Origin of the sequence: Aeromicrobium sp., from assembly GCF_014378035.1 — a bacterium.
Classification (GTDB): domain Bacteria; phylum Actinomycetota; class Actinomycetes; order Propionibacteriales; family Nocardioidaceae; genus Aeromicrobium.
The window spans coordinates 1-50923 of the sequence record NZ_JACMOM010000348.1; the positions used below are offsets into that span (position 1 = coordinate 1).

At 67.7% G+C, this 50923-nt stretch carries 45 protein-coding genes and 1 pseudogene; 14 read left to right on the forward strand and 32 right to left on the reverse strand.

Annotated features, from left to right (window positions below; translation table 11 throughout):
* Window positions 1-764 (reverse strand): annotated as a pseudogene (locus tag H7290_RS18240) (hypothetical protein); the annotation flags it as partial.
* Window positions 765-1588: 824 nt separating this feature from the next.
* Here H7290_RS18240 and H7290_RS18245 point away from each other — a divergent pair.
* Both H7290_RS18245 and H7290_RS18250 read left to right on the forward strand, forming a co-directional pair.
* Window positions 1589-3700 (forward strand): bifunctional polysaccharide deacetylase/glycosyltransferase family 2 protein, encoded by a 2112-nt coding sequence (locus tag H7290_RS18245; RefSeq protein ID WP_290515440.1) that lies wholly within the window; start codon window positions 1589-1591, stop codon window positions 3698-3700.
* 111 nt (window positions 3701-3811) lie between these two features.
* Window positions 3812-6094 carry a bifunctional diguanylate cyclase/phosphodiesterase gene (locus H7290_RS18250; protein ID WP_290515441.1) on the forward strand — a complete coding sequence of 761 codons (2283 nt, stop codon included), beginning with the start codon at window positions 3812-3814 and terminating at the stop codon, window positions 6092-6094.
* A 669-nt stretch (window positions 6095-6763) separates the two neighbouring features.
* On the opposite strand, the gene H7290_RS18255 is transcribed toward H7290_RS18250, so the two are convergent.
* Together H7290_RS18255 and H7290_RS18260 are read right to left on the reverse strand one after the other, a co-directional pair.
* The gene (locus H7290_RS18255; RefSeq protein ID WP_290515442.1) at window positions 6764-7378 is read right to left on the reverse strand and encodes a hypothetical protein; all 615 of its coding nucleotides are present in this window, start codon (window positions 7376-7378) and stop codon (window positions 6764-6766) included.
* Window positions 7379-7583: 205 nt separating this feature from the next.
* Window positions 7584-7757 (reverse strand): hypothetical protein, encoded by a 174-nt coding sequence (locus H7290_RS18260; protein WP_290515443.1) that lies wholly within the window; start codon window positions 7755-7757, stop codon window positions 7584-7586.
* A gap of 476 nt (window positions 7758-8233) precedes the next feature.
* Between H7290_RS18260 and H7290_RS18265 the strand changes: the two genes are divergently transcribed.
* The gene (locus H7290_RS18265; protein ID WP_290515444.1) at window positions 8234-9229 is read left to right on the forward strand and encodes a DNA topoisomerase IB; all 996 of its coding nucleotides are present in this window, start codon (window positions 8234-8236) and stop codon (window positions 9227-9229) included.
* Window positions 9230-9264: 35 nt separating this feature from the next.
* Here the strand turns inward: H7290_RS18265 and H7290_RS18270 are convergent, their stop codons facing one another.
* Window positions 9265-11883 (reverse strand): S8 family serine peptidase, encoded by a 2619-nt coding sequence (locus H7290_RS18270; RefSeq protein ID WP_290515445.1) that lies wholly within the window; start codon window positions 11881-11883, stop codon window positions 9265-9267.
* A 120-nt stretch (window positions 11884-12003) separates the two neighbouring features.
* The gene (locus tag H7290_RS18275; protein ID WP_290515446.1) at window positions 12004-12483 is read right to left on the reverse strand and encodes a PGPGW domain-containing protein; all 480 of its coding nucleotides are present in this window, start codon (window positions 12481-12483) and stop codon (window positions 12004-12006) included.
* A 69-nt stretch (window positions 12484-12552) separates the two neighbouring features.
* Between H7290_RS18275 and H7290_RS18280 the strand changes: the two genes are divergently transcribed.
* Window positions 12553-13860 (forward strand): cyclopropane-fatty-acyl-phospholipid synthase family protein, encoded by a 1308-nt coding sequence (locus H7290_RS18280; RefSeq protein WP_290515447.1) that lies wholly within the window; start codon window positions 12553-12555, stop codon window positions 13858-13860.
* Window positions 13861-13917: 57 nt separating this feature from the next.
* Complete coding sequence (locus H7290_RS18285) at window positions 13918-14721, forward strand: DUF1295 domain-containing protein (protein WP_290515448.1); 804 nt, start codon at window positions 13918-13920, stop codon at window positions 14719-14721.
* Between the two features lie 35 nt (window positions 14722-14756).
* Here the strand turns inward: H7290_RS18285 and H7290_RS18290 are convergent, their stop codons facing one another.
* Complete coding sequence (locus H7290_RS18290; RefSeq protein WP_290515449.1) at window positions 14757-15446, reverse strand: metal-dependent transcriptional regulator; 690 nt, start codon at window positions 15444-15446, stop codon at window positions 14757-14759.
* Between the two features lie 54 nt (window positions 15447-15500).
* Here H7290_RS18290 and H7290_RS18295 point away from each other — a divergent pair, with 54 nt between their 5' ends.
* Both H7290_RS18295 and H7290_RS18300 read left to right on the forward strand, forming a co-directional pair.
* Window positions 15501-16847 (forward strand): deoxyribodipyrimidine photo-lyase, encoded by a 1347-nt coding sequence (locus tag H7290_RS18295; protein WP_290515450.1) that lies wholly within the window; start codon window positions 15501-15503, stop codon window positions 16845-16847.
* 23 nt (window positions 16848-16870) lie between these two features.
* Complete coding sequence (locus tag H7290_RS18300; protein ID WP_290515451.1) at window positions 16871-17578, forward strand: hypothetical protein; 708 nt, start codon at window positions 16871-16873, stop codon at window positions 17576-17578.
* Window positions 17579-17590: 12 nt separating this feature from the next.
* Here H7290_RS18300 and H7290_RS18305 read toward each other — a convergent pair whose 3' ends face one another.
* Window positions 17591-18859 (reverse strand): MFS transporter, encoded by a 1269-nt coding sequence (locus H7290_RS18305; protein WP_290515452.1) that lies wholly within the window; start codon window positions 18857-18859, stop codon window positions 17591-17593.
* Between the two features lie 76 nt (window positions 18860-18935).
* Between H7290_RS18305 and H7290_RS18310 the strand changes: the two genes are divergently transcribed.
* Entirely contained in the window at window positions 18936-19229 is a 294-nt protein-coding gene (locus tag H7290_RS18310; protein WP_290515453.1) for a hypothetical protein, read from the forward strand.
* A gap of 25 nt (window positions 19230-19254) precedes the next feature.
* On the opposite strand, the gene H7290_RS18315 is transcribed toward H7290_RS18310, so the two are convergent.
* A complete protein-coding gene (locus tag H7290_RS18315) occupies window positions 19255-19932 on the reverse strand; it encodes a DedA family protein (protein ID WP_290515454.1) in 678 nt (225 codons plus the stop codon).
* Window positions 19933-20016: 84 nt separating this feature from the next.
* Complete coding sequence (gene pdxH / locus H7290_RS18320; RefSeq protein ID WP_290515455.1) at window positions 20017-20661, reverse strand: pyridoxamine 5'-phosphate oxidase; 645 nt, start codon at window positions 20659-20661, stop codon at window positions 20017-20019.
* Between the two features lie 36 nt (window positions 20662-20697).
* Between pdxH and H7290_RS18325 the strand changes: the two genes are divergently transcribed.
* Together H7290_RS18325 and H7290_RS18330 are read left to right on the forward strand one after the other, a co-directional pair.
* Complete coding sequence (locus tag H7290_RS18325) at window positions 20698-21807, forward strand: citrate synthase 2 (RefSeq protein WP_290515456.1); 1110 nt, start codon at window positions 20698-20700, stop codon at window positions 21805-21807.
* 341 nt (window positions 21808-22148) lie between these two features.
* Window positions 22149-22793, forward strand: a complete 645-nt coding sequence (locus H7290_RS18330; protein ID WP_290515457.1) for an NADPH-dependent F420 reductase — start codon at window positions 22149-22151, stop codon at window positions 22791-22793.
* A gap of 23 nt (window positions 22794-22816) precedes the next feature.
* On the opposite strand, the gene H7290_RS18335 is transcribed toward H7290_RS18330, so the two are convergent.
* The 5 genes from H7290_RS18335 to H7290_RS18355 form a co-directional block, all read right to left on the reverse strand.
* Window positions 22817-23596 carry a transglutaminase family protein gene (locus H7290_RS18335; RefSeq protein WP_290515458.1) on the reverse strand — a complete coding sequence of 260 codons (780 nt, stop codon included), beginning with the start codon at window positions 23594-23596 and terminating at the stop codon, window positions 22817-22819.
* Window positions 23597-23701: 105 nt separating this feature from the next.
* Window positions 23702-24691: a methylmalonyl Co-A mutase-associated GTPase MeaB gene (gene meaB / locus H7290_RS18340; protein ID WP_290515459.1), complete on the reverse strand. Its 990-nt coding sequence runs from the start codon at window positions 24689-24691 to the stop codon at window positions 23702-23704.
* Window positions 24691-26805: a methylmalonyl-CoA mutase gene (scpA, locus tag H7290_RS18345; protein ID WP_290515484.1), complete on the reverse strand. Its 2115-nt coding sequence runs from the start codon at window positions 26803-26805 to the stop codon at window positions 24691-24693. The genes meaB and scpA overlap by 1 nt, the downstream gene beginning before the upstream one ends.
* Before the next feature lie 77 nt (window positions 26806-26882).
* Window positions 26883-28691 (reverse strand): methylmalonyl-CoA mutase family protein, encoded by a 1809-nt coding sequence (locus H7290_RS18350; protein ID WP_290515460.1) that lies wholly within the window; start codon window positions 28689-28691, stop codon window positions 26883-26885.
* A 63-nt stretch (window positions 28692-28754) separates the two neighbouring features.
* The gene (locus H7290_RS18355; RefSeq protein WP_290515461.1) at window positions 28755-29093 is read right to left on the reverse strand and encodes a hypothetical protein; all 339 of its coding nucleotides are present in this window, start codon (window positions 29091-29093) and stop codon (window positions 28755-28757) included.
* A gap of 43 nt (window positions 29094-29136) precedes the next feature.
* On the opposite strand from H7290_RS18355, the gene serC reads away from it, so the two are divergent.
* Window positions 29137-30243, forward strand: a complete 1107-nt coding sequence (gene serC / locus H7290_RS18360) for a phosphoserine transaminase (protein WP_290515462.1) — start codon at window positions 29137-29139, stop codon at window positions 30241-30243.
* Between the two features lie 66 nt (window positions 30244-30309).
* Here the strand turns inward: serC and H7290_RS18365 are convergent, their stop codons facing one another.
* The 3 genes from H7290_RS18365 to H7290_RS18375 all read right to left on the reverse strand — a co-directional run bounded on the left by H7290_RS18365 (window position 30310) and on the right by H7290_RS18375 (window position 33400).
* Window positions 30310-30828 (reverse strand): gamma carbonic anhydrase family protein, encoded by a 519-nt coding sequence (locus tag H7290_RS18365; RefSeq protein WP_290515463.1) that lies wholly within the window; start codon window positions 30826-30828, stop codon window positions 30310-30312.
* Between the two features lie 34 nt (window positions 30829-30862).
* Window positions 30863-32302, reverse strand: coding sequence for an NCS2 family permease (locus H7290_RS18370; RefSeq protein WP_290515464.1), 1440 nt, complete (start codon window positions 32300-32302; stop codon window positions 30863-30865).
* A gap of 81 nt (window positions 32303-32383) precedes the next feature.
* Window positions 32384-33400, reverse strand: a complete 1017-nt coding sequence (locus H7290_RS18375; protein ID WP_290515465.1) for a hypothetical protein — start codon at window positions 33398-33400, stop codon at window positions 32384-32386.
* 59 nt (window positions 33401-33459) lie between these two features.
* On the opposite strand from H7290_RS18375, the gene H7290_RS18380 reads away from it, so the two are divergent.
* Window positions 33460-33867, forward strand: coding sequence for a DUF2530 domain-containing protein (locus H7290_RS18380; RefSeq protein WP_290515466.1), 408 nt, complete (start codon window positions 33460-33462; stop codon window positions 33865-33867).
* A gap of 20 nt (window positions 33868-33887) precedes the next feature.
* Here H7290_RS18380 and H7290_RS18385 read toward each other — a convergent pair whose 3' ends face one another.
* Entirely contained in the window at window positions 33888-35510 is a 1623-nt protein-coding gene (locus tag H7290_RS18385; protein ID WP_290515467.1) for an MDR family MFS transporter, read from the reverse strand.
* An 88-nt stretch (window positions 35511-35598) separates the two neighbouring features.
* A complete protein-coding gene (locus H7290_RS18390; RefSeq protein ID WP_290515468.1) occupies window positions 35599-36345 on the reverse strand; it encodes a DUF3027 domain-containing protein in 747 nt (248 codons plus the stop codon).
* 198 nt (window positions 36346-36543) lie between these two features.
* On the opposite strand from H7290_RS18390, the gene H7290_RS18395 reads away from it, so the two are divergent.
* Window positions 36544-37863 (forward strand): MFS transporter, encoded by a 1320-nt coding sequence (locus H7290_RS18395; protein ID WP_290515469.1) that lies wholly within the window; start codon window positions 36544-36546, stop codon window positions 37861-37863.
* 18 nt (window positions 37864-37881) lie between these two features.
* On the opposite strand, the gene H7290_RS18400 is transcribed toward H7290_RS18395, so the two are convergent.
* From H7290_RS18400 to H7290_RS18435, 8 genes are all read right to left on the reverse strand, one after another.
* On the reverse strand, window positions 37882-38277 hold the full coding sequence (locus H7290_RS18400; RefSeq protein ID WP_290515470.1) for a cold-shock protein: 396 nt from the start codon (window positions 38275-38277) through the stop codon (window positions 37882-37884).
* 110 nt (window positions 38278-38387) lie between these two features.
* Window positions 38388-39443, reverse strand: a complete 1056-nt coding sequence (locus H7290_RS18405; RefSeq protein WP_290515471.1) for a YihY/virulence factor BrkB family protein — start codon at window positions 39441-39443, stop codon at window positions 38388-38390.
* Window positions 39440-39811, reverse strand: coding sequence for a type II toxin-antitoxin system PemK/MazF family toxin (locus H7290_RS18410; RefSeq protein WP_290515472.1), 372 nt, complete (start codon window positions 39809-39811; stop codon window positions 39440-39442). The genes H7290_RS18405 and H7290_RS18410 overlap by 4 nt, the downstream gene beginning before the upstream one ends.
* 169 nt (window positions 39812-39980) lie before the next feature.
* Window positions 39981-41576 carry an AMP-binding protein gene (locus tag H7290_RS18415; RefSeq protein ID WP_290515473.1) on the reverse strand — a complete coding sequence of 532 codons (1596 nt, stop codon included), beginning with the start codon at window positions 41574-41576 and terminating at the stop codon, window positions 39981-39983.
* A gap of 47 nt (window positions 41577-41623) precedes the next feature.
* Window positions 41624-41782 (reverse strand): hypothetical protein, encoded by a 159-nt coding sequence (locus tag H7290_RS18420; RefSeq protein ID WP_290515474.1) that lies wholly within the window; start codon window positions 41780-41782, stop codon window positions 41624-41626.
* 35 nt (window positions 41783-41817) lie between these two features.
* On the reverse strand, window positions 41818-43104 hold the full coding sequence (locus tag H7290_RS18425; protein ID WP_290515475.1) for a GAF domain-containing protein: 1287 nt from the start codon (window positions 43102-43104) through the stop codon (window positions 41818-41820).
* A gap of 55 nt (window positions 43105-43159) precedes the next feature.
* Window positions 43160-43978 (reverse strand): hypothetical protein, encoded by an 819-nt coding sequence (locus H7290_RS18430; protein ID WP_290515476.1) that lies wholly within the window; start codon window positions 43976-43978, stop codon window positions 43160-43162.
* Complete coding sequence (locus H7290_RS18435; RefSeq protein WP_290515477.1) at window positions 43975-44901, reverse strand: ATP-binding cassette domain-containing protein; 927 nt, start codon at window positions 44899-44901, stop codon at window positions 43975-43977. Before H7290_RS18435 ends, H7290_RS18430 begins: the two co-directional genes overlap by 4 nt.
* A 137-nt stretch (window positions 44902-45038) precedes the next feature.
* Between H7290_RS18435 and kynA the strand changes: the two genes are divergently transcribed.
* Complete coding sequence (gene kynA / locus H7290_RS18440; RefSeq protein WP_290515478.1) at window positions 45039-45884, forward strand: tryptophan 2,3-dioxygenase; 846 nt, start codon at window positions 45039-45041, stop codon at window positions 45882-45884.
* A 19-nt stretch (window positions 45885-45903) separates the two neighbouring features.
* Here the strand turns inward: kynA and H7290_RS18445 are convergent, their stop codons facing one another.
* The 5 genes from H7290_RS18445 to H7290_RS18465 form a co-directional block, all read right to left on the reverse strand.
* Window positions 45904-46575 (reverse strand): SRPBCC family protein, encoded by a 672-nt coding sequence (locus tag H7290_RS18445; protein ID WP_290515479.1) that lies wholly within the window; start codon window positions 46573-46575, stop codon window positions 45904-45906.
* Window positions 46575-47432, reverse strand: a complete 858-nt coding sequence (locus H7290_RS18450; RefSeq protein WP_290515480.1) for a xanthine dehydrogenase family protein subunit M — start codon at window positions 47430-47432, stop codon at window positions 46575-46577. Before H7290_RS18450 ends, H7290_RS18445 begins: the two co-directional genes overlap by 1 nt.
* On the reverse strand, window positions 47429-49891 hold the full coding sequence (locus H7290_RS18455; protein ID WP_290515481.1) for a xanthine dehydrogenase family protein molybdopterin-binding subunit: 2463 nt from the start codon (window positions 49889-49891) through the stop codon (window positions 47429-47431). Before H7290_RS18455 ends, H7290_RS18450 begins: the two co-directional genes overlap by 4 nt.
* Window positions 49888-50403, reverse strand: a complete 516-nt coding sequence (locus tag H7290_RS18460; protein WP_290515482.1) for a (2Fe-2S)-binding protein — start codon at window positions 50401-50403, stop codon at window positions 49888-49890. Before H7290_RS18460 ends, H7290_RS18455 begins: the two co-directional genes overlap by 4 nt.
* 132 nt (window positions 50404-50535) lie before the next feature.
* Window positions 50536-50923 (reverse strand): XdhC family protein (locus H7290_RS18465; RefSeq protein WP_290515483.1); only part of this gene is annotated, 388 nt, incomplete at its 5' end.

Below are 50923 nucleotides of genomic sequence, written 5' to 3' on the forward strand. Positions count from 1 at the left end.
CCGGTGCCGGTCGGCGTCTGCTGGTAGACGACGCCCTCGGTGACGGGAAGCACCAGCGCCCCGTCGGCGAGACACGTCGGCGGAGTCGCCGTGGCCTCGGCTGCCGTGACCGGCGTCAGATCAACGGGGACTTCGCCCTCGATCGTGCAGCCGCTGTTGAGGATCGCCTGGCCCGCGGCGGTCAAGTTCTGACCGGGGTAGTCAACCCCGTCGAATGTGTAGGGCGGGATGATGTCGCCCCAGCCAGCGTCACCGTCTTCTGTGAAGACCGGTCCGGTGTGGCCGGTGTGACCGTTGAGGGTGCCGCTCGCGCTGGGCGCGATCGAGACGTAGGGGTTTGTCCGGGAGGCGGTGGCGTGACAGATCTCGACCCTTTGCGAAGCCTTGGCTGCGACGGTTGCGCGAGACGTGCGCTTGGCGACCTTCGCGACCTTGGCGACCTTCGCGACCTTCGCGACCTTGGCAGGCGGTGCGTTGCCGGACGTGTCCTTGGCGGGCGGTTCGGCCGGGGCCTCCTCAGCGGCAGGCGCCTGATCAGCAGGTTCCTCGGCAGGGGACGGGAGGACCTTCTCCTCCTCGGCGGCAGACGGCGAAGAGTCTGTTGTCGGCGCGTCTCCGGCCGCAGGTTCATCGCCCGCGGCTGTTTCGGGGGCGGGTGTCTTAGTGGTGACGGTGTCGTTTACTGCGGCCGCGGTGGGGCCAGCAAACAACACGCTGCCTACCATCATCGCCAACATCGTCAGTACGACGAACAATCTTTTCATGAGTCAACTCCATCGATGTCTCCCGAGAATCGGACGGTCTGTCGCCATGTCGGTGTTCGAGAGTGAAGCTCAGGAGTCCGGCATAACGCGCCCATCAATTAACCCGCGAAGTGGAGGATTCGTCATTATTTATGGGTCACAAATGCCTGCGAAACAGAGTAAAATATCGAAAACCATCCCTTATGATCTGCGCCGCTAGTTCCAAGGAACTACCTGGGTCAGATCTCCGCACCGCGTTGACTGATCTGGAGTCATAGCGTCCCGTGGGCCGGGAAACTCGTGTCCGGAAGGGAAAGAGCGACCATGTCAAAAAGCGAGGCCACGTCGGTGTTCACCGACGACTCCGGCGCACGGCGGCGCAAGGCCACGTGGACCCTGCGATTCGTATCGGCGTTTCTCATCCTCGGAGTCACGGTGGTGTTCGTGAGCATGATCGGTCACGTCACCCTTCCCGGGCTGGGCTCTCCCCTCCGTCTACCTGGCGCTGGTCCGGCGACATCAGGAGCTGACCGACCCGAACCCAGCCGAGCGACGGTGCCCCCGCCGGTCGGCACGGCCGGTGGCACAGAGACGCCCGACATGAGCAGAACTGAGCAACCTGATGGGGGTTCCGCTGGCCGCTCGCGGTCAACGGACCAGCCGCTCCGTGCCACCCCGTCGACGGCACCCTCCACAACGGCACCCACCGCATCTGCACCACTCGCGGCGACCACCCCTCAGGGCAGGCCCACTGCCAGACCGACCACGGCCGCGAATCTCGATCACTTGCCCGGAAGCGCACCCACCGAGCCGCCGGGCAAGGCCAAGACGGCCTCCGGCCCCTCGTGACTTCACGCGACCTCAAGGACCCGCGCGTTCACTGGTTCTTCCTGATCGTCCTGCTGACCGGGATATTCCTCCTGCTGGTCGTCTCGGGCTACACCTCTGGCCAGCTCGGCGAGGGGGACAACTCGCCCGCGTCGGAGGCCGGGGGCATCACCGTCCCGAACGCAGTCCGCGAAGGTGGTCCGATCCTCGACCCCTCCAGGCCCGACGCACCAGGCATCGCTGTTCCCGACAAGACAGTCGTTCTGACGTTCGATGACGGTCCGACGTCCTGGACGCCACGCATCCTCGACGTCCTGGATCGTCAACGCGTGAAGGCAACCTTCTTCGTGATCGGCTCGCACGTCGCCCAGAAGCCAGACGTCCTGCGGCGAATGGTCGACGAGGGCCACGAGGTCGGCGTCCACACGTTCACCCACGTAAACTTGGCCAACGTGCCGACCTGGCGTCAGCGGCTCGAGCTCGACCAGACCCAGTTCGCCATTGCGGCCGTGACCGGGCGGGCGACGGACCTGCTCCGACCGCCCTACTCGTCCACGGTCGACGGCGTGACTCCCAGTGACTGGCGCGCCCTCGTCCGCTCGGACAACTACCGCGTCGTGCTCACCGACCTCGACACCAAGGACTGGCAGAAGCCCGGCGTGGACAAGATCACTGCAGCGGGAACTCCGCGAGGCAACACCGGTGCCGTCGTGATGCTTCACGACGGCGGTGGCAATCGCGCCCAGACCGCCGCGGGTCTGGACAAGCTGATCGTCGACCTCAAGTCACGGGGTTACCGCTTCGAGACCGTGACGCAAGCTGCCGGCGTCCGCTCTCCCTGGCACCCAGCAGACCAGAGCGAGGAGATCCGTGGGCATGTCGTCATCAGTCTCGTTCGCATCAGCGACACGGCTGTGACTCTGCTGCTGTGGATGTTCATCCTCCTGGCCGCGCTTGCCGTCGCCCGGACGCTCCTGCTCCTGACGCTGGCGCGACGACATGCCCGCACGACGATCGAGCCGCCCTTCCGGTCTGCTGCTCAGCTTCCGGGCGTCACGGTCGTCGTGCCCGCCTACAACGAGGAGCTGGGCATCGAAGCGGCCGTCAGGTCACTCGTCAACAGCGACTACCCGCTGCTGGAGATCATCGTCGTCGACGACGGGTCCACCGACGCCACCTCTGCTGCGGTCGAGGCGTTGGGCCTTCCGGGCGTCACACTGATCCGCCAAGCCAACGCCGGCAAGCCGGCTGCATTGAACACCGGCATCGCCGCAGCGAAGCACGATGTTCTCGTGCTCGTGGACGGCGACACGGTCTTCGAGCCCGACGCGATGCGCGCCCTCGTGGCGCCGCTTGCCGATCCGCGTGTCGGTGCCGTCTCGGGAAACACCAAGGTCGGTAACAGGGGTGGACTGCTGGGGAGATGGCAGCACATCGAGTACGTGATCGGCTTCAACCTCGACCGCAGGATGTTCGACGTCCTGCAGTGCATGCCCACGGTTCCGGGGGCCATCGGCGCATTCCGTCGGTCGGTGCTCGACGACGTCGGTGGCGTCAGCGATGACACGCTCGCCGAGGACACCGATCTGACGATGGCCATCTGCCGGGCCGGATGGCGCGTGGTGTACGCCCCCGAGGCACGCGCCTGGACTGAAGCCCCGTCATCTCTCGGCCAGCTGTGGAGGCAGCGTTACCGGTGGTGCTACGGAACGATGCAGGCAATGTGGAAGCACAAGCGTGCGGCAATCGAGCGGGGTGCGTCAGGCAAGCTCGGGCGACGCGGACTCCCGTACCTGCTGGCCTTCCAGGTCTTGCTGCCGCTCCTGGCACCTGTCATCGATGTCGCCGCGCTCTACTCGGTGGTCTTCCTCCCCTCGCCCACCATCGCCTACGTCTGGCTGGCGTTCCTCGCGCTGCAATACGTCAGCGCTGCGTATGCCTTCATCCTCGACCGCGAGAGCCTTCGCCCGCTCTGGACCCTTGTCCTCCAGCAGGTCGTCTACCGCCAGCTCATGTATCTGGTCGTCATCCAGTCAGTGGCGAGCGCGATCTACGGTATTCGTCTGCAGTGGCAGAAGTTGCGTCGCACGGGTGACATGCACTCTGCTCCGATCACCGTATCGCCGTGATCCGCCGGGCAATGCCCGCAAACCGATGCGGGGACACGCCGGCCAGTGGCATCCTTGCGCTAGACATCCCGCAGCGCCGTCCGGGTGTTCACGCAAGGGGGGAGGGACACGATGGTGTGGCGTGTGTACCTCGGGGCGGGCGCGGCGGTCATCTCCCTCTACCTGCTGGTTCCTGCTGGGCCGGTTCGGGACGTCATATATCTCGCCGTGGGGCTCTCGTGCGTGATTGCCATCTGCGCCGGGACACGTCTGCATCGGACAGCCTCGCCCGGACCTTGGTACCTCTTCGCTGCCGGTCAGATGGCTTGGGTCATGGGCGACGCGATCTACAGCTGGAACCTCGACGTCCGTCACGTCACTCCCTTTCCGTCAGCTGCTGACGTCGCCTACCTGATCGCCTACCCCCTGCTCGCCGCCGGGGTCGGGACACTCATCCGTGCACGCAGTCCGCGGATGGACCTCCCGGGAACCATCGACAGCGCCATCGTCCTCGTGGGCATCGGCCTGGTTTCATGGGCCTGGATCGCGCAACCGTTGGTTTCGGCGTCGGCGTCGGGCGTGTCAACGTTGGCGCGTTCGGTAGCCGTCGCGTATCCGGTCGGGGACGTCCTGCTGCTCGCCCTGCTGGTCAAGCTGGTCACTGCGCCGGGCACCACGTCAACGGTATTTCGGATGCTCGTGGGGGCGGTGGCGCTGCAGGTGGTGGCCGACACTGCCTTCGCCGCACCCTCACAGGGATGGGACTACCCCAGCGCACTGGATCTGCTGTGGCTCGGATCCTACGTCCTGTGGGGGGCTCTGGCGCTTCATCCTCAGATGGCTGGCCTTTCCCGGCGCCCCGACCTTCACAGCGGTCGTTTCACGGGTCGACGAATGACAGCTCTCGGTGCGGCTGCGGTGCTGTCCCCGGCGACGTTCCTCATCGGAATGGCGCTCGGACGGCCCGTTGATGCCTGGACCGCGGTGGGGGGAGCGCTAGTTCTCACCTCGTTGGTCTTGGCGCGCATGGCGTGCGCCGTCGACGAGATCCGGGTGACGGCCGGGCAGCGCGATTGGCTCCAGGACGAAATATTCTTCCGGGCGGCCCACGACCCCCTCACCGGGCTGTTCACCCGTGCCTACATGCTCCACCTTGTCGAAGAGACTCTGCGGCGGGGGCAGGTGGCCGGAACAGCGACGGGCCTCGTGCTGGTCGATCTCGACCGCTTCACTGCTCTCACCGACGTCTGGGGCCCCGCGATCGGCGACGACATCCTTCGCGAGACTGCCCGACGGATCGTCGGCGCGGTCGGACCGCATCACGCTGTGGGTCGTCTGGGTGATGACCAGTTCATCGTGCTCATCGAGGCGCCCGAGGCGCAGGAGCAGACGACCTTCGTGGCCGGAGAGCTGCTCACTGCTCTACGAAGTCCTTACGAACCCGATGGTTACCTGATCGACGTCGCCGCAAGAATTGGTCTCTCGGTCAACGCCGATATGGGTGTCAACGCCTCCGTGTTGCTGCGCGAGGCCCAGATCGCGAACCGTCGTGTCAAGGCCTCGCCCACCGCCTCATTCGAAGTGTTCGACAACCACCTGCGCCGCGAGGTCATGCAGCGCGTCGAGATGGAAGCCGCGCTCCGGCGGGCGATCTTTCACGGCGGCCTGGAGCTGGTCTATCAGCCAGTCGTCGCCGTCGGCACGGGGGCGGTCAACGGCTACGAAGCGCTCCTGCGGTGGAACGGAAGCAACGGGGTCGTTCGGATGCCAGCTGAATTCATCCCGATCGCCGAGAAGTCAGACCTGATCTGCGACATTGGACGCTGGGTCCTCACCGAGACCACCCGCCAGTTCGCTGCCTGGAAGGCCGCAGACCCCCACCGATTCTCGCACCGCACCATCGCGGTCAACATCTCCGGACGCCACCTTGCCGACCAGCGCATCGTCGAGGACGTCTCGGCCGCCCTCGTCGCTTCAGGCTTGCCGGCGCATCACCTCATCATCGAAGTCACGGAGACCGTGCTCGTCGACGTGCCCATCGCCGTGATCCGGCTCGGCGCGCTGCGGGCGTTGGGCGTGACCATCAGCCTTGACGATTTCGGAACCGGTTACACCTCCATCGGACAGCTCCGCACCCTTCCCGTCGACACCGTCAAGATCGACAGGAGCTTCCTCTTCTCGATCGAGCCGGGGTCATCCGAGCTCATCGCGCTGATCACCGCTGCAGCTCACGCGCGCGGGATGCTGGTGGTCGCCGAAGGTGTCGAACGGCCCGACCAGCTCAACGTTCTCAAGGATCTCGACTGTGACTCCGCTCAGGGATACCTGTTCGCCGGTCCCCTTTCGTCTGACGCGGTGGGAGACGGTGACGAGCTCGCCTTTCTCCCGCGACTCGACGTCGTCCGGGAAGGCTGAGTGCCGCACGCCCAACCCCCGCTCGTTCGGGACCGTGGGGTCAGGACGCCCCGGACGAAGGCGACTGAGACAAGTGCGGCTCGGTTGCCAACGCGCCACGATCGCATCACCCGGGCCGGGCTCTCGACGTCACCCCGCACGGCGACCAGATCGAGGTTCTCCCCGTCGGTGAAGCTCTCGCCACCGGCGAAGACTTCGACCCAACAGGCACCGAGCTCGTGTGAGATGAGCGCGGCGCGACCCAGCACCACAGCCAGATCGTGAGGCCCGAGCGCCGGGACCCGACTCTGCATGAAGGCTGCGAACACCCGAATAGCCGGTACACCCCCACGGAGCACCACTGAGAGCGGAATGTCCGAGGCCTGCATCGCCGCAGCGGAGGTGCGGATCGTGGCACGGCTCGATTCGGCCAGGGCATCGCCGGTCTCGACGCATCGCAGTGCATCGGCCAGCACTACGGGAACGATCTCGGCGTAGCGTTCGCGGAGCCACGCGCCGTGCTCCCGATCGAACGAAGAGCAGCGCATCATCGACGCCATCAGCTCGTCGCAGTGGTCGGCGAGGCCGAGATCGAGAACCGTGCGGACTGACCGGCCTTCTGACGCCACGCGACTACCCCTGCCCCAGTATGGGCGCCGTCCGCATCAGGTCAAGGGAGCAGACCCAGGATCAGCTGCAGTAGAGCGCAGTCTCTTCGGGTGACATCGGCCGGGTATGGCCCTGGACAACCTCATCGGCGACCCGTGCCGGATCGGGTCCTTCCACGGTGACCGGCGGGGTGAACCAGTAGTAGTGACCGTCCAGCCTGTCGCCGAAGTGAAGCTCATACGTGCCGGTGACCCTGCTCATGGGTGTTGCTCTGGTGACATAGCCGAGCTCATTCGGGCCGATGTGGACCGTGAGGCGGCCACCCTTGGTGTCGGTCGTCGTCCACGTGTGGTTGTAGTTGATCTCGATGCTGGCTTCGAACAGCCCCATCACACCGCTGCTTGCGGTGACCGACCCACCGACGCTGTCGGAGGAGCCTTTCGTCTGGCTCCAGTCTGCCTGCAGGTCGACGATCGACTGGTTGCAGTTGGGCGACATCGGCGACACCTGTTCGGACTTGCTCAGGAACGGCTCATTGGATGTGGGGGTGAACTCGCAGTAGTCGGCACCGTCGCACTTCTGGAGAAGCTCCTCTGTGCTCGGCGCATCCTCAGCATGAGCGCCAGAGGCGGACATGGTGGCGAAGATCGACGCGATTCCCAGGACGGCCACGGGCCGTACGACGGACTTCATCATGGTGAGCTCCTTCTGCTGTGTCGCGCGGAGCCCCGGTGGGTTCCCGCTCGTCACGCTAGGCCCGGGCACAGCCGATTTCGATCCGGTGCAGCTGTTGTTGGACGAAGGGCCAAAGAACGCTCGCAGGGGATGACATCTGGTCACCGATGTGCAACGCGCGTGACCGCGAGATGGCACCACGGTGCCGACGGGCGAGCCGTGGTCGCTAGCTGGGAAGACCCGAGACGATGACCTCAGCGACATCGTCGATGGTCATGTGAAACTCGCTGGCGTCGTCCAGCATCATGAGTATCGCGACGTCGGCGCTGATCTCCATGAGCTCCATGAGAATGCCTTGGGCGACCCATGCAGTCTTCTGAACATGTGCAGATCCCGCCATGTTCGCCCCCTGTCGCTCGTACGGCCAGCGCACGATCGCAGCTCGCGCGGGCGAGCGTTCCTCGCTCGATTGTGTCACGTTGAGGTGGAAAAACCGAGGTGCTGACTACGCTGACGACTATCGGTCAGTGAAGACGGTCAGGCAGTCGTCGCACCGGAAGACATTCGCTCCGGCAATTTCCAGCTGAGGATGTGGTCCGGGCTTGCGGCACTTGCGGCACCCCCGCGTTGAGTAGAGCAGGCCTTCAGGATCGAACTTTGCCGTCATGTCGGCCCCCTGCGCCGAATAGGACAACTCGCGGCCGGCGCTCAAGATCCACCCTACCCTGGCTGGGACATGGCGGGCGGATGCCGACAAACGATGGACACCGCTACCGCAACGCCACCGCCTCGACGTCAACAAGCACTCGGCGCACGGTGCAGAAATCGATGGCTGGAGAAAGTGCCGAGCCCGTAGAGCGGCCCTAGCGTTGTCGCATGGTTCGTCTTCGCCGCACGTCCCCGAGCACTCCCGGCTGGTCGCGGGTGAAGCACGGTGGGGGGTTCCGTTACCTGGACGAGGACGGGAGCGCGCTCGAGCACACGCAGCGCGAACGGTGCAAGAAGCTCGTCATCCCGCCAGCGTGGACGGAGGTCTGGATCTGTCCGGTCGACAATGGTCACCTGCAAGCCGTCGGTACCGACGACGCCGGTCGCCGGCAGTACATCTACCACCCCTACTGGCGGCAGCGTCGTGACGTCGAGAAGTTCGAGCGCATGGAGGGCTTCGCGGCGTCGCTGCTGAAACACCGCGCGGAGTCCCGCCGTGACCTCGCCGGCAACGACCTCACCCTCGGACGAGTGGCGGCAACGGCATTCAGCCTGCTCGACCTGGGCATGTTCCGCATCGGGTCGGAGCGCTACGTCGAGGAGAACGGCAGCTACGGACTCACCACGCTGGAAAAGCAGCACGTGCACACCGCCGGCCGGGGCGTGGCTTTCGCCTACGCCGCGAAGTCGGGGCAGGAGGTCGAGGTGACAGTGCGAGACGAGCGGGTGCGGGAGGTGATCGAGCTGTTGCGGCGTCGCCGAGGTGGCGGTGACCGTCTCCTCGCGCACAAGACCGTCGGACGCTGGCACGATCTCCTCGCGACCGACGTCAACTCCTACGTGAAAGACCTGCTCGGTGACGCCTACTCCGCCAAGGACTTTCGCACCTGGCGCGGCACGTCGATCGCGGCGCTGAGCCTTGCCGGCGGCGACAACAGCACACCGACCCGGAGCAAGAAGGCCGTGGCCGAGGCCATGCGCGAGGTGTCGCGCCACCTCGGCAACACCCCTGCCATCGCACGGACGTCGTACGTCGACCCGAGGGTCATCGACTGTTTCCGCGACGACGTGACCGTCAGCACCCACCACCGCCGAGTGTCACCCGGCGCGACGATCAGCCGTGGTCTCGAGCGAGACGTGCTGAAGATGCTGCGCAAGGCCTAGGTGCGGCTCGAAGTGGTTCCAGCCAGCCCAGACCGTCAAACCTGGGCGTCCTGCAGGGCTGTCTCGATGGCGCGGTAGAACGTCGGGTAGGCGTAGATCGTGTTCGTCAAGGTCGCCACCGGTATCTCGGCGCGGACCGCAAAGGCCAATGCCGACAACGTCTCGCCGCCCATGGGGCCGGCGCTCGTCGCGCCCACGATGACACCGCGGTCGGCGTCGATGATGATCTTCAGCAGCCCCTCGTTGCCAACCCCGTGCACGAACCCGCGGCTGCTCGCCGCGATGTCGGCCGATCCGACCCGCACGTTGAGGCCCTTCTTACGCGCCTGCTTCTCGGTGAGGCCGACTCCCCCGACCTCCGGGTCCGTGAACGTGACCCGCGGGAAGCTCGTGTCGTACTCCCCCAGATCCTCGCCGAGGATCACCTTGGCAACCCGTTCGGACTGATACATCGCGACGTGTGTGAAGGCGCCGCGACCGACGATGTCACCAATCGCCCAGAGCCCGTCCTTGACCAGCATCGCGTCGTCGACCTCGAGGTGCTTGCCGGGCTCGACCCCGACGGTCTCGAGACCGATGTCCTGCAGGCGCGACGTCCGGCCGGCAGCCACGAGCACCTTCTCGGCCTCGTACGTGCCGTCGCTGCAGACCACGGTGAATCGCTCGCCGTCGTGGCTGACGCTCTCGATCGTGATGTCGACGTGCACCGAGATGCCCTCCGCCGTGAAGACCGAGGTGAGCAGTGCCGATGCCTCGGGCTCCTCGGGCCCGAGGATGCGGTCACCGACCTCGAGCACCGTGACCTCGGTGTCGAAGCGCGAGTAGGCCTGGGCCAGCTCGACACTGATGGGTCCGCCGCCGATGACGATGAGTGACGCGGGGGCCTCCTCGGCGCGCAGCGCCTCGCGGTTCGTCCAGAACGGGGTGCCTGCGAGCCCGTCGATCGGCGGCACGGAGGCTGTCGTGCCGGTGTTCAGCACGACTCCCTTCGAGGCCGTGTAGGTGTCGCCGTTCACCTGCACCGTGCGGTCGCCGACCAGGCGGCCCTTGCCGCGCACGAGGGTGGCGCCGGCATCGGTGATGCGGTCGGCCGCGACGGTGTCGTCCCAGTTGTCGGTGGCCTCGGCCCGGATGCGCTTGGCCACCATCGAGAAGTCGGGCGCGACCGAGACGCTACCCGCGAGCTTCTCCACCCGACGCGCCTCGGCCAGCAGGTTGGCCGCGCGGATGAACATCTTGGAGGGGATGCAGCCCCAGTAAGGACACTCGCCGCCGACCAGCTCGGCCTCGACCGCCACCACGCTGAGCCCTGCCTTGGCGAGGCGAGCGACCAGCGCCTCGCCCCCCGGCCCGAGTCCGACGACGACGACATCACACTGATGAGAGCTCATGGTCTCATCCTGCGTCATCGGCCGGCACCCCGCCAGATTTCTGACGTGACGGTGTCGTGACCACCTGCCGGCGAGCAGCCGACGCGGGTTGATGATGCCGCTGCCCGAGCGGTCGTCGCGTCCCGCCCAGCCGATGTCGTCGACCGTCGCACTCAAACGTGCCGCCACGGCAGACTGCCTCCAGCCCGTGCCCTCACGTGCGATCTCGAGTGCAGCGGCCGCGGCGGTGTAGGGCGTGGCCATCGAGGTGCCCGAGAGTGTGCAGTACGTCCACGTCGGCGAGCAGCCGAGGGAGGCATCGGGCCTGGCGATCATCGTCGACAAGACCTCGCTGCCAGGGGCGACGACGTCGACGTAGGTGCCGCAGTTGGAGTAGGAGGCGATCGCGCCCTGCCGATCGATGGCGCCGACACCCACCACGCCGGGATAGCCCGCGGGGTAGGAGGGCGGCGAGCCGAGCAGGCCGCATCCGTCGTTGCCCGCAGCGGCGACGACCAGGACGTTGCGCGAGATCGCGTAGGCCACCGCGGCACGACCGGCGCTGTCGCTCAGAGGTGAGCCGAGCGACAGGTTGATGACGTCAGCTCCATGCTTCGCCGCCCAGACGATGCCCTGCGCAACAGTGGCAGAATCGCCCTCACCCTTCGCATCGAGCACTCGGACCGGCAAGATCTTCGCCGACCTGGCGAGCCCCGCGATGCCCCGCTTGTTGTCCGCCGTGGCGGCGATGATGCCAGCCACGTGCGTGCCATGACCGTTCTGGTCGGTCGCCGACGTGCCGGGGTCAATGAAGTCGTGGCCGGAGTAGACCTTGCCCCGAAGATCCGGATGAGTGCCGAGCACCCCCGTGTCGACGACGGCGACGGTGACACCGGAGCCGGTTGACGTCCTCCACAGCGACTCGGCGCCGAAGCGGGTGAGCGGCCACTGCCGGGAGCGATACGTGTCGTTGCTCACGTCGAGGTGGACCGGGTGGGCCATGTCGACGCCGATGGTCGTGGACCGTGACAGACCGGCGGTGATCAGTGCCAGCGCCCGGGCTGCGGAGCCGACAGTGACGGCGGTGATGCGGGGGCCGCTCGCCGTGTGGGTCGTGACCACCACCTTGAGGGGGTGGCCGGGCGTTGCCGTGGCCAAGATGCGGGCCGCCGCTCGCTCCAGCGGGTTGTCAGCATCGCTCGAGCCCCCGGCGGCGTTGGCCGCCAACGAGCTCGTTCCGAGAAGGGAGACAACCAGCACCGCACCGGCCGAAAGCCTCGTCATGGTTCTCGACCGCACGACCACATCGCCTTCCTTTGGAACGGCCGGCTTCGCCCGCCTGATGGTTCAACGCCTCGAAGCGGTGCCGGGTTACGCGCCCTGAGCTGCCCGGTCTCCGACGGGCTAGACGCTGGCGGCGGTGCTGTCCTGGGCATGGGGGTGCCGCCAGCGCTTGGCGCTGTAGCCGAGAAGGCCCCAGGCGGCGATTGCCGAGGCCCACAACCCGACCGCCGTTGCCCAGCCGTGCGCCGGAAGCTGGGGGCCGAAGCCGACGCTCAGAATCGAGAACTCCGGGATCATCGGACTGACAGACCAGACGCAGCCCAGCGCGAACAGCCAAGCCCCGCCGAGGAAGCCGAGGAAGACCCGCGGCCAGGTCTCGACGCCGTACTTGGCGGCCTCGATCGCGCGCTGCTCGAGCGGGCCCAGGACATTTTGTGCCCACACGTAGCGCCGGGACAGCAGCGCAACCCCGCTGAGGACAATCAGGAGGCCGGGTCCGGGCAGGGGCATCAGCACGACGCCGACGGGGATGAGTGTCCACCCCAGGATCTCGCTGCCCGTGCGTCTGAACCAGCCTCTCAGCGCGGCTCTTGCGGTCATGCACAAAGCATGCCAGCACTTGCCTGTTTGAGATGGCGCAACCCGAGAGCCCACGGTTCACTTGTCAACGTGAATACCGCATCCGCACTCCTCGACCTCGCCGAGGAGACCCTCGGCCTCGCGCTCCCTATCCGCCTTCGCGCGTGGGACGGGAGCGAGGCCGGAGTGCCCGGAGCGCCCGTTGTCGTCATCCACCACAAGCGCGCCCTGCGACACATCATCTGGAAGCCGGGCGAGCTTGGCGTCGCGCGGGCGTACGTCCAGGGCGACATCGATATCGAGGGTGACCTCGGCGACGGCCTCCGCGCGATGTGGGATGCAGTGCGCAACGCACGCATCGCCGACGAGAGCGCCGGTCGACCCAAGATCGGCCTCAGGCAGGTGCTCAAGGGCGCTGCCCTCGCCGTCCGCCTCGGCGCCATCGGCCGCCGCCCGCCGGCTCCTGCCGCCGAGTCCAACCTGACCGGCGAGCTGCACAGCAAGGAGCGCGACCAGGCCGCGATCTCGCACCACTACGACCTGTCGAACGACTTCTACGAGCTGATCCTCGACCCCAATATGGCCTACTCGAGCGGCTTCCACGTGACCCCCGAGATGACCCTTGAGGAGGCACAGACCGCCAAGCTGCACCTGATCTGCAAGAAGCTCGGCCTGCAGCCCGGGATGAAGATGGTCGACATCGGCTCGGGCTGGGGCTCGCTGACCCTCTTCGCCGCCGAGCATTACGGCGTCCACGTCACGGGCGTGACGCTCTCGGTCGAGCAGCGCGACTACGTCATGGGCAAGGCAGCGGAGCGTGGGCTCAAGGACAAGGTCGAGGTCAGCCTGCGGCACTTCCGCGACCTCGAGGCCTCCGGTGTGCGCGACAACGAGATCGATGCCATCGCCTCGATCGAGATGGGCGAGCATGTCGGTGACGAGGAGTACGTCGTGTTCGTCGACTCCATCTACCGCTACCTCAAGCCGGGCGGGCGAGCGCTCATCCAACAGATGTCCCGCAGCAACGACGCTCCCGGCGACAGCCCCGGCGGCGGACCGTTCATCGAGAAATACATCGCTCCCGACATGCACATGAAGCCGCTCGCGAAGACCCTCGGCCTGATTGCCGACTCCGGTCTGGAGATCCGCGACGTGCAGGCCATGCGCGAGCACTACCCGCAGACCGTCGCTGGCTGGGCCGCCAAGCTCGAGGACAACTGGAACACTGCGGTCAAGCTCGTCGGTGAGGAGAACGCGCGCGTCTGGCGCCTCTATCTCGTCGGCGGGGCGCTCGCGTTCGAGGAGAACCGCATGGGCGTCGACCAGATCCTCTCCGTCAAGCCCAGCGCGCGAGGCATCAGCAACATGCCGATGTCTCCCATGGCGTGGTTGGCGTGATCGACCACCGTCTCGTCTCAGACAGTGCAAGAAGGCCCGGGCCACTAGCCTGACGGCATGATCTCCAACGACATCTCCCAGACCGTCGCAAGCCTGCTCGGGGGCCTGGGCGTCGTGGTCGCCTTCATGGGGGTCGGCCTCGCGATTGCGCAGCGCCAGAAGAAGCTGACCGTCGTCGACACCATGTGGGGACTCGGTTTCGTCCTGGTCGCCGCGGAGACCGCTCTCGTCTCGTCCGGCGGCGACGGCGACCCGGCCCTGCGCTGGATCCTGCTGGCGATGACCGCAGTCTGGGGCGGACGCCTCGCGTGGCACCTCCACACCCGCAACTCTGGCCAGGCAGAGGACCCGCGCTACCAGGAGCTCGCGGATGCCGACGGTCGTTCGTTCGTTCGCGTGGCACTCATGAGGGTGTTCGTCCCACAGGGAATCGCGATGTGGCTCGTCGCCACCCCGATCATGGTCGGTGCCAACAACGAGGAGCTCTGCATCTGGCTGCTGGTGCTCGGTCTCATCGTGTGGGGCATCGGATTCGCGTTCGAGTCGGTCGGCGACGCTCAGCTGGCGGCGTTCAAGAAGGATCCGGCAAACAAGGGCCAGCTCATGGACAAGGGGCTGTGGCGCTATACGCGTCACCCCAACTACTTCGGAGACGCCTGTGTCTGGATCGGCATCTGGATCGTCGTCGCCGGCTCCGCGCCGGGTCTGGCCACCGTCATCGGCCCGATCGCCATGACGCTGTTCCTCACGAAGGTCACCGGCGCGGCTCTCAACGAGAAGGGCATGAAGAAGAGCAAGCCCGGCTACGACGAGTACGTCCGCCGCACCAGCGGCTTCGTCCCGCTTCCCCCCAAGAAATAACCCGCCACCCCGCCCCCAGCGCCAGGTGAGCTACGTCAGCAGGAGACGAAGATGTGGACCGCGGCCTCGGCGTCGATCTCGGCGGTCTCACCCTGACGGGCGACGATGACACCGTCGTGACCCTGCGAGACAAGGACGTCATTGCCCGGCAGGACACCGACGCGTCGAAGGATGGACATGACCTCGGTGTCGGTCTGCAGCGGCTCACTGATGCGGCGCACGACGAGGCGGATGGGATCGATCGCACCGTGCACGGCCCTGGTCATCGGGACGACACCTTCGAGGAACACCGGATCTTCACCGACCTGGCCGAGCTCTGACAACCCCGGGATCGGGTTGCCGTAGGGCGACTCAGTCGGGTGCCCGAGCAGCGCAACCAGGCGGCGCTCGACCTGCTCCGACATGACGTGCTCCCAGCGGCACGCCTCCTCGTGGACGAACTCGATCTCAAGGCCGATGATGTCGGTCAGCAGGCGCTCAGCCAGGCGGTGCTTGCGCATGACCCTCGTTGCGAGCTGGCGACCCTTGGGCGACAGCTCGAGGTGCCGGTCGCCCTCGACAGTCAGCAGTCCGTCGCGCTCCATGCGGGCGACGGTCTGGCTCACGGTCGGTCCACTCTGGTGCAGGCGCTCGGCAATACGGGCGCGCAGAGGGACGATGCCCTCCTCCTCCAGCTCGTAGACCGTGCGGAGGTACATCTCTGTGGTGTCGATCAGGTCGCTCACGGGACCATTGTTCCACGTCGTGCGCCATCGGGTTCCACCCACGAGAATGAGTCCATGACCAGTTCTGTCATGTGGTTTCGGACCGACCTCCGGCTGCACGACCACCCTGCCCTCCGCGCCGCCATCGATGCCGGTCCCGATGGCGTGGTTCCCCTGCTCGTGCTCGACGACAAGTTCTGGGGGCCTGGTGCCAGCACGCGACAGGCCTATCTGGTCCGGCTGCTGCACGAGTTCTCCGACCGCATCGGCGGGCTCCACGTCGTGCACGGGAAGCCTGACGCCGAAGTGCTACGGATCGCCCAGGCCGTCGGGGCGTCCACGGTGCACATCTCGGCCGACTTCACCCCGTACGGCGCCGAACGCGACGAAGCCGTCGAGAAGACGCTCGCGGGCCACGGCATCACGCTCGTCCGGACCGGGTCGCCTTACGCCGTCTCGCCCGGGCAGGTCACGAAAGAAGACGGCAGCGGCTACCGAGTGTTCACCCCCTTCTTCAACGCGTGGAGGGACCACGGCTTGCGAGCGCCCGTGGCCGCGCCGGAGGACGTCGCGTGGATCAGGCCCGACGGCCGTACGCACCGCATCCCGGAGTCGGACGTCGCCGACGGCTTGACCCTCCCGCCTCTCGGAGAGGCCGCAGCGCGCGAGCGGTGGCGCGACTTCCTCGTCGCCGATGTTGCCGACTACGACGTCACACGCGACCTGCCGGGCCCCGACCGCACCTCCCGCATGTCGGTACACCTCAAGTGGGGCACGATCCACCCACGCACGATGCTTGCCGACCTTGCGTCGCTGCGGTCGAAGGGGTCGGACGCCTACGCCCGCGAGCTCGCCTTCCGGGAGTTCTATGCCGACGTGCTGCACCAGCGTCCAGACTCGGCCTTCGGCTACTACAACCGTTCGTTCGAGGCGATGGAGTATGACGAGCCGGGTGAGGAGCTGGAGGCGTGGAAGCAGGGTCGAACCGGCATCCCGATCGTCGACGCCGGCATGCGCCAGCTGCTCGCCGAGGGCTGGATGCACAACCGTGTGCGGATGATCGTGGCGAGCTTCCTGGTCAAGGACCTGCACCTGGAGTGGCAGCACGGCGCCCGTCACTTCCTCGACCTGCTCGTCGATGCCGACCTTGCGTCGAACCAGCACGGATGGCAGTGGGTGGCCGGTTCCGGCACCGACGCCTCGCCGTACTTCCGGATCTTCAACCCCATGACACAGGGCAAGAAGTTCGATCCCGACGGCCAGTACGTCCGCCGGTGGGTTCCCGAGCTGGCGAATGTCGACTCCCGCAACGTGCACACTCCCTGGGAGCTCGACGAGCCACCGGCCGACTACCCGGCGCCCATCGTCGACCACGCGGAGGAGCGTCGTGAGTCGCTGCGGAGGTACGAGGCGATCCGCTGACCCGACGTGGGTAGGTTGGCGACATGGTCACCATCCCCGCGCAGTTCAACGGCCCCGAACACTCAGGCAACGGCGGCTATGTCGCTGGCATGCTCGCCGACGAGCTCGCGACACCAGGACCCATCACCTCGACCCTGCGCATCCCGCCGCCGCTCGACGTCCCGCTCAGCTGGGAGCGCGACGGCGACGCAGTCAGGCTGCTGACAGCGGGCGGTGCCGTCATCGGCGACGCGGCGCCCGGCTCGTTCGCGCGCGACGTCCTCGCGTGCCCGACACCACCACAGGCAGAAGCAGGGCTTGCGGCATACCCGGGATTTCACCACCACCCGTTCGACCGCTGCTTCACCTGCGGCACGCAACGTGACGACGGTGACGGACTGCGCCTCTTCACCGGGCCCGTCGGTGACGGTCTCACTGCGGGTTCGTGGACGCCGCACGAGGCTTTCGCCACGGCCAGCGGGACGATCGACGTGCCGGTGACGTGGGCGGCGCTCGACTGCCCGGGCGGCTGGGCCGCCGACTTCAACCAGCACCTCATGGTGCTCGGGCGGATGACTGCCGAGGTGCTGCGGTGCCCGCGCCCGGGCGAGCCGTGCCTCGCGGTGGGCCCACTGAGCGCGCGGGACGGCCGCAAGTTCTTCACCGGCACGGCTCTCTACACCCGGGACGGCGAGCTGCTGGGCCGCTCGGAGCAGACCTGGATCGAGGTCGAGGCGGCCCAGGTCCTGTGAACGGCCACCGCGTCAGGCCGTCGGCACTCGGGCGTCATAGGCCAGGAACCTGCGCTGCAGCGTCACGGTGACAGCGAGAGCCGCGATGCACAGTGCGCCACCGATGATCATCGCGACCTCCTCGTTGGTGGCCGCCGCCAGCGAACCGGCGAGGAAGTCGCCCAGCCTCGGGCCTCCGGCCACCACAACCGTGAACACACCTTGCAACCGTCCGCGCAGCTCATCGGGCGCCGCGGTCTGCAGCATCGTGCTGCGGTAGGCCGAGCTCACCATGTCGGCCGCACCGGAGAATGCGAGGAAGGTGACCCCGAGCCACAGGGCGCCGGGTAACCCGAGCGCGGCGAAGCCGGCCGCAGACACCGAAGCCCCGTAGATGATGATCGCCACGACGATGGCGACCCCGTGACGGTTGACCCGTCCGATCGGGCCCGACACGCTGAACGCCACCAGCGAGCCGATCGCAGGCGCGGCCTGGAGCAGACCGAGTGTCGAGGGTGACCCCGCGTAGACCGTGAGGGCGAGCGCGGGGAACAGCGCCCTGGGCTGGGCGAAAACCATGGCACACAGGTCGACGAAGAATGTCATCCGTAGGTTGGGCGCCGACTTCAGGAATCGCAGGCCTTCGACGACCGACCGTAGCCCGGGTGCCTTCGCTGCGGCGGTGAGCGGAGGGATCGATGGCAACCGCAGCACCGAGTAGAACGCTGCGGCGAAGGTGACGGCGTCGAACGTGTAGGCCGCCTCGACGCCGTGCCACGCGATGATCACGCCACCGAGCAGTGGACCGATCGTGAATCCGAGGTTGAACGACGCCATGCCGAGCGCGTTGGCCGCCGGGAGCAGGTGCAAGGGCAACAACCTCGGCAGCATCGCCGATCGGGCGGGGTTGTTGACGGCGAAGAGCGCCGACTGCACCGCCACGACGCCGTACAGCAGCCCCACCGAGCGGACGTCGAGGTACGCCTGGGCGACGAGCACGCCTGAGCAGATCCACAGTCCGGCTGCCGACCAGAGAGCAACGAGGCGGCGGTCATAGGCATCGACAAGTGCCCCGCCGTAGAGCCCGCCGAGGACGAGAGGCAGCAGCCCGCAGAGTCCGACGAGGCCAACCGCGAACGAGGAGTGGGTCAGCACGTAGACCTGGTAGGCGATCGCGATGGTGGTCATCTGCTGACCGAACTGGGACACCGTCTGCCCGAACCAGAGCCGCCGGTAGGCGGCCGACTCGCGCAACGGCCGGATGTCGGTCACGACGCGTCCGACACGGGTCACGAAGGTCACCGGCAAATCATGCCATCGGCTGTCGAGGACCACACCGCGGGCGCGGGCGTCACCGGCCCGGGACCATACTGACCCCATGGCCAAAATCCGCCCTCGCCGCGAGCTCAGCATCGAGCAGGTGCAGCGGTGGGTCATCTCGTTCCTGATCCTTGCCGTGGCATCGTTCCCGCTCGGCGCGCTCGTGGCGGTGATCCGCACCATCGTCGACGACGGCCGTCGCAGTGACGGGGTGCTCCTGCTGTTCGTCATGGCGGCCCTCGGAGTGCTCGCTCTGGGCGCGATCCGCGTCGTGCACCGCCGCCCGGTCATGTCGCCGCTGCTCCTGCTCGGCGTCCTGCCCGCCGTGGTCGCGGCAGTCGCGGTCCTCTAACAGCAGAGCCCGTGACAGCAGGAGCTCAGGCCCTGTAGTCGCCGGCCAGGGGTGCGAAGGTTGAGCTGCGCAACGTCACTCCGAGGTCACGTTCGAGCGACTCCACGTCGGGCGCCGCCAGCACCGGACGCACGCCGGTGACTGCGCGGATGATCATCACGGGCACGACCGCCAGCGCGAGCAGGACCAGCAGCAGCCACGAGGCCCGCCCGAAGGCGTCCGTCGTGATGGCGGTCAGCGCGGCCACGACGGAGCCGCCACCGACGTACGCCGTCGACCAGGTCGCCGAACCGGCGAGCGAGGCCGGCGCAAAACGGCGGTACTCGAGGCCGGACGCGCCCGCAGCGGCGGGCGTGAGAGTGCGGACGATCGGCACGAGCCTGGTGAGGAAGACGGCCAGCCCACCGCGGCGTCGGAGCAGGTCGCTGGCGCGGTCGAAGTGGTTCTGGCCGAGTCGCCGGACGACCTTCGTGTCGCGCAACGAGTCGCCGTAGCGGCGGCCGAGGAGGTAGCCGCAGTGATCTCCGAGGCTCGCACCGAACATGACGACGACTCCCAGCGCCACCATCTCAGACGGCGATCGCATCGAGGCGGCGAGCACGACGACAGCCGTCTCCCCGGGAAGGACCATGCCAAGCCCGAGTCCGGACTCTGCAAAGGCAAGGCCGAAGCCCAGTGCGAGTGCCAGCGCGATACCGCTCATGCCCTCAGCGTGCCAAGGGCATGCGTCCCGTGACCGACAGCGGGGTGACGCACGTGTGAACACCGTCTGACGTGCGAAAACAGGCTAGGGAGCCAACCGGTCGCGCACCCAGCCATGGCCCCGGCGGACGTAGCGCAACCGGTCGTGCAGGCGATTCTCCCTGCCTTGCCAGAACTCCACAGACTCCAGCGCGACCCGGTAACCGCCCCACACCGGCGGTCGATGCACGTCGTGGCCATCAAACACCTGCTCGACCTCCTTGATCCGCGCCTCCAGCACCGCGCGGCTCGCGATCACCTTCGACTGGGGCGAGGCGACGGCGCCGATCTGGGATCCACGCGGTCGGGAGCCGAAGTAGGCGTCGGACTCCTCCGCGTCGAGGATGCTCACCGAACCCTCGACCCGTACCTGTCGTTGCAGCGGATGCCACAGCATGGTCGCCGCGGCGCGTGGGTTGGCGGTGAGCTCCAACCCCTTGCGCGACTCGTAGCCTGTGAAGAACACCAGGCCCCGATCGTCAAGACCCTTGAGCAGGACGATGCGCACCGAGGGGCGACCGTCGGGACTCGCGGTGGCCAGCGCCATCGCATTGGGCTCGTGCATCTCGGCGTTCACCGCGTCGAGGAGCCAGCGCTCGAACAGGGCAAGGGGATCGTCGCCCGCGGCCGCCTCGTCGAGGCCGTCCCTCGCGTACTCGGTTCTCATTCGGGCCAGATCCGGGGACACCATGTGTCCACGGTATCGGCGCAGGGCAGAATACGGCGTATGACTGAAGTGCACCACGGACTCGAAGGCGTCGTAGCGTTCGAAAGCGAGATCGCTGAACCCGACAAGGAAGGGTCTGCACTGCGTTACCGCGGTGTCGACATCGATGACCTCGTCGGACGCGTTCCCTTCGAGAAGATCTGGGGACTCCTCGTCGACGGCAAGTACGAGCCCGGCCTCCCGCCCGCCGAGCCGTTCCCGATCCCGGTCCACTCCGGAGACATTCGCGCCGACGTGCAGAGCGCCATCGCCCTCACCGCGCCAGCGTGGGGCATGAAGCAGCTCTACGACATCGACGACGTCCAGGCTCGCGACGACCTGGCCCGCGCGGCCGTCATGGTCCTGTCGTACGTCGCCCAGGCGGCGCGCGGCCTCGGCCAGCCGATGGTGCCGCAGTCCGAGATCGACATGTGCTCGACGATCACCGAGCGCTTCCTCACCCGATGGCGCGGAGAGGTCAACCCCAACCACGTCAAGGCCATTGACGCCTACTGGGTCTCCGCCGCCGAGCACGGCATGAATGCCTCGACCTTCACGGCTCGCGTCATCGCGTCGACCGGCGCCGATGCCGCCGCCGCACTGTCCGGAGCCGTCGGGGCGATGTCGGGACCGCTTCACGGCGGTGCACCCGCGCGCGTGCTCACCATGATCGAGGCCGTCGAGAAGTCGGGCGACGCCACTGGGTACGTCAAGGGTCTCCTCGACAGCGGCGAGCGACTGATGGGCTTCGGGCACCGCGTCTACCGCGCCCAGGACCCTCGGGCCCGCACACTGCGCCGCACGGCCAAGGAGCTCAATGCACCCCGCGCCGAGGTCGCGATCGCTCTGGAGGAGGCGGCACTCAAGGAGCTCAGGGAGCGCCGTCCCGACCGTGTTCTCGAGACCAATGTCGAGTTCTGGGCGGCCATCGTCCTCGATTACGCCGAGATTCCCCCCCACATGTTCACCGCGATGTTCACCTCGGCCCGCACGGCTGGCTGGAGCGCCCACATCCTGGAGCAGAAGCGCACCGGCCGACTGATCCGTCCGTCGTCGATCTACATCGGTCCGCCGTCGCGCAAGGCCGATGAGGTTGAGGGCTGGAACGAAGAGTGGGCCATCACCAGCTGACCCTCGGTCCACGCCGGCCACGCGCTTGCTGAGCACAGCGAGATCACGGTAGGTGTCGATGGACAGATCGGGGGTCGGCCACCCCCCCGAGACGGCCGACCCCATGACACCGAAGTGCCGATCTTCATTCGGCCCGACCATCCCCCGAATCTGCCGGACCCCACCTGGTTGATCCCCAGGACACCCCTGAACATTAGCCTAAGAAGTAGTTAAATAGGACTATACGGACCTGGTCCTTTTGGACGGCTTCCTCGAGTGGCGGCTCTGGTGGCGCAGAGGCACTTCTCTCCCCGCGGCCCGCTGCCCGGAATACCTCTCCACACCGTGACGTTGTCTCCGCCATGACAACCATCGGTCTCATCGGCGCCGGTCACATCGGCAGCCAGCTCGCCCGCTCCGCCATTGCCAAGGGCCACGACGTCGTGATCAGCAACTCACGCGGACCCGAGACCCTCACCGACCTGGTCGACGAGCTGGGCCCGCACGCTCGCGCCGCGACGGCGGAACAGGCTGCCGAGGCTGCCGACATCGCCGTGGTGACGATCCCGCTGAAGGCCATCGGCGACGTGCCCGTGGCGCCGCTTGTCGGCAAGGTCGTCATCGACACGAACAACTACTACCCCGAGCGCGATGGCGCCATCGCCGAGCTCGACGACGAGTCGACGACCAGCGCCGAGATGCTCCAGCGCCATCTTCCCGATTCGCATGTCGTCAAGGCGTTCAACCACATCCAGGCGCAGGCGATCACGTCGGAGGCGCAGGAGGCCGGAACACCTGACCGCCGCGCACTCGTGGTGGCCGGCGACGACGACGGTGCGAAGGCAGCGGTCACGGCATTGATCGACCAGCTCGGTTTCGATGTCGTCGATGTCGGGACGCTCGCCGAGGGCTGGCGGGTCCAGCCCGACACGCCTGGCTACGGCCCGCGGCTCACCGCCGGCGGGATGCGCGACGCGGCTGCTGCCGCAACCCGCCGCAACGCCTGATCAGCATCAGCGCCTCGCGTTGATCAACGCAGCGCGACGAGCTGCGTGAGGTCGTCACCGGGCAGGTCGTCGACGACGGCCGTCACCGCCATCCAGCGCAGGTCGACGGCAGCACCGTGCTGGGAGAGGAACGCCGTCCCCGAAGCGTCCTGACCCGTGGCGATGCGAAGAAGGCTGCCCCGCGGAGCAAGGGCTGTCGCGTCGACGACGCGCCATGCCCCCTCGATGTGCGCCTCCGCGACGGCATGGAAGTCCATCGGAAAGAGCCCCGGCGCATAGACCGAGGCGATGCGGGCGGGAACATCGAGCGCGCGGAGCAAAGCGACGACGAGGTGGGCGTAGTCGCGGCACACGCCGGCGCGGGCAAGCATCGTCGCCACCGCTCCATCGGTGGGCTGGCTGGCTCCGGGGACGTAGATCAGCCGGTCGCCCACCCACGAGCTGACAGCGTCGAGCAAGTCCTTGCCCGCCACCCCCGCGAACTCCGACTTCGCCGTCGCGAACAACGTGTCGGACTCGCAGTAGCGGCTCGGCCGGCGGTACTCGATCACATCGAGCTCCTCCACCGGTGCCGGGGCCGACTGCCCGGTGACCTCTGCGGAGTAGTCGATCGTCAGCGGGCCGGCTGGCGCCGTGAGCCGGTGCAGCCTGGTGCCGTGCCTACCGATGACCTCGTGCGGCTCGAGCTCGACGCTGCCTGCACGCATCGTGAGGGTCTCTGCCGTCTCGACACCCCGGGCCACCGCGATAGAGAAGATCAGGTCTGCCTCGCCGTGCAGCTGGAGCTCGAGATGGGTCGTCACCGATCGCTTCACTGGTCGATCTTTTCACACGCCTCACCCATCCTTGCCGCGGCGTCGCCACCACAAGATCGAGGGCAGCAGCCTCCTGGATGACGCTCCGAGGGGTCAGCTGTCGTAGGCCTCGAGGATGCGGTCGGCTGCGGTGGAAGCGGGCATCTCGCCGGAGAGCACTGCCTCTCGGATCTCGGCCCGGACAGCAGCGACCGTCTGGTCGGTGCGCAGCCGCTGGTCGAGCTCGTCACGGACGAGTGCCCAGGTGAAGTCGAGCTGCTGCTGGGCGCGCTTGTCGCGGAGACCCCTGACGCCCATGAACTCGCGGTGGCGGATGACCCGGCTCCATACCGTGTCGATGCCGTTGTTCTCGAGCGCCGAGCAGGTGAGAACCGGCGGCACCCAGTCCTGCGTCCCGGCGTAGACCAGTCGCAGAGCCCCCGCAAGGTCCTTCGACGTGGCCTCGGCCTCCTGCAGGCGATCGTCGTCGGCCTTGTTGACGGCGATGACGTCTGCGATCTCCAGGATGCCCTTCTTGATGCCCTGCAGCTGATCACCGGTGCGCGCGATGGTGAGGAACAGGAAGGTGTCGACCATGCCGGCAACCGTGATCTCGGACTGGCCGACGCCGACGGTCTCCACCAGCACGACATCGAAGCCAGCCGACTCGAGCACCGTCATGGCCTGGCTGGTCGCGCGGGCGACCCCCCCGAGGGTCCCGGCGGCCGGAGACGGGCGGATGAAGGCGTCAGGACTCACCGCGAGCCGCGCCATGCGGGTCTTGTCGCCGAGGACGGAACCGCCGGTGCGCACGCTCGACGGGTCGACCGCCAGCACACCGACACGGTGCCCCTCCTCGACGAGATACATGCCGAGCGCCTCGATGAAGGTCGACTTGCCGACGCCGGGCACGCCGGAGATGCCGACCCGGATGGCTCCGCTGCCACCGAAGTCGGACATCGCGGCCGGGCCCAGGATGCCGAGCAGCTCGCGCGCCTCGGCCCGGTGATCACGGCGGCTCGACTCAACCAGGGTGATGGCGCGCGAGATGGCCGCTCGTTTGCCCACCCTGACGTCATCAGCAAGGTCTGAGACGTCGACCATCAGGCGTGCAACGTCCTGCTGAGCTTGTCGAGCAGGTCGAGGGCCGAGTCGGCGATGACCGTGCCTGGCAGGAACACCGCAGCAGCGCCCATCTCCTTGAGGGTAGGGACGTCGTCGGGCGGGATGACTCCGCCGATGACGACCATGATGTCGGGGCGACCCATCTCGGCGAGCGAATCGCGCAGTGCCGGGAGGAGCGTGAGGTGCCCGGCAGCGAGGCTCGAGACGCCGACGATGTGCACATCAGCGTCGACCGCCTGCTGCGCGACTTCCTCGGGCGTGGAGAAGAGGGGGCCCACGTCGACGTCGAAGCCCATGTCGGCGAAGGCCGTGACGATGACCTTCTGGCCGCGGTCGTGGCCGTCCTGGCCCATCTTCGCCACGAGGATGCGGGGGCGGCGGCCCTCGGCCCGGTCGAACGCCTCGGTGGCCTCGATGACCTTCTGCACGTTGCCCGCCTTGCCTGCCTCGGTGCGGTACACACCTGAGATCGTACGGATGACGGCCTGGTGGCGCCCGTAGACCTCCTCCAGCGCGTCGGACATCTCGCCCACGGTCGCCTTCGCCCGCGCCGCATTGACCGCCAGGGTCAGCAGGTTGTCGTCGAGGTTGCCGTCATTCGTCGAGCCCCGCGCGGCACTCTTCGTGAGGGCGGCGAGCGCGGCGTCGACCTCGTCCTGGTTGCGCTCGGCGCGCAGGCGCTCGAGCTTGGCGATCTGCGAGGCGTAGACGGCTTTGTTGTCGACCTTGAGGACGTCGAGCGGGTCCTCGTCGGCAAGGCGGTACGTGTTGATGCCGATGACGGCCTGCTGCCCCGAGTCGATGCGGGCCTGCGTGCGGGCTGCGGCCTCCTCGATGCGCATCTTGGGGATGCCCGCCTCGATGGCCTTCGACATGCCACCGGCCTTCTCGACTTCCTGGATGTGCGCCCACGCGCGGTTGGCAAGGTCCTGTGTCAGACGCTCGACGTAGTAGGAGCCCCCCCACGGGTCGATGATGTCGGAAGTGCCCGACTCCTGCTGGAGCAGCAGCTGGGTGTTGCGGGCGATACGGGCGGAGGAGTCGGTCGGCAGGGCGATGGCCTCGTCGAGGGCGTTGGTGTGCAGCGACTGCGTGTGGCCCTGCGTCGCGGCCATGGCCTCGATGCAGGTGCGGCCGACATTGTTGTAGACGTCCTGCGCCGTCAGCGACCAGCCCGATGTCTGGCTGTGGGTGCGCAACGACAGGCTCTTGGGGTTCGTGGGGTTGAAGTCGGCGACGAGCTGTGCCCACAGCGCGCGGGCGGCACGCAGCTTGGCGACCTCCATGTAGAAGTTCATGCCGATGGCCCAGAAGAAGCTCAGTCGCGGGGCAAAGGCATCGATGTCGAGGCCCACATCGAGGCCCGCGCGGATGTACTCGACACCGTCGGCCAGCGTGTAGGCGAGCTCGAGGTCGTTCGTCGCCCCAGCCTCCTGGATGTGGTAGCCCGAGATCGAGATCGAGTTGAACCGCGGCATCTTCTGCGCCGTGTAGGCGAAGATGTCGGAGATGATCCGCATCGACGGCGCCGGCGGGTAGATGTAGGTGTTGCGGACCATGAACTCCTTGAGGATGTCGTTCTGGATCGTGCCCGACAGCTTCTCGGGCGGCACGCCCTGCTCCTCCGCGGCGACGATGTACAGCGCCAGCACGGGCAGCACTGCACCGTTCATGGTCATTGACACGCTCATCTCGTCGAGGGGGATGCCTTCGAAGAGCTTTCGGGTGTCGTAGATCGAGTCGATCGCCACGCCGGCCATGCCGACATCGCCGACCACGCGCGGGTTGTCCGAGTCGTAGCCCCGGTGCGTCGCAAGGTCGAAGGCGACCGAGAGGCCCTTCTGGCCGGCCGCGAGATTGCGGCGGTAGAACGCGTTGGACTCCTCCGCCGTGGAGAATCCGGCGTACTGCCGGATCGTCCACGGCTGCGACGTGTACATCGCCGGGTAGGGACCGCGCAGGAACGGCGAGAGGCCGGGGTAGGTGTCGAGTGCGTCGAGGCCCTCGAGATCAGCCGCCGTGTACAGACCCTCGATGTCGATGCCCTCGGGCGCGGCCCACGGCTCGGCGCCGTCGGTGGCGCGGGCGTACATCTCGGGATCGGACTCGTAAGGCTGCGCGGGGTCAAGCGGAAGACCGGCGAAGCTGTCGGGGATGCTGCTGCTGTCGCTCATGCGTCGAGCCTCTCTCGTGTGTCGCGGAGGAAGGCGAGTGCGTCCTGCCCCACGGCGACGGTGGCGTCGGCGCCGACCTCGGCCTTGCCGGCGAGCACGACGTGGGTGGCCCCCGCCTCACGCAGCGCGGCCACGAGGTCGGCACCCCACGCGTCGTACGCCTTGTCGTTGCCGGCGAGGCACACGACCGGGACGGTGTCAGCCTCGACGTACGCGGCGATGACCTGGTCGACACCGTCGGTGGGTCCGGCCACGACCGTGTCGACGCCGCCGGCGGCGAAGAGGTTGGCAGCGAAGGTGGCACGCGCCGTGAACGCTGCCACCGGGCCCATCGACGCAAGGAACACGGGCGTGGTGGCCGGCTTGTCGCGCAGCGCCTCGAACTCGCCGCCGTAGCGGACGACGTCCAGCGGTGCCGGGTATGGACGGCGGGTCGGCATCTGCTCGTGGAGGTTGGGGAACTCCGAGACGCCCGTGATGGGACGAGCGCGCTTGGCGATCTGCAGGGCCCGGTCGGAGACGGTGGTCTCGACGGCCGCGCGGACCAGTGCGAGCGCCGCGTCGAGGCTGTCGGTCGCGTCGATCTCACCGAACATCGTCCACGCTGCGCGGGCCATGTCGTCGGTGAGCTTCTCGACGGCGTGCGACCCGCCAGCCGGGTCGGTGACCGCTGCGACGTGCGACTCGCTGATCAGGAGGCCCGAGGTGTTGCGGGCGATGCGGCGGCTGAACGGTTCGGGCAGGCCGATCGGCTCGTCGAACGGCAGCACCGTGACCGCGGTCGCGCCCCCGACGCCGGCGGCGAACGATGCGATCGTCGTGCGGAGCATGTTCACGTAAGGGTCGTAGCGCGCCATCATCGGCCGGGATGTCACGGCGTGCTGCACCTGGCCGGCGGCCGCGGTGGTGACGCCGCTGAGCTCTGCCACGCGGTTCCACAGGCGGCGAGCTGCGCGAAGCTTGGCGATCGTGGGGAACTGTTCGTCGGTCGCGGCATAGCGGAAGTCGATGAGACCCGCTGCCTCGTCGACGCTGAAGCCGGCACCGACGAGTGTCCGCAGGTAGGTGACCCCCGACCCCAGCGAGTAGGCAAGCTCCTGCACATCAGACCCGCCCGCGTCGTGCACCGCGGTGGCATCGACGGTGAAAGCCCGGACGCCGAGCGGGACAGCCAGGCGCGCGACCTCGACGGCGACCTCGAGATCGACGACCCCGCGACCGCGGAGCGCGGCACCGATCGGGTCGACGCCGAAGCTCGTGCCCGGCGCTGCGGTGACGCCCTTGTCGGTGATGACCGCCGCCAGCGCCTTCGCTGCGTCCACCGGCTCGAACGGCGCATCGAGGACCACAGCGGCGAGATCGACGAGCACGGGCTCCAGGATCGTCGCGAGGGCGTCGACAGGGATGCCGCCGGTGCCGACGGAGAGCCACAGGGAGTTGACGCCGTTCTCGAGGTCGGTCACGACGTCCCGCGCGGTGCGTTCGACGTCAGGATCGGTGAACCATGCGCGGATGTCCCAGCCGTCGAGCTCGCGGGTCGCGGTGCTGCCGCGGGTGAACGGCGCCTGACCGGGCAGGCCGTTGTCGGCAAGGTCGGCGGTCAGCGCAGGCGTCCCGAGCGGAGTCACGGTGATGCCGTCCAGTGTCGTGGTGGCCAGCGTGCCCCACACGTCGCTGTCGGGTGCGTCGTCAGCGAGCCTCCGGCTCTTGCGGAGCACTGCCGCGGTGGCCTTCTCCCACTCACCGAGGGTGTGGTCGAGCCCTTCGGCCAGTGCGACGTCGGGGGTCGATCCGTCAGGTGCCATAGGGGGCATAGTACGAAGGTCTTGCGACCCCTGCCACCCCATGTGATGAATGTGACGTACTCGTCACGCGTGGGAGGGCTTGACCTCGACCAGGAAGCCAGCGAGGTCGAGCACCTGCACGTGCTCAGCGGGTGTCGCAGTGATCTCGGTCGAGGTGGTCCGGCGGCGCCCCGTCAGCATCAGGATGCGCACGACCGTGCCGTCGAGCCGCACAAGATCGTTCACGGCGAACAGGTCCAGGTCGGCGTCCTCGATGCTCCCGACCACCCCGTCGAAGTCCGCCGGGAGGGCCGGCAGATGATCCTCGATGTCGCCTGACGCCACTCTCCACGACACCTCGTCGCCGACGGCGAAACCGTCGAGCACCGCCACCTCGGCCGAGGGGCCCACGCACGTCCACATGCCTCCACCGTAGGGCCGCGACCCCGGCTGAGATGATGGCCCCGTGAAGATCCCCGCAGACCTGCTGCCCGCGGATGGACGTTTTGGGTCGGGCCCCTCCAAGGTGCGGCCCGCTGCGCTCGAGGCGCTCGCGGCCACCGGCTCGTCATTCCTCGGCACCTCGCACCGCCAGGCCCCCGTCAAGCGACTCGTCGGTGGCATCCGCGAGGGCCTCAGCACGCTGTTCTCCCTCCCCGTCGGCTACGAGGTCGTGCTCGGCCTCGGCGGGTCACACGCGTTCTGGGACGCCGCGACGTTCGGCCTGGTGCAGGAACGCAGCCAGCACCTCGTCCACGGCGAGTTCACGTCCAAGTTCGCCGCCGCTACGCAGGCCGCACCCTTCCTCCAGGACCCATCAGTGATCGAGAGCGACTTCTCGACGCATCCCCACCCGGTCGCGGTCAGCGGAGTCGACACGTACGCGTGGGCGCACAACGAGACCTCGACGGGCGTCATGGTTCCCGTCACGCGCGTCGATGACGCCGACGACGGAGCGCTCGTCCTGGTCGACGCCACCTCGGGTGCCGGTGGGCTACCGGTCGACGTCGCGCAGACCGACGTCTACTACTTCGCGCCGCAGAAGTCGTTCGCCTCGGACGGTGGTCTCTGGATCGCCCTGATGTCGTCCGCCGCGATCGAGCGCGCCGAGCGGATCAAGGCGAGTGGCCGGCACATTCCCGCGTTTCTCGACCTGCCCGTCGCGATCGACAACTCACGCAAGGACCAGACCTACAACACCCCAGCCCTGGCCACGTTGTTCCTGATGGACCAGCAGCTGCGCTGGATGCTCGATCAGGGCGGCCTCGAGTGGGCGGTGTCCCGCACGACCGACTCGTCGGACCGGCTCTACGCCTGGGCCGAGGCGTCGACGTATGCCACTCCGTTCGTCACCGACGCCGCCGACCGCTCACTGGTCGTCGGCACGATCGACCTGGAGGGTGTTGACGCTTCGACGGTGTCCGCAGCGCTGCGTGCCAACGGCATCGTCGACATCGACGGCTACCGAGGCCTGCATCGGAACCAGCTTCGCGTCGCGATGTTCCCGTCCATCGAGCCCGACGACATCACGCAGCTGACCCGGTGCATCGACTTCGTCGTGGGCAACCTCTGACCCACTGCCCCGTCGGCGGTGGGTAGGCGTCCACGGGAGCGATGCTCTTGCACGCTGACACACTGCTCAGCCGACGACGGTGCCTGTGCGATGAAGCTCTCGGTGACGCTCGTAGATGCCGGCGTTGTCACGAAGATGCTGCACCTCCTCGTCCGAGAGCTCGCGACGGACCTTGCCCGGAACTCCCGCCACGAGCGAGCGAGGAGGGACGACCATGCCCTCGGACACCAGGGCGCCCGCAGCGATGAGCGAGCCGGCACCGATGACCGCGCCGTTCATGATGATCGCGCCCATGCCCACGAGCGCTCCGTCCTCGACTGTCGCACCATGGATGACCGCCCCATGACCGACCGACACATCCTCACCGAGAACGACCGGCTTGCCCTTGTCGACGTGGAACGCGCAGTTGTCCTGCACGTTGGAGCGTGCGCCGATCGTGATCGGCTCGTTGTCGGCCCGGAGCACAGCGCCGTACCAGACGCTGGCGCCGTCGCCGATGACGACCGAGCCGGCCAGCGTCGCATTGGGCGCGATCCACGCGCCGTCTGCCACCTGGGGAATCTTGTCTCCGAGTGCGATGAGCATGCACTCAACGTACCCAAGCGACGCCCTCCCAGGGTCAGCTGAGGGTGCGGGAGATGGGGTCGATCGCAAAGTAGACGATGAAGAAGGCCGCGATGACCCACAACAGCGGGTGGACGACGGATGCCTTGCCCTTGACGGCCTTGATCACGACGTAGGAGACGAAGCCCGCACCGATGCCCGCGGTGATGGAGTAGGTGAAGGGCATCAGGACGATGGTCAGGAATGCCGGGATCGCGATCTCGGCATCGTCCCAGTCGATGTGCTTGACCTGGCTCATCATCAGGAAGCCCACCAGCACGAGTGCAGGGACGGTCGCCTCGCTCGGGATGTGCTCGACCAGCGGCGAGGCGAACGTCGACAGCAGGAACAGCACGCCGGTCACGACCGAGGCCAGACCCGTCCGGGCACCGTCACCGACCCCCGATGCCGACTCGATGTACGACGTGTTGCTCGAGATGCCGGCGGCGCCACCGGCGGCAGCGGCGATGGAGTCGACGACAAGAATCTTCTGGGCGCCCTCGGGCGTCCCGTCGGCATCGTTCAGACCGGCCTCCGCGCCGATCGCGGTCATGGTGCCCATGGTGTCGAAGAAGTCCGCCAGAAGCAGGGTGAAGACGAGCAGTGCAGCGGTCACGAAACCGGCGCGCTCGAAGGAGCCGAACAGTGAGAAGTCGCCGAGCAGCGAGAAGTCCGGCTTGGCGACGATCGACGAGGGCCAGGACGGGACGTTCAGGTTCCACCCCTTCGAGGTCGGGTCGCCGTTCCCCGCTGGCAGATCGACGAAGGCCTGCACCACTCCGGCCAGAATTGTCGTGGCGACGATGCCGATGAGGATCGCCCCGGGCACCCCTCGGGTGTAGAGCGCGATCATCGTCAGCAGCCCGACGACGAAGACAACGACAGGCCAACCGGCGAGGTTGCCACCGATGCCGAGCTGGACGGGCGGGGCAGCGAGGCCCGACGTGCGGACAAAGCCCGCATCGACGAGGCCGATGAACGTGATGAACAGGCCGATGCCCACCGCGATCGCCGTCTTGAGCTGACGCGGAACCGCGTCGAAGACTGCCTTCCTGAACCCGGTGAGCACGAGGAGCAGGATGATCAGCCCCTCGAGCACGACGAGCCCCATCGCGTCGGCCCAGGACATCTGCGAGGCGACGGAGTAGGCCACGAACGCGTTGAGGCCGAGCCCTGTCGCCAGCGCGAGCGGGAAGTTGGCCACGACGCCCATCAAGATCGTCAGGAGACCGGCGACCAGAGCCGTGACGGCGGCGATCGTCGCGAAGCCCGCACCCTTGTCCGCGCCACCACCCAGGAAGTTGCCGTCCTTGTCAGCGACCCCCGACAAGACGATCGGGTTGAGCACGATGATGTAGGCCATGGTCAGGAAGGTCACGGCACCACCGCGGACCTCCCTACCGATGGACGAGCCGCGGGCGCTGATCTTGAAGAACTGCTCGAGCGTGGTGGTCACCGGTGCTCCTGGAAGTCGAGGAATCGTCGCAAGGAGCATGCCAGAAGACAACAACGGCAATCACACGCAGGGGGCCGTCGCTCAGTTTTTGCGGTTGATGGCTACCGAGATGCCCGCCAGGAGCGCCATCACGCCGACCGCCCAGAACCAGGTCGCCCCGGCAAACCCGTTGCCACCCGGCAGGGGAGCCGTCGGACTGGTGGCAGTCGGGGTGGGAGCAGCCCGGGTCGGGGTCCCCGATGTGGCAGAAGTGCTGGTGGGCTCCTCGAAGGGCACCCGGATCAGCGGGGAGTCCGTGCCCTCGCTGCCGACCAGGAATGCTTGACCCGATGCTTCCATCGCCAGCGTCTCGCCCTGCTCGACGTCGGGCATCGGCTCAGAGTCGACGGAGCTCCATGAAGCAGTGTCGTAGACATACGCCGTGGAGTAGTTGCGGAGGACGACGTGGTTGCCGCTGTTCGCGAACGCGCCATCGGTGATGAGGGCCGGGACCACCACGCCGAGATCCTTCGCTCTGTTGGCCGTCGTCGTCGACAGGGCGTCGGGCAGGGCGAACACACCCCCGGCGAACACGCCCTTGCTGACCAGCAGCTTGCGCCCGGTCGACGGATTGATGATCAGCGCCTCGACGTTCTCGGGACCGTCCGGATACGTGATGGGGTAACGCCGGGCCACGACGGACCGGTCGCCTGCCGTCGGCTGCGCCAACGAGTAGAGGGCGGCGTCAGACCGGTTGCCATCGTTGTCACCCGTGTCGGCGACCCAGAGCGTGCCGTCCGGACCCGTCGCCATCGCCTCGGTGTCGAACCACGTGCCTCCGCTCACCGTCGTGGTGCCGACCACGGCGCCTGTGGACACCCGGACCGTGAAGACGACGGGCGCGTTGCCGGAGTCGTTGATGGTGTACGCCAGATCGGCATCGGCGGAGCTGACCACCAGACCGCTTGACTCCGTGATGCGCGGGTCGGAGATGTGGCTGACGACGACCGATCCGCTCTGCGCGCCATCGGCCCTGCGCGCGAGCGAGCTCACCACCACGATCGCCAGGAGCGCAACGAGGAGGCCCGGGATCAACAGCCGGCGGTAGCGCGGATTCATTGCAGATCAGCATGACAGCAGTCGGCGCCGTCGGCGATCCCGGCGGGTAGTGTGGAGAGGTGACCGACAGTGACGAGTGGGCGATCCGCCAGGGCGACGGGCCCGAGACGATCGAGCGCAAGATGGGTCATCGTGAGATCGCCCGCCTCGATCGGGCCGCCCGGCGTCATGAGTTCGGCAGGCCCGAGATCACCGAGCTCGAGATCGGCAGCACGACGCACCGCGTCGCAGAGGTCGAGCCCATGGACGTCGACGGTGTCCGCACCATGACCGTCGGCACCATCATCTGGGGTGTGCTCGCGGTCGCACTTCTGCCGTTCCTGGGCACGCTCGAGGACGACGGCCGCACGTGGTGGCTCTGGACCGCGCTGGCCGGGTTCGGGCTCGGACTCATCGGCATCGAGTACTGCCGCCGGCGCCGCAACGCGCTGCACATGCAGCCGGGCCGCCGGCGCCGCGCCGCCTGACCCGACCACGTCCCGACGCGTCAGGCGTCGACCGACTCCGCGGCGTCGCCCTTGGTGAGAGTCGTGCGCAGCGGCACTTCCTTCATCAGCAGCGCGGCCACGAGGCTGAAGACGGCGACGATCGCGGCCACCCCGAAGATCGTGCCAGTCGCATCGCCGTACGCGGTTCGGACGACTTCGGCGACCGGCGCCGGCAAGCTCTTCAGGTCGAGCAGCGAGACGCCACCGCCTGACGGCTTGACGCCGAGGGTGGCGAGCTTGCTCGTGACATCACCCTTGACCTGTGCGGCGAGGATGGCGCCGAGAACCGACACACCCACTGCACCACCCAGCGAGCGGAAGAAGGCGACGACGGCGCTCGTGGCACCGACCTCCGAGACGTCGACGGTGTTCTGCACCGCGAGCACGTAGTTCTGCAACAGCATGCCCATGCCGAGGCCGAGGAAGGCGATGAAGGTCATCGCGTGCCACTCTGGCGTGCGGTGGTTGATCGTCGAGAGCAGCCCGAGCCCCAGCACGAGCAGCACCGACCCGATGACGAGGAACCGCTTCCAGAGGCCCGTGCGGGAGATGATCCGTCCCGACAGGGTCGTGCCGATCAGCGATCCGACCATCAGCGGGATGGTCAGCAGGCCTGCCTCGGTGGGAGTGCGGCCACCGGCGATCTGGAAATACTGGCCGATGAAGACCGAACCGCCGAACATGCCGACGCCCACCGCGATGCTGCCGATGATTGCCAGCGCAGTGGTCCGCTCACGCACGACCTTGAGCGGCACCATGGGCTCAGGATGGCGCAGCTCAACCCGGATGGTGAGGAGCACAGCCACGAGCGTCCCTCCGAGGAATGCGCCGCTCTGCCACGACATCCAGTCGAACGAGTTGCCGGCGAAGGAGACCCAGATGAGCGGCAGGCTCGCGGCGATGGCGATCAACACGGCGCCGAGGTAGTCGATCCTGACGCGGCGGCGCACCGTGGCGATCCGCAGGTACTTCTGCAGGATGACGAGGCTGACAAGGGCAAGCGGCACGCAGACGTAGAACGTCCACCGCCACCCGAGGCCCGGGGTGTCGACGATGACGCCACCGAGCAGGGGGCCGGAGACCGTGGCAACCGCCATCGTGGCACCCATGTAGCCGCTGTAGCGTCCGCGCTCGCGGGGCGGGATGATCGAGGCGATGATCGACTGGGCGTTGGCGGTCAGACCACCCATGCCGAGCCCCTGCACGACACGCATCGCGATGAGCTCGGGCACGTTCTGCGAGATGCCGGCGAAGATCGAGCCGATCACGAAGATGATGATCGAGGTCTGCACGAGCAGCTTCTTGTTGAACAGGTCGGACAGCTTGCCCCAGACGGGTGTCGACACCGTCATGGCGAGCAACGAGGCAGTGACGACCCACGTGTACTGCGTCTGCGAGCCGTTCAGGTCGGCGATGATCGTCGGCAGGGCGTTGGACACGATGGTCGAGCTGAGGATCGCGGTGAAGAGCGCCGCCAGCAGGCCGAAGAGCACCTCGAGGATCTCGCGGTGGCTGAGCTGCGTCGGGACGGACCTGGTTGTCGGCCGGTCTGTCGAGGTGCCGACCGGCTTCGCGACGTCACGCTTTCCGCCGTCGACCTTCTCAGTGGCTGTTAGTTGCATGCTGCAACCATACATAGATGCTGGGCGTGCGGCAAACGAAACCAGTCCCAGGTGAGCGGGCTCACGTGGGACGGAAGAAGTCGACGGCCTAGAAGGGCTCGGTCTCGTCGGCGGCCAGCGTGTCGAACACCGGCAACGGCAGCTCCTGCGCGGCGGCGGACCGGCTCAGCCTGGCCCCGGAGTGGGCTCCGCAGCCGTGGTCGAAGGAGACGACGCGGCCATCGTCGTTGGCCATGCCGTTGGCACACACGCCGAATCGCTCGGAGAGTGGCCCGGCCAGGCTCACCATGAAACCGCACGAGTGGCAAACGCCAGCGGCCTGCTGGGCGATGAGTGCATCGGGGCCCTGCTCGCCCTCCTGCCAGCGATCGGCGGCGATCTCGCGGCCCTCGAAGGACAACACCCACTCGCGACCAAGACCGACCTCGCGGGCGAAGTAGCGGTCGTCGGTCTGCTCGTCGCCGTCGCCGGCCGACCACGATGGCACCAGCCGCACGTCGTCCTCGTCGGGGGGCAGCACGTCGCCGGGGCTGAGGTCGCCCGGTCGGATGCGTTCGCGATAGGGGGTCCACACCGGAGCGATGATGGCGTCGTCGCCCGGCAGGAGCACCACGTCATTGATCGTGATGCGGTCGGTGTCGGGTGCTCGCGAGATGCTCACCGACCAGTACCAGCCCTGGTAACCAGCCTTCAGGCACCTGAACTGGTGCGAGACCAAGGCGTCGCCGTCGTCGACCGCCTGTAGGTGCTCACCCACCGTTCCGGCATCGGCCGCCTCGTCGACGGCTGCACGTGCGACGTCGATCGCGGAGGACAGCTGCTCGTCGGCGGACATTCCTCAATTGTCCCCCATGTCCCGGGGCACGCGCCTCCCGGGGTGAGGCAGGATGAAGGGGTGGAAGATCACGGGGAGACTGGATCGTCGACGGGCGATTCCTCCCGCTCAAGTGCTGATCAACCCGGGCCCACCAGCTCCTCCCGCCTGAACCGCTCCGCACGAGCTGCCGCGAAGATCTCCACCGGCACTGGCCGGGTGGTCGCGCGCGGCAGCACCTCGGCCTTCAGCGCCTCACGTCGTTTCACCCACTCCGGCGGCGCCGGCGAAAGCGGTCTGTCGCGCCTCCTGGAGCTGCACGCGTTCAACACCGCCGGCGACGCCGCCTTCGCCGTCTCGCTGGCGGGCACACTGTTCTTCACGGTTCCCACCGGCGAGGCCACCGGCCAGGTCGCGCTGTTCCTGCTGCTGACGATGCTCCCGTTCGCCGTCGTGGCACCGCTGATCGGCCCATTCCTCGATCGCTTCCGGCGCGGACGCCGCTGGGCCATCGGGTCGACGCTGGCCGTTCGCGCCTTCTGCTGCTGGGTCCTTGCCGGTGCCATCAACGCTGACAGTCCCCCACCGTCGTTCTACTTCGCCGCGCTGGGCTGCCTCGTGGCCTCCAAGGCGTACGGCGTGACGCGTGCTGCCGCTGTACCCCGGTTGCTGCCCACCGAGTTCACCCTCGTCAAGGCCAACTCGCGCATCTCCCTGACCGGCACCGGAGCGGCTGCCGTCTCCGCCCCGCTGGCCATCGGTGCCGCGGCGATCGGCGCCGACTGGGCGGTCCGCTACGCGGCCCTGCTGTTTGTCGTCGGCACCGTGCTGGCGATCCTGCTCCCCACGCAGGTCGACTCCAGCGAGGGCGAGGAGCAGGTCGACCTCACGAAGATCGGCTCCAAGGGCATCGACATCTCCCGCGACGTCGTCAACGCCCTGCGGAGCAACTCCGGCTTGCGTCTGCTCTCCGGGTTCCTCACGATCTTCATGGCCTTCACCCTGCGCCAGCCCCCCGACTCGATGGGCTGGAACGGCAATGCCACCGTGCTGCTCGGCCTGGTCATCGGGGGCGCCGGGGCGGGCAGCACGATCGGTACGCTCATCGCCTCGGCCACCCAGTCACGTCGGCCCGAACGTGTCGTGATCGCCGTGCTCGTCCTCGACGTCGCCGTGGTGACGATGGTTGGCGTGTTCTTCACGTGGTGGACCGCGGTCATCCTCGGTCTGACGGTGGGACTCTGTCAGTCGCTGGGCAAGCTGAGCCTCGACGCCCTGATCCAGCGCGATGTCGCCGAGCGCGTCCGCACCAGCATGTTCGCGCGCTCAGAGACGTTGCTACAGCTCACCTGGGTTCTCGGCGGGCTGATGGGTATCGGTCTTTTCATCGTCGACGCGACCCCGAGGATCGGGCTCCTCGTCACCGCGACGATCCTCGTGGCCTGGCTCGTGTTCGTGCTCAACCGGGCGCGCCCACGACGACCATCGGGCCCTCCGGGGCATCGACCAGCCCCGCAGGAGCCGATCACCCGCTCGTAGCGACTCTTCGTGCTGGCGCTACAGCTCGAGCTCAGCTGCGACGGCGCGCAGCACCTGCGAGATCGGCTTGGCCTTCTTGGCATCGGGGTGCCGCCCGTGCCGGTAGCCCTCGCCCACGTTGTCGAGCATGCGGATGAGGTCTTCGACGATGACGGCCATCGCCTCGGGATCCTTGCGGCGTGCCTGCGCCTGCGACTTGGACACTGACGTCACCGGCTCGAGCAGCCGCACCTGGAGCGCCTGGTCGCCGCGACTGCCCTGCACGATGCCGAACTCGACCCGGCTCCCGGCCTTGAGGCTCTCGACTCCGGCGGGCAGTGCGTCGGAGCGGACGTAGACGTCCTCACCCTCGTCGCGGCTCAGGAAGCCGAAGCCCTTGTCCGAGTCGTACCACTTCACTTTGCCGGTCGGCATGGCTCCACCTTCGGGTCTTGTTTCGGTCGGACTGTCAGCCTAGTGGTCGACGCCCACGGTCATGAAGTCGAGGATCACCGAGCTGGGCCCGGCCGGGGTCATGATCGTGATCACGAGGCCGGGTCGGATGCCTTCGTGCCGTCAGGTGGTCGCGCTTCTCTGTCCTGGAAGGTGACCTCGACGGACTGGAACCCCTTGTGGCGCTGCGACTTGGCGTAGGCCGAGTACGCCTTCTGGTCTGCCTCGGTCAGCACGACGTTGTCGGTGAACGGGGTCAGCAGCGCACGCGGATACAGGTGCCGCCGCAGGACGACGTTGACCTCCAGCCCCATCACCACCATGATCGATGCGATGTAGATGAAGGCGAGGAGCCCGAGCACCAGGGCGAAGGTCTGATTCATCGTGCTGGCCTTGCCGATCACCTCACGGACGTAGGTGTTGCCGAAATACTGCAACCCCTGCCAGAGCACCGTTGTCACAATGGCGCCGGGCAGGACGGAACGCCACCCCGCCCTGTCTGCGCTGACGAGCCGGAACAGCGCCGCGAAGATCGCAAGCGTCAGAAGGGAACCGGCGGCGCGGATCAGCAGCCCGAGTGTCGGTGCGAGCTCCCCGCCGAGAGCGTCGGGATTGGCCAGGACCGACGTCACGACCGCGAGGACGAGGATGCCGATGCCACCGATGAGCAGGAGAACGAGGCTGCGGAAACGCAGCAGGAAAGGATTGGCGCGGCTGTTGCGCGGCACCGACCAGGCAATGTTCGCGGCGTTCTGGGCCGCCTGTCCAAGACCCATCGCACCATACGTCGCCGCGAGCGACCCCACGACGATCGCCGAGGTCGATCCCGTCAGGCTCTCGGGCTTGCCGAGCTGCTCGCCGATGATCGGAAACTGGCTGAGGGCCGAGTTGAGGAGTGTCTGCTGGAGCTCGGGGTTGCCTCTCAGGACGAAGCCCAGGATCGAGGTGGCAAGGAGCAGGAGCGGGAAGATCGCGATGAAGGCGTAGTACGTGATGATCGCGGAGAGGTACGCACCCTGGTCGTCGAAATACTTGTAGAACACCGCGAGCGGGAACCCGACGACAGGGTGACTCCGCTGGAAGCCATCGAGACGCCCGATCGTGGGAGCCGCGCCCTGGCCGGTCGAGTGCTTGTCTGCGTCCGTCACGGGAGGTGCTCGCCGAGCGCGGAAATCACTGCGTCGAAACGAGACCGGTCGAGGACGGCGCCCTCACGTCGGACGTCGACGGGGTGGACGGTGATCAGACGGTTGAGCCGCACCTCGCTGGGACGACCAGCGCCGTCCCACGGGCCGGAACCGACGTCGAACCAGAAACGGCCGTCGCGCGCTTCCTGCTCGATGTCACGGTCGTGATCCTTCGACGTCATCATCAACCCCACGAGGTCGTCGCCGGTGCGGGCGATGAGCAGGACGGGCCGGTCTTTGCCGCGGGACGGATCGTCTTCGTAGGGAACCCGGGTCCACACGATCTCGCCCGGATCGGGCGCCCCGTCAGGGTGGGGGTCGTAGGTCATGTCCACAGAGCAACTCTCGCACAGCGTCGCGCGCTGCGCGCCCGGGAAAGTGACCGACACGACGGGTTGTCAGCACGTGCCGTCCGCGGGCGTCAGGCTGCTTCCTGCCGCTGGTGGGCCAGACGGAGCCGCACCCGGGCGCGGTCGGCCCTGCCCGTCGAGGACGACCTCAGTCGAGGGCTGGAAGCTCTCGCTTCATGACTTTGCCGGTCGGGTTGCGCGGCAGCTCGTCGAGGAACTTGACCTTGCGCGGCACCGCGAATCGCGGGAGGTGCTCTCTGGCATACGCCACCAGATCGGCCTCGGTCACGGAGGCGCCGTCCTTGACCACGACGTAGGCCGCCAGTGCCTGACCGAACTTCTGGTCGTCGATGCCGGTCACGACGACGTCGGAGATGTCGGGGTGGTCGATCAGTGAGTCCTCGAGCTCGCGGGGGAAGACGTTCTCCCCGCCGACGACCACCATGTCGTCGTCACGACCGGACACGAACAACCGGCCGTTCTCATCGAAGTGGCCCAGGTCGCCGGTGCTCATGAGCCCGTCGATGAAGTCCTTGGTGTTGCCGTCGGTGTACCCCCCGAACGGCATGTCATTACCCACATGGATGACGCCGGTCTCGCCCTGCGGCAGCTCCGTGCCGTCGGGCGAGAGGATCTTCACGAACGTGCGGAAGGGTGGTGTGCCGGCGGTGCCCGGCGCCTCCCGGAGGTCGGTCGGACTGGCGATCGTGACCCACCCGGTCTCGGTCGCGCCGTAGAAGTTGTAGACCGAGTCGGTGAACAGGTCCATGTAGTGGTTGGCGAGGTCGCCGGCGAGGGCCGAACCGCTGCTGGCCGTGATCTCGAGCGTCGACACGTCGGCCTTCTTGATGACCGCGGGGTCGACGTCAACGAGCCTCTGCATCATCAGCGGTACCACGACCAGGACGCGGGCCTCGCGCTCCTCGATGTCCTGCAACACCTGTGCAGCGTCGAAACGGCGCCGCAGCACATAGGTCGGCGCGGTCGACAATCCGAAACCGAAGTTGATGAGCCCCCAGGAATGGAACAGCGGGGCCGCCAAGACAACTGTCGAGTTGCCCCGGTACGGAATCGCGCCGAAGAAGGCGATGAGGGGCTTGAGGTCCTTGGGCTCCTCGCGACGGGCTCCCTTGGGCAGCCCTGTGGTGCCCGACGTGAAGATGATGATCTGGCCGGATCGTGACGGCTTGGGGTGCGACGTCGTCGGCTGGCCCTTGATCATCCCGGCAATCGTGGGCAGGTCGGCGGGTGCGTCGTCGTCAGTCCAGGCCAGGACGAGGTCGTCGTGGTCGACATCGGCGCCGACCTGCAGGAACTCCTGATCGAGGATCACGGGCCTGGCCGACTCACGCTTGGCGAGCTCTCCGAGCTGCGATCGACTGGCCATGGTGTTGAGCAGCAGGACCCGACCGCCGGCCTGCATGATCGCGACCATCGCCATGACCATGTACCGGTGGTTGCGTGACAGCAGGGCGATCGAGTCGCCCGGTTCGACACCGCGGTCCTTCAGCCCCTGGGTGAGCTGGTTGATCTGGTCGGCCAGCTCTGACCAGGTGATCTCGCCGGCATCGTCGATGATGGCCAGCTGGTGGGGGAACCGTCGTGCGGCGGCGTTGACGCCCGAGGGGAGACCGGGGCCCCACTTGGCGAGCTGGAGCGCGGCGCCGACCAAGCGGTGCGGCAGAACCGGCTTGAGCATGCCGATCCGGCGGAACACCTTCAGCGTGTAACCAAGCTCGCCCATGCTGTCTCCAAACCCGTCGTGACGCCCCTGACGCTACTGCGCCGGGATCAACCGGGGAAGTGTAACAACGAGTTGCCGAACCCGGCTCGACGATCGACGTGCCCCCAGAGCGCGCCGTCACGGGCAAGGACGGCCCGCCGGATACCGACGAGCGACAGGTCTCGTGCGGACTCGTTGACGGGTGCGGTCGAAGCGACCGTCGTCATGGCCCGCCGGAGCGGAGCCCCCTGCAGGTTGCGGGTCAGCGGAGCTCGTTGTCGAGCCGAGCGACGCGCTCCGTGACCTGGGTGTGACGCGGCGAGGTCGGCGGCAGGATCATCAGTATCCGCTCCCAGACCTCGAGGTCGTCGCATCCGTACGGGGTGTCGGCGAACGACAGAAGCGCGTCGGCGTCGTCGGTGGCCAGCAGGCAGGACCGTATGTGCAGGTGCAGCCCGTCGCGCAACCGTTCGACACCGGGAGCCGCGGACGACGGCAGGATCGGCCCGCGGTACCGCGCCACCGCACGGCGCAGCCGTCCTTCGGCGAGGTCGTCACGCACGGCGGCGACGTCAATGTCGACGGCGTTGCGCAGGCGGTAGGGCCGGGACGCCAGCTCGATGGGCCCGAGCACGATGCGCAACCGCGACACCTCGGCGCGGATCGTGACCTGCGCCTGCTCGTCATCACTCAGCGCCACCGCGAGCTCGGCGGCGGTCATGCCGTGCTCGGACTCCGCGATCAGCAGGAGCAGCTCGCTGTGTCGAAGGCTCAGTCGGGTCGTGGTCGAGCCGTGGCGCAGCACCGCCCCGTGACCCCCGAGCACGTCGAGACCCGGCAGCGACCAGCCGCTGGGCGTGATCGTCGATGAGCGGGGAGTGCTCAACCGCTCGATGCGGAGCTCGGCCTCGACCGCGGCGACGGTGGCCCGCACGAGGGTGAGGCTCTGTGGCGTGGCGACCTCAGCACCACCGGTCAGGTCGAGGACGCCCAGCACCGCGCCGGTGTCGGGGTCGTGGATCGGCGCGGCAGAGCAGCTCCACGGTGTGACCTGCCGGGCGAGATGCTCGGGGCCGAAGATCTGCACCGGGCGGTCGAGGGCCAGGGCGGTGCCGGGCGCGTTGGTCCCGGCGCTGGCCTCGCTCCAGTCGGCACCGGCCACGAAGTGCATGCCCTCAGCCCTCGCGCGCAGGGACGCATCACCCTCGACCCACAGCAGCTGACCGGCCGCATCGCTGACCGCGACAAGCAAGCCCGCCTCGGCGGCACTCTCGACCAGCAGCCGCCTGATGACCGGCATGCCCGTGGCGAGAGGGTGACCGTCACGGATCTCGGCGAGTGCCGCCTCATCGAGCCGGATTGCGGCGAGCGTCTGCTCGGGGTCGAGCCCGCCCTCCACGCTGCGACGCCACGACTCGAGCACCAGCTGGCGCAGACCCGGATTGACGAGACCGCTGCTCACGAACTCGTCGTGCGCGACATTGAGGTGGCGCGACAGCGTGGCCGGATCAGCTCCCGGTGGCATCGCCAGATCGTTGCTGCGGCCCATGAGCGGAGTCTACGTCCGGGGGTGACGTGGGCCACTTTGCCCAAGGCGTCCCGCGTCAGGCGTCGCGCCGCAAGAACAGCACGTAGGACGCGGCCAGCAGCGCACCGACGAACGTGGCCATCACGACGCCGCCACCCACAGCGCCGAACGGCACGACACCGAAGAACCCCAGCAGGTCGCCGATCGACGCGCGCGTGTACATCTGTCCGCCCGCATCGTAGGGCAGGTACTTGAGGATCTGGACGAGGCCACCGGTGCCACGAGGGTCGTCGGAGGCGGCTTTGATCGCGAGGACGATCGCGCGGATGATCTGCTCGACCACGCTCGGCACCAGCATCAGCAACGCCACCGCCGCGGTCTGGTTGCGGGTCAGTGACGCGTAGGCCAGGCCCGACAAGGCGAACAGGACGGTGAAGACGATGGTGCCGCCCGTCAGATTGACCAGATCCTTGCCCGACGGCATGTCGAGACCCCAGACCACGATGCTGAGCAACGCCATCATGATGCACAGCAAGGCGGCGGATGCCGACACCACGGCCGTCGAGATGACCTTCGCGGCGAAGACGAGGCGGCGGTCGGGCAACGCCGTGAGGGTCGCGCGGATCATGCCGTGCCGGTACTCATGACCCGTGGAGAAGACCCCCAGAAGCCCGATGATGTAGGCGATGAACAGCGGTGCCAAGCCGGTTGACGCGCCAATCGTCACAAGGATGTCGAAGGAGCTGTCACCGCTGGGCGCACTCGCGGACTTCGAGAGCTGCCACGCGATCAGCATCGACATGATGAGCTGGAACGTGAGGGCGAGCCCGATCAGCCAGTAGGTCGAGCGGATGGTCCGGAGTCTCACGTACTCGTAGCGCAGCGCGTCGATCACGGTTGGTCACCGCCTGCCAGCTGGCTGCCTCGGAACTCCTCCGAGAGTCCGGTCGCCTCCAGGAATGCCTCCTCGAGCGTGGCCTGACGGGTGACGAGCTGGTGGAGACGCGCTCCGGCCGCGTGGGCGGCGTCACCGATCTGCTCGGCGGTGGCACCACTCACGACGAGTGCCCCGTCGTCCTGCGTGACGGTCGAGCCGATCGCCTCGAGGGCTGGGACGAGCAGCGTCCCGTCGGGGGTCCGGACCTCGACCGTCCCCAATCTGCTGTGCGAGACGAAGTCGGCCACGGCCCCGTTGGCGAGCATCCGGCCCCGACCGATCACGACAAGCTCGTCTGCGAGCACCGCCATCTCCTGAAGCAGGTGGCTCGACACGAACACCGAGCGACCCTCGGCGGCGAGACCCCTCAGCAGCATCCGCAGCCAGGTGATGCCCTGCGGGTCGAGGCCGTTGCTCGGCTCGTCGAGGATCAGCGTGTCGGGATCTCCCAGCAACGCCGCGGCGATGCCCAGACGTTGGCCCATGCCGAGGCTGAACTTGCGCGGCCGTCCGCTGCCGACGCTGCTGAGGCCGACCATCTCGAGCACCTCGTCGACGCGCACGTCGGGGATGCGGTTGGCCGCGGCCAGCATCCGGAGATGGTCGCGCGCGTGCCGGGTGGGATGGAACGGCTTTGCCTCCAGCAGTGCGCCGATGTGGCGCATCGGGTGCTCGAGCTCGGAGAAGGCTCGACCGTCGAACGTCGTCCGCCCGTCGCCGCGGTCAAGCCCCAGCATCAGCCGCATCGTCGTCGACTTGCCTGACCCGTTGGGTCCGAGGAACCCGGTGACGCTGCCGGGGCGCACCACGAACGACAGGTCGTCAACGGCGCGATTGGGGCCAAATGACTTGCCCAGCGACCGAGCCTCGATGAGAGCCATGCCCTCACCATGCCAGATCATTCACCCGGTGAGCTTGGTGCCAGCGTGCCGACCCGACGATTGACCAGAGCCCTTCCCATGATCACCGCCCGGCTGCCCAGCCGCCCCTGACTGAGCAGACGGCCTACCGTGCAGGCATGACCGAATCCTTCCGACCGATCGAGGACGGGGTCGCCATCGACCTGCGCGGTGAGATGACCTACGCCGACTACCTGCGGTTGCCCACCCTGTTGTCGGCGCAGCAGCCGGTGTCCGACCACCACGACGAGATGCTGTTCATCGTGCAGCACCAGGTGACCGAGCTGTGGCTCAAGCTGCTCATCCACGAGCTGAGGTCGGCGATGTCGCTGGTCGCCGACGACGACCTGCCGCCCGCACTCAAACGGCTCGCCCGGGTCAAGGCCATCCAGCGGCAGATGTTCGAGCAGTGGGCCGTGCTCGAGACCTTGACGCCCGTGGAGTACGTCCAGTTCCGCGACTCCCTGGGCCAGGCGTCGGGGTTCCAGTCGCCCCAGTACCGCACCGTGGAGTTCCTCCTGGGCAACAAGAACCCTCAGATGATCGAGGTCTTCGACCACGACGACGGGTTGCGCTCCCGGTTGCAGGCCGACCTCGAGGCACCGAGCCTCTACGACGAGTTCCTGCGCTTCCTTGCCAGGCGGGGACACGCCGTTCCGGAAGCCGTGCTCGCGCGAGACGTCACCCAGCCCTACACGGCCGACCCCGGCGTGACCGAGGTGCTGCGACGCATCTATGCCGACCCCGACACGTACTGGGACGCCTACGAGATGTGCGAAGAGCTTGTCGACGTCGAGGGAAGCTTCCAGCTGTGGCGCTTTCGCCACCTCAAGACCGTCGAGCGCATCATCGGCTTCAAGCGGGGCACGGGCGGCTCGTCCGGTGTGGGCTTCCTGCAGAAGGCCCTCGAGCTCACCTTCTTCCCTGAGCTGAGCGACGCCCGCACCTACATCGGCACGGACTGACGAGCATCGACCCGGTCGATCAGTCGCGCGAGATTGCCCAGATGATGGCGCCGACGACGACGAGACCGCCGACGACGGCCGGCCCGTAACGTCGGATCAGCACCAGCATGACGGTCGACATCAGGTTGAGGTCGGCCGCCGCACTGGGGGGCGGCGGTGGCGGCTGGGGTGCCGCTGCGGCCTGCGGCGCATCGGTTGCCGCCTCGCGCACCGGCTCCTTGATGCCCTGCGCCGTCTCCGGGGCCGACGCGGGTCCGAGCCGCTTCGCGATGCAGTCGACGAACTGCCCGAGCAGCTTGTCGCTGACGTCCTGCATGACGTTGCGGCCGAACTGTGCAGGCTTGCCCGTGATGGACAGGTCGGTGGTGACCTCCACGGCGGTGCCGTCGCCGTCGGGCGTCAGCTGGGCCACGACCGTCGCACCGGCCGTACCGTTGCCGCGCTTGTCCTTGCCCTTGGCCGAGATGACAGCCCGGTGCGCCACCTCGTCGCGCTCGACGAAGGTGCCCTTGCCGTTGTAGACCATGGCGATCGGCCCAAGCTTGACCTTGACCGCCCCCGTGAACTCATCACCCTCGACCGTCGCCAGTGTGGCACCGGGGAAGCACGGGGCGATGCCCTCGACATCGTTGAACGCGGCCCAGGTGACGTCGATCGAGGCCGGGACGACGAAACGGTGACTCAGCTCCATCAGGCGGTTCCGGCCGCGGCCAGCACCGCACGTGACGCAATGACGCCGGCCAGGTGCCGTCGGAAGTTGGCGTCGCCGTTGGTGTCGGTCGGAGGGTTGGTCCCATCGCCAGCGCCCGCGGTAGCGGCCTCGATCGAGGCTGCATCGACCCCACAGCCGACCAGCGCCTGCTCGACGGCGGTGGCGCGGATCGGTACGGAGCCCATGTTGGTCAGTGCGACCCGGGCCTCGGCGATCGACCCGGCCTCGACGCGAACTGCGGCGGCCACCGCGACGATCGACCACTGCTGGGCCACGCGGGTGAACTTCTCGTAGGCCGAGCCCCACCCTGTCGTCTTGGGGATGCGGACGCGGGCCAGGATCTCGTCCTCGCCGACGGCAGTCGTGAACAGGTCGACGAAGAACTCCGCCGCCGGGACGGTGCGCGAGCCGCCGGAGCCGATGATCTCGAACTCGGCGTCAAGCGCGAGCGCCGGCGCGAGCATGTCGCCGGCCGGATCGGCGTGCACGAGCGCACCGCCGAACGTTCCACGGTGACGCACCTGCGGGTCAGCCACGGTCTCGGCGGCCTTGGCGATGAGGCCGGCGTGCTGAGCGATGAGCGGGTCGTTCGCGATGTCGTGGTGCGGTGTCATCGCGCCGATGACGATGGCGTCGCCGTCGTCGCGGATGCCACGCAGCTCGGCGATCCGTCCGAGGTCGACGAGGACCTCGGGTGAGGCCAACCGCAGCTTCAGGACCGGGATCAGGCTCTGGCCACCGGCGAGGATCTTGCCCTCGTCACCGGACGCCACCAGCGCTGAGAGGGCCTCGTCGAGCGTCGTGGGGGACAGGTACTCGAAGGCTGAGGGAATCACTGGACGTCTCCTGTCGGGAGTGAGCCGCTGGAGTTGACCCCCACCTGCTCGGGACTCTTGGGCTGGGTGCTCGCCGGGGTGGCGACGTGCTTGCCGTTCCCGGCACCGCCTGACGCCTGCTGGATCGTCGTCCAGACCCGGAACGGAGAACAGGGCATCTTCATGTCGGTGACGCCGAGGTGGCGAAGCGCATCGATGACACCGTTGACGATGGCCGGCGTCGACGCGATCGTGCCGGCCTCGCCGACTCCCTTGACTCCGAGGGCGTTGGTCGTCGACGGCGTCTCGGTGCGGTCGGTCGTGAACGACGGCATGTCGGCCGCGCTCGGGACGAGGTAGTCGACGAACGAGCCCGTCACCAAGGTGCCGGCATCGTCGTGGACTGCCTCCTCGAAGAGCGCCTGGGCGATGCCCTGCACCAGCCCGCCGTGCACCTGCCCCTCGACGATCATGGGATTGATGACGTTGCCGATGTCATCGACGCAGACGTACTTCATCAGCGTCGTCTCGCCCGTCGCGGTGTCGACCTCCATGGCCGCGAGGTGCGTGCCGTGCGGGAACGAGAAGTTCTCGGGGTCGAACGTCGCATCCGAGTCGAGGCTCGGCTCGAACCCGTCGGGCAGGTTGTGCGCCGCGAACGTCGCGAGCGAGATCTCGCCGAGTGTCATGCCCTGGTCGGTGCCCTTGACGCTGAACGTGCCGCCGGCGAACTCGATGTCGTCGACGCTCGCCTCCAGCAGGTGTGCGGCAACCGTTCGAGCCTTCTCGATGACCTTGTCGGCCGCCGCGACGACCGCCATGCCACCCACGACGAGGGAACGGGAGCCGTAGGTGTCGAGCCCCTTCTGCGAGACCTGGGTGTCACCGTGCAGCACCTCGACGTTCTCGAACGCGACCCCGAGGCGGTCGGCGACGATCTGGCTCCAGGCCGTCTCGTGGCCCTGGCCGTGGGCGCTGACGCCGGTGACGACCTCGACGTTGCCGGTCGGCAGGACGCGCACCTGCGCGTGCTCCCACCCGCCGGCCCCGTACGACAACGATCCGAGCACCCGAGACGGAGCGAGGCCACACATCTCGGTGAACGTCGACACCCCGAGCCCGAGCTGGACGCGCTCACCGGCATCGCGGCGACGCTTCTGCTCGGCACGCAGCTCGTCGTAGCCGAAGAGCCCCAGCGCCTTGTCGGTGGCGGCCTCGTAGTTGCCAGAGTCGTACTCCAGGCCGCACACCGAGGTGAAGGGAAACTCCTCGTGCTTGATCCAGTTCTTGCGGCGCAGCTCGATCGGGTCCATGTCGAGCTCGGCGGCAAGGTCGTCCATGAGCCTCTCGATCGCGAAGGTCGCCTCGGGACGGCCCGCGCCGCGGTAGGCGTCGGTCCAGACCTTGTTGGTGAACAGGTTCTTGCACTCGAACCGGTAGGCCGGGAACTTGTAGATCGAGTTGTACATGAAAGCGCCGAGGATCGGCACACCCGGCGTGACGAGGCCCAGGTAGGCGCCCATGTGGGCGAGCAGACGCACGTCGAGCCCTGTGACGATGCCGTCCTTGGTGGCCGAGAGCTTGAGCCGCTGCACCTGCCCGCGCCCGTGGTGCGCCGCCATGAGCGACTCGCTGCGGGTCTCGGTGTACTTGCACGGCTTGCCGGTGTGACGGGCCGCGAGCATCGTGATGATCTCCTCCGGCGTGACTTGCAGCTTGCCGCCAAACCCGCCGCCGACGTCGGGTGCGATGACCCGCACCTTCGTCTCGGGAATGTTGAGGGTGAGCGCGAGCATCAGGCGCAGGATATGCGGCACCTGCGTCGACGACCACATCGTGGTCTGGTCGCCCGTGGGGTCGACGAGCGTCGAACGGGGCTCCATGAAGGCGGGGATGACCCGCTGCTGGATGTAGGTGCGCTCGATCAGGACCTCGGCGGCGTCGATGGCCTTGCTGACGTCGCCGCCCGTGCCCGCCTCTGACGAGTCGAACACCCATGTGGCCGAGAGGTTGGTGCCGAGCTCGGGGTGCGCGAGGATCTTGTCGTCGAGCGCCTCCTCGAGGTCGAGGATGACCGGCAGCTCGTCGTAGTCGATGTCGACCAGCTCGATCGCGTCGCGCGCCGCGGCCGCAGTGCGGGCAATGATGCACGCGACCACCTCGCCAGCGAAGGCGACATGATCGACGGCGATGGCCGGGTGCGGGGGTGCCTTCTGGTCGGGGGTGATCGGCCAGGCGCACGGCAGGCTGCCCTGGATCTCGGCGACGTCTGCGCCGGTCAGCACTGCCATGACGCCGGGAGACGCCTTGGCCGCGGAGACGTCGATCGCGGTGATCGTGGCGTGTGCGAACGGGCTGCGGACGAGCGCGAGGTGCAGCATGCCCGGCAGCACCATGTTGTCGGTGTAACGGGTACGCCCGGTGATGAGGCGCTGGTCCTCCTTGCGACGGCGTGCGGTGCCGATCTCGGTGACGGTCATATCGCACCACCTGTCGATGATGCCGACGCCGGTTGGGCTGACGAGGAGGCTTCCTTCGCTGCCATCTGCACGGCCTTGACGATGTTCTGGTAGCCGGTGCACCGGCAGAGGTTGCCCTCGAGCCCGTTGCGCACGGTCTCCTCGTCGGGGTCGGGGTGCTCCTTGATCAGGTCGATCGACTGCATGATCATGCCCGGAGTACAGAAGCCACACTGCAGGGCGTGGCACTCGTGGAAGGCCGCCTGCATGGGGTGCAGCTCGCCGTTCTTCGACAATCCCTCGACCGTCGTGACCTCGTGCCCGTCGGCCTGGACCGCGAACATCGTGCACGACTTGACGCTCGTGCCGTCGAGGTGGACCGTGCAGGCGCCGCAGTTGCTGGTGTCGCAACCAATGAGGGTGCCGGTCTTGCCTACTCGCTCACGCAGGTACTGCACCAGCAGCATCCTCGGCTCGACGTCATCGCTGTAGGCGACGTCGTCAACGGTGACGGTGATGGGCGTTCCTGCCATGAGCTGCTCCCTGTTTCGAGGACACGAGCGTGTGCGTCGAGCGACCATCGGTCGGTCGTCACCACCACTTAACACCGGTGTGACCCGTGTCACAACAGTTGCATGAACGTTGCGGCCACAATGAGGTCGCCCTCACGTGGTCTGGTCGTGGTGCACCCGGCGTCCGGTGGCGCTCAGCCGGCGACCGCTCCCGCTCCAACGGAGGGCGATGATCTCCGCCGCCACCGACACCGCGGTCTCCTCCGGCGTCCGCCCACCGAGATCGAGCCCGATCGGGCTCGACAGACGGGCCAGCTGCTCGTCGTCGAGGCCCACCTCCCTCAACCTCTCGAGCCGGGTCTCGTGGGTGGCTCGTGAACCCATGGCGCCGATGAAGGCCGGCCTGTGACGGCCCTCCAGCCGAAGAGCCACATCAAGCACCGGGACGTCGAACTTCGGATCGTGGGTCAGGACGCAGATCACGGTGCGCGCATCGATCGCGCCGTCGTCGACCTGTCTCTGCAGGTAGTGGTGCGGCCAC

Coding starts and splice junctions, on each gene's coding strand:
- H7290_RS18270 (WP_290515445.1), bottom strand. CDS start 11,883: ATGACGAGGCTTTCGGCCGGTGCGGTGCTGGTTGTCTCCCTTCTCGGA.
- H7290_RS18455 (WP_290515481.1), bottom strand. CDS start 49,891: ATGACCGTCACCGAGATCGGCACCGCACGCCGTCGCAAGGAGGACCAG.
- H7290_RS18435 (WP_290515477.1), bottom strand. CDS start 44,901: ATGGCTCTCATCGAGGCTCGGTCGCTGGGCAAGTCATTTGGCCCCAAT.
- H7290_RS18260 (WP_290515443.1), bottom strand. CDS start 7,757: ATGGCGGGATCTGCACATGTTCAGAAGACTGCATGGGTCGCCCAAGGC.
- H7290_RS18390 (WP_290515468.1), bottom strand. CDS start 36,345: ATGTCCGCCGACGAGCAGCTGTCCTCCGCGATCGACGTCGCACGTGCA.
- H7290_RS18410 (WP_290515472.1), bottom strand. CDS start 39,811: ATGACCTACGACCCCCACCCTGACGGGGCGCCCGATCCGGGCGAGATC.
- H7290_RS18330 (WP_290515457.1), top strand. CDS start 22,149: ATGACAACCATCGGTCTCATCGGCGCCGGTCACATCGGCAGCCAGCTC.
- H7290_RS18315 (WP_290515454.1), bottom strand. CDS start 19,932: ATGAGCGGTATCGCGCTGGCACTCGCACTGGGCTTCGGCCTTGCCTTT.
- H7290_RS18275 (WP_290515446.1), bottom strand. CDS start 12,483: ATGACCGCAAGAGCCGCGCTGAGAGGCTGGTTCAGACGCACGGGCAGC.
- H7290_RS18385 (WP_290515467.1), bottom strand. CDS start 35,510: ATGCAACTAACAGCCACTGAGAAGGTCGACGGCGGAAAGCGTGACGTC.
- H7290_RS18375 (WP_290515465.1), bottom strand. CDS start 33,400: ATGAATCCGCGCTACCGCCGGCTGTTGATCCCGGGCCTCCTCGTTGCG.
- H7290_RS18350 (WP_290515460.1), bottom strand. CDS start 28,691: ATGGCACCTGACGGATCGACCCCCGACGTCGCACTGGCCGAAGGGCTC.
- H7290_RS18400 (WP_290515470.1), bottom strand. CDS start 38,277: ATGCCGACCGGCAAAGTGAAGTGGTACGACTCGGACAAGGGCTTCGGC.
- H7290_RS18415 (WP_290515473.1), bottom strand. CDS start 41,576: ATGGGCGAGCTTGGTTACACGCTGAAGGTGTTCCGCCGGATCGGCATG.
- H7290_RS18310 (WP_290515453.1), top strand. CDS start 18,936: ATGGCCAAAATCCGCCCTCGCCGCGAGCTCAGCATCGAGCAGGTGCAG.
- H7290_RS18325 (WP_290515456.1), top strand. CDS start 20,698: ATGACTGAAGTGCACCACGGACTCGAAGGCGTCGTAGCGTTCGAAAGC.
- H7290_RS18365 (WP_290515463.1), bottom strand. CDS start 30,828: ATGCTCATCGCACTCGGAGACAAGATTCCCCAGGTGGCAGACGGCGCG.
- H7290_RS18420 (WP_290515474.1), bottom strand. CDS start 41,782: ATGACGACGGTCGCTTCGACCGCACCCGTCAACGAGTCCGCACGAGAC.
- H7290_RS18460 (WP_290515482.1), bottom strand. CDS start 50,403: ATGGCAGGAACGCCCATCACCGTCACCGTTGACGACGTCGCCTACAGC.
- meaB (WP_290515459.1), bottom strand. CDS start 24,691: ATGGTCGACGTCTCAGACCTTGCTGATGACGTCAGGGTGGGCAAACGA.
- H7290_RS18445 (WP_290515479.1), bottom strand. CDS start 46,575: ATGGAGCTGAGTCACCGTTTCGTCGTCCCGGCCTCGATCGACGTCACC.
- H7290_RS18250 (WP_290515441.1), top strand. CDS start 3,812: ATGGTGTGGCGTGTGTACCTCGGGGCGGGCGCGGCGGTCATCTCCCTC.
- kynA (WP_290515478.1), top strand. CDS start 45,039: ATGACCGAATCCTTCCGACCGATCGAGGACGGGGTCGCCATCGACCTG.
- H7290_RS18300 (WP_290515451.1), top strand. CDS start 16,871: ATGGTCACCATCCCCGCGCAGTTCAACGGCCCCGAACACTCAGGCAAC.
- scpA (WP_290515484.1), bottom strand. CDS start 26,805: ATGTACGCCCGCGCCACCGACGGCGCCGAGCCGTGGGCCGCGCCCGAG.
- H7290_RS18355 (WP_290515461.1), bottom strand. CDS start 29,093: ATGTGGACGTGCGTGGGCCCCTCGGCCGAGGTGGCGGTGCTCGACGGT.
- H7290_RS18255 (WP_290515442.1), bottom strand. CDS start 7,378: ATGATGAAGTCCGTCGTACGGCCCGTGGCCGTCCTGGGAATCGCGTCG.
- H7290_RS18295 (WP_290515450.1), top strand. CDS start 15,501: ATGACCAGTTCTGTCATGTGGTTTCGGACCGACCTCCGGCTGCACGAC.
- H7290_RS18285 (WP_290515448.1), top strand. CDS start 13,918: ATGATCTCCAACGACATCTCCCAGACCGTCGCAAGCCTGCTCGGGGGC.
- pdxH (WP_290515455.1), bottom strand. CDS start 20,661: ATGGTGTCCCCGGATCTGGCCCGAATGAGAACCGAGTACGCGAGGGAC.
- H7290_RS18265 (WP_290515444.1), top strand. CDS start 8,234: ATGGTTCGTCTTCGCCGCACGTCCCCGAGCACTCCCGGCTGGTCGCGG.
- H7290_RS18425 (WP_290515475.1), bottom strand. CDS start 43,104: ATGGGCCGCAGCAACGATCTGGCGATGCCACCGGGAGCTGATCCGGCC.